52 protein-coding genes and 2 pseudogenes (2 of these 54 cut by a window edge) are annotated in these 57671 nt (G+C 38.5%); 24 read left to right on the top strand and 30 right to left on the bottom strand.

Annotation, left to right across the window (positions count from 1 at the left end; translation table 11 throughout):
* A pseudogene (gene bafA / locus PVV64_RS10490) lies at positions 1–691 on the bottom strand (BafA family autotransporter); it reaches 2979 nt to the left of the window's first position.
* A 590-nt stretch (positions 692–1281) separates the two neighbouring features.
* Here bafA and PVV64_RS02290 point away from each other — a divergent pair.
* The gene (locus PVV64_RS02290; protein ID WP_273759498.1) at positions 1282–2571 is read left to right on the top strand and encodes an MFS transporter; all 1290 of its coding nucleotides are present in this window, start codon (positions 1282–1284) and stop codon (positions 2569–2571) included.
* Here PVV64_RS02290 and PVV64_RS02295 read toward each other — a convergent pair.
* A complete protein-coding gene (locus PVV64_RS02295) occupies positions 2568–2831 on the bottom strand; it encodes a hypothetical protein (protein WP_273759678.1) in 264 nt (87 codons plus the stop codon). The two genes, PVV64_RS02290 and PVV64_RS02295, sit on opposite strands and share 4 nt — an antisense overlap.
* Before the next feature lie 169 nt (positions 2832–3000).
* The gene (locus PVV64_RS02300) at positions 3001–3447 is read right to left on the bottom strand and encodes a DNA polymerase III subunit chi (protein WP_273759499.1); all 447 of its coding nucleotides are present in this window, start codon (positions 3445–3447) and stop codon (positions 3001–3003) included.
* Between the two features lie 396 nt (positions 3448–3843).
* Here PVV64_RS02300 and lptF point away from each other — a divergent pair, with 396 nt between their 5' ends.
* The 6 genes from lptF (at position 3844) to rsmA (ending at position 11385) form a co-directional block, all read left to right on the top strand.
* Complete coding sequence (gene lptF, locus PVV64_RS02305; RefSeq protein WP_273759500.1) at positions 3844–5034, top strand: LPS export ABC transporter permease LptF; 1191 nt, start codon at positions 3844–3846, stop codon at positions 5032–5034.
* Positions 5031–6125, top strand: a complete 1095-nt coding sequence (gene lptG, locus PVV64_RS02310) for an LPS export ABC transporter permease LptG (RefSeq protein WP_273759501.1) — start codon at positions 5031–5033, stop codon at positions 6123–6125. The genes lptF and lptG overlap by 4 nt, the downstream gene beginning before the upstream one ends.
* A complete protein-coding gene (locus PVV64_RS02315; protein WP_273759503.1) occupies positions 6126–8477 on the top strand; it encodes an LPS-assembly protein LptD in 2352 nt (783 codons plus the stop codon).
* Between the two features lie 117 nt (positions 8478–8594).
* Positions 8595–9551, top strand: coding sequence for a peptidylprolyl isomerase (locus PVV64_RS02320; protein WP_273759505.1), 957 nt, complete (start codon positions 8595–8597; stop codon positions 9549–9551).
* Entirely contained in the window at positions 9551–10564 is a 1014-nt protein-coding gene (gene pdxA / locus PVV64_RS02325) for a 4-hydroxythreonine-4-phosphate dehydrogenase PdxA (RefSeq protein ID WP_273759507.1), read from the top strand. Before PVV64_RS02320 ends, pdxA begins: the two co-directional genes overlap by 1 nt.
* A complete protein-coding gene (gene rsmA, locus PVV64_RS02330; RefSeq protein WP_273759509.1) occupies positions 10555–11385 on the top strand; it encodes a 16S rRNA (adenine(1518)-N(6)/adenine(1519)-N(6))-dimethyltransferase RsmA in 831 nt (276 codons plus the stop codon). Before pdxA ends, rsmA begins: the two co-directional genes overlap by 10 nt.
* A gap of 20 nt (positions 11386–11405) precedes the next feature.
* On the opposite strand, the gene gmk is transcribed toward rsmA, so the two are convergent.
* From gmk to PVV64_RS02365, 7 genes are all read right to left on the bottom strand, one after another.
* On the bottom strand, positions 11406–12101 hold the full coding sequence (gmk, locus tag PVV64_RS02335; protein ID WP_273759511.1) for a guanylate kinase: 696 nt from the start codon (positions 12099–12101) through the stop codon (positions 11406–11408).
* Positions 12102–12158: 57 nt separating this feature from the next.
* On the bottom strand, positions 12159–13268 hold the full coding sequence (gene mltG, locus PVV64_RS02340; protein WP_273759513.1) for an endolytic transglycosylase MltG: 1110 nt from the start codon (positions 13266–13268) through the stop codon (positions 12159–12161).
* Positions 13269–13372: 104 nt separating this feature from the next.
* Complete coding sequence (fabF, locus tag PVV64_RS02345; RefSeq protein WP_273759515.1) at positions 13373–14638, bottom strand: beta-ketoacyl-ACP synthase II; 1266 nt, start codon at positions 14636–14638, stop codon at positions 13373–13375.
* A gap of 99 nt (positions 14639–14737) precedes the next feature.
* A complete protein-coding gene (locus PVV64_RS02350; RefSeq protein ID WP_273759517.1) occupies positions 14738–14974 on the bottom strand; it encodes an acyl carrier protein in 237 nt (78 codons plus the stop codon).
* 260 nt (positions 14975–15234) lie between these two features.
* On the bottom strand, positions 15235–15972 hold the full coding sequence (gene fabG / locus PVV64_RS02355; protein ID WP_273759519.1) for a 3-oxoacyl-[acyl-carrier-protein] reductase: 738 nt from the start codon (positions 15970–15972) through the stop codon (positions 15235–15237).
* Between the two features lie 20 nt (positions 15973–15992).
* Positions 15993–16937 carry an ACP S-malonyltransferase gene (gene fabD / locus PVV64_RS02360; protein WP_273759521.1) on the bottom strand — a complete coding sequence of 315 codons (945 nt, stop codon included), beginning with the start codon at positions 16935–16937 and terminating at the stop codon, positions 15993–15995.
* Between the two features lie 77 nt (positions 16938–17014).
* On the bottom strand, positions 17015–17602 hold the full coding sequence (locus PVV64_RS02365; protein ID WP_273759524.1) for an undecaprenyl-diphosphatase: 588 nt from the start codon (positions 17600–17602) through the stop codon (positions 17015–17017).
* A 345-nt stretch (positions 17603–17947) separates the two neighbouring features.
* Between PVV64_RS02365 and rpsF the strand changes: the two genes are divergently transcribed.
* From rpsF to PVV64_RS02415, 10 genes and pseudogenes are all read left to right on the top strand, one after another.
* Positions 17948–18355 (top strand): 30S ribosomal protein S6, encoded by a 408-nt coding sequence (rpsF, locus tag PVV64_RS02370; RefSeq protein ID WP_273759526.1) that lies wholly within the window; start codon positions 17948–17950, stop codon positions 18353–18355.
* Entirely contained in the window at positions 18355–18603 is a 249-nt protein-coding gene (rpsR, locus tag PVV64_RS02375; protein ID WP_273759528.1) for a 30S ribosomal protein S18, read from the top strand. Before rpsF ends, rpsR begins: the two co-directional genes overlap by 1 nt.
* 141 nt (positions 18604–18744) lie before the next feature.
* Positions 18745–19725: a hypothetical protein gene (locus tag PVV64_RS02380; RefSeq protein WP_273759529.1), complete on the top strand. Its 981-nt coding sequence runs from the start codon at positions 18745–18747 to the stop codon at positions 19723–19725.
* Positions 19726–19749: 24 nt separating this feature from the next.
* Entirely contained in the window at positions 19750–20346 is a 597-nt protein-coding gene (gene rplI / locus PVV64_RS02385; protein WP_273759530.1) for a 50S ribosomal protein L9, read from the top strand.
* Between the two features lie 635 nt (positions 20347–20981).
* Positions 20982–22472: a replicative DNA helicase gene (locus PVV64_RS02390; protein ID WP_273759680.1), complete on the top strand. Its 1491-nt coding sequence runs from the start codon at positions 20982–20984 to the stop codon at positions 22470–22472.
* 6 nt (positions 22473–22478) lie between these two features.
* The gene (gene radA / locus PVV64_RS02395) at positions 22479–23876 is read left to right on the top strand and encodes a DNA repair protein RadA (protein ID WP_273759531.1); all 1398 of its coding nucleotides are present in this window, start codon (positions 22479–22481) and stop codon (positions 23874–23876) included.
* Positions 23877–23997: 121 nt separating this feature from the next.
* Positions 23998–24579, top strand: coding sequence for a CvpA family protein (locus tag PVV64_RS02400; protein WP_273759533.1), 582 nt, complete (start codon positions 23998–24000; stop codon positions 24577–24579).
* 77 nt (positions 24580–24656) lie between these two features.
* Positions 24657–26147: an amidophosphoribosyltransferase gene (gene purF / locus PVV64_RS02405; protein WP_273759535.1), complete on the top strand. Its 1491-nt coding sequence runs from the start codon at positions 24657–24659 to the stop codon at positions 26145–26147.
* 2 nt (positions 26148–26149) lie between these two features.
* Positions 26150–26899, top strand: coding sequence for an SDR family NAD(P)-dependent oxidoreductase (locus PVV64_RS02410; protein ID WP_273759537.1), 750 nt, complete (start codon positions 26150–26152; stop codon positions 26897–26899).
* A gap of 239 nt (positions 26900–27138) precedes the next feature.
* A pseudogene (locus PVV64_RS02415) lies at positions 27139–27337 on the top strand (Arm DNA-binding domain-containing protein); the annotation flags it as partial.
* A gap of 106 nt (positions 27338–27443) precedes the next feature.
* Here the strand turns inward: PVV64_RS02415 and pssA are convergent.
* The 5 genes from pssA to cysS all read right to left on the bottom strand — a co-directional run bounded on the left by pssA (position 27444) and on the right by cysS (position 33326).
* Positions 27444–28283, bottom strand: coding sequence for a CDP-diacylglycerol--serine O-phosphatidyltransferase (gene pssA, locus PVV64_RS02420; RefSeq protein WP_273759539.1), 840 nt, complete (start codon positions 28281–28283; stop codon positions 27444–27446).
* A gap of 8 nt (positions 28284–28291) precedes the next feature.
* Positions 28292–28990, bottom strand: a complete 699-nt coding sequence (locus PVV64_RS02425) for a phosphatidylserine decarboxylase (protein WP_273759542.1) — start codon at positions 28988–28990, stop codon at positions 28292–28294.
* A gap of 117 nt (positions 28991–29107) precedes the next feature.
* Positions 29108–30991, bottom strand: a complete 1884-nt coding sequence (locus tag PVV64_RS02430) for an ABC transporter ATP-binding protein/permease (RefSeq protein WP_273759543.1) — start codon at positions 30989–30991, stop codon at positions 29108–29110.
* Positions 30992–31107: 116 nt separating this feature from the next.
* Positions 31108–31779, bottom strand: a complete 672-nt coding sequence (locus PVV64_RS02435; protein WP_273759545.1) for a DUF421 domain-containing protein — start codon at positions 31777–31779, stop codon at positions 31108–31110.
* Positions 31780–31820: 41 nt separating this feature from the next.
* Positions 31821–33326 carry a cysteine--tRNA ligase gene (cysS, locus tag PVV64_RS02440; RefSeq protein ID WP_273759549.1) on the bottom strand — a complete coding sequence of 502 codons (1506 nt, stop codon included), beginning with the start codon at positions 33324–33326 and terminating at the stop codon, positions 31821–31823.
* Between the two features lie 469 nt (positions 33327–33795).
* Between cysS and PVV64_RS02445 the strand changes: the two genes are divergently transcribed.
* The gene (locus PVV64_RS02445; RefSeq protein WP_273759551.1) at positions 33796–34221 is read left to right on the top strand and encodes a TIGR02301 family protein; all 426 of its coding nucleotides are present in this window, start codon (positions 33796–33798) and stop codon (positions 34219–34221) included.
* Positions 34222–34364: 143 nt separating this feature from the next.
* Here PVV64_RS02445 and PVV64_RS02450 read toward each other — a convergent pair whose 3' ends face one another.
* On the bottom strand, positions 34365–35693 hold the full coding sequence (locus PVV64_RS02450; RefSeq protein WP_273759553.1) for a dihydroorotase: 1329 nt from the start codon (positions 35691–35693) through the stop codon (positions 34365–34367).
* A 64-nt stretch (positions 35694–35757) separates the two neighbouring features.
* Between PVV64_RS02450 and PVV64_RS02455 the strand changes: the two genes are divergently transcribed.
* Both PVV64_RS02455 and PVV64_RS02460 read left to right on the top strand, forming a co-directional pair.
* Positions 35758–36624: a folate-binding protein YgfZ gene (locus PVV64_RS02455; RefSeq protein WP_273759555.1), complete on the top strand. Its 867-nt coding sequence runs from the start codon at positions 35758–35760 to the stop codon at positions 36622–36624.
* Entirely contained in the window at positions 36624–37244 is a 621-nt protein-coding gene (locus tag PVV64_RS02460; protein ID WP_273759557.1) for an HD family hydrolase, read from the top strand. The genes PVV64_RS02455 and PVV64_RS02460 overlap by 1 nt, the downstream gene beginning before the upstream one ends.
* Before the next feature lie 1448 nt (positions 37245–38692).
* On the opposite strand, the gene panB is transcribed toward PVV64_RS02460, so the two are convergent.
* The 11 genes from panB to rpoZ all read right to left on the bottom strand — a co-directional run bounded on the left by panB (position 38693) and on the right by rpoZ (position 48072).
* Positions 38693–39511 (bottom strand): 3-methyl-2-oxobutanoate hydroxymethyltransferase, encoded by an 819-nt coding sequence (gene panB / locus PVV64_RS02465; RefSeq protein WP_273759559.1) that lies wholly within the window; start codon positions 39509–39511, stop codon positions 38693–38695.
* Complete coding sequence (gene panC, locus PVV64_RS02470) at positions 39508–40374, bottom strand: pantoate--beta-alanine ligase (protein ID WP_273759562.1); 867 nt, start codon at positions 40372–40374, stop codon at positions 39508–39510. Before panC ends, panB begins: the two co-directional genes overlap by 4 nt.
* A gap of 17 nt (positions 40375–40391) precedes the next feature.
* Entirely contained in the window at positions 40392–41141 is a 750-nt protein-coding gene (gene recO, locus PVV64_RS02475; RefSeq protein ID WP_273759563.1) for a DNA repair protein RecO, read from the bottom strand.
* A gap of 1 nt (position 41142) precedes the next feature.
* On the bottom strand, positions 41143–42048 hold the full coding sequence (era, locus tag PVV64_RS02480) for a GTPase Era (protein WP_273759564.1): 906 nt from the start codon (positions 42046–42048) through the stop codon (positions 41143–41145).
* Entirely contained in the window at positions 42041–42748 is a 708-nt protein-coding gene (rnc, locus tag PVV64_RS02485; RefSeq protein ID WP_273759565.1) for a ribonuclease III, read from the bottom strand. The genes era and rnc overlap by 8 nt, the downstream gene beginning before the upstream one ends.
* Entirely contained in the window at positions 42729–43541 is an 813-nt protein-coding gene (gene lepB / locus PVV64_RS02490; protein WP_273759567.1) for a signal peptidase I, read from the bottom strand. The genes rnc and lepB overlap by 20 nt, the downstream gene beginning before the upstream one ends.
* An 81-nt stretch (positions 43542–43622) precedes the next feature.
* Positions 43623–44024 carry a holo-ACP synthase gene (gene acpS, locus PVV64_RS02495; RefSeq protein WP_273759569.1) on the bottom strand — a complete coding sequence of 134 codons (402 nt, stop codon included), beginning with the start codon at positions 44022–44024 and terminating at the stop codon, positions 43623–43625.
* Complete coding sequence (locus PVV64_RS02500; protein ID WP_273759571.1) at positions 44021–44623, bottom strand: DUF2062 domain-containing protein; 603 nt, start codon at positions 44621–44623, stop codon at positions 44021–44023. Before PVV64_RS02500 ends, acpS begins: the two co-directional genes overlap by 4 nt.
* 97 nt (positions 44624–44720) lie before the next feature.
* A complete protein-coding gene (gene pyrE, locus PVV64_RS02505; RefSeq protein WP_273759573.1) occupies positions 44721–45299 on the bottom strand; it encodes an orotate phosphoribosyltransferase in 579 nt (192 codons plus the stop codon).
* Positions 45300–45316: 17 nt separating this feature from the next.
* Positions 45317–47542 carry a bifunctional (p)ppGpp synthetase/guanosine-3',5'-bis(diphosphate) 3'-pyrophosphohydrolase gene (locus tag PVV64_RS02510; protein ID WP_273759575.1) on the bottom strand — a complete coding sequence of 742 codons (2226 nt, stop codon included), beginning with the start codon at positions 47540–47542 and terminating at the stop codon, positions 45317–45319.
* Positions 47543–47673: 131 nt separating this feature from the next.
* Positions 47674–48072, bottom strand: coding sequence for a DNA-directed RNA polymerase subunit omega (gene rpoZ / locus PVV64_RS02515; protein WP_273759577.1), 399 nt, complete (start codon positions 48070–48072; stop codon positions 47674–47676).
* 605 nt (positions 48073–48677) lie between these two features.
* On the opposite strand from rpoZ, the gene PVV64_RS02520 reads away from it, so the two are divergent.
* A complete protein-coding gene (locus PVV64_RS02520) occupies positions 48678–49346 on the top strand; it encodes a uracil-DNA glycosylase (RefSeq protein WP_273759579.1) in 669 nt (222 codons plus the stop codon).
* Positions 49347–49386: 40 nt separating this feature from the next.
* Here PVV64_RS02520 and smpB read toward each other — a convergent pair whose 3' ends face one another.
* Together smpB and dapA are read right to left on the bottom strand one after the other, a co-directional pair.
* Positions 49387–49863 carry an SsrA-binding protein SmpB gene (gene smpB, locus PVV64_RS02525; RefSeq protein WP_273759581.1) on the bottom strand — a complete coding sequence of 159 codons (477 nt, stop codon included), beginning with the start codon at positions 49861–49863 and terminating at the stop codon, positions 49387–49389.
* Between the two features lie 9 nt (positions 49864–49872).
* Positions 49873–50757 carry a 4-hydroxy-tetrahydrodipicolinate synthase gene (gene dapA / locus PVV64_RS02530; RefSeq protein ID WP_273759582.1) on the bottom strand — a complete coding sequence of 295 codons (885 nt, stop codon included), beginning with the start codon at positions 50755–50757 and terminating at the stop codon, positions 49873–49875.
* Positions 50758–51004: 247 nt separating this feature from the next.
* On the opposite strand from dapA, the gene PVV64_RS02535 reads away from it, so the two are divergent.
* Positions 51005–53113 carry a lytic transglycosylase domain-containing protein gene (locus PVV64_RS02535; RefSeq protein WP_273759584.1) on the top strand — a complete coding sequence of 703 codons (2109 nt, stop codon included), beginning with the start codon at positions 51005–51007 and terminating at the stop codon, positions 53111–53113.
* Between the two features lie 120 nt (positions 53114–53233).
* Here the strand turns inward: PVV64_RS02535 and PVV64_RS02540 are convergent, their stop codons facing one another.
* Positions 53234–54013 carry an energy transducer TonB gene (locus tag PVV64_RS02540; RefSeq protein WP_273759681.1) on the bottom strand — a complete coding sequence of 260 codons (780 nt, stop codon included), beginning with the start codon at positions 54011–54013 and terminating at the stop codon, positions 53234–53236.
* Between the two features lie 236 nt (positions 54014–54249).
* Between PVV64_RS02540 and PVV64_RS02545 the strand changes: the two genes are divergently transcribed.
* Entirely contained in the window at positions 54250–56430 is a 2181-nt protein-coding gene (locus tag PVV64_RS02545) for a TonB-dependent hemoglobin/transferrin/lactoferrin family receptor (RefSeq protein WP_273759587.1), read from the top strand.
* 268 nt (positions 56431–56698) lie between these two features.
* Positions 56699–57671 carry the 5' portion of a hemin-degrading factor gene (locus PVV64_RS02550; RefSeq protein ID WP_273759588.1) on the top strand. The gene runs 71 nt beyond the window's last position, so 973 of the gene's 1044 nt are visible here — the first part of the coding sequence; the start codon lies at positions 56699–56701; its stop codon lies off the right edge, out of view.

The following is a 57671-nucleotide window of genomic DNA, read 5'->3' on the forward strand; positions in this document are numbered from 1 at the left end:
CAGCATAAAGGCAGTGCTTTCCAGAACCATTAACCTTTGTTTCTCCTTCTAATGTCGCCCCAGCATATACCAATGAATTTGCTTTGCTGTTAATTGTCAGAGTTTTCACATACCCACCGGCATAGACTCTTTGCAGAGCTCCATCTTCCAAGGTAACGGTGTTTGCCTTACCTTTCGCAAAAATATTCTGCACCCCAGCGGCAAAAACCTTCGTATCGATTGCTAGTCCTCCTATTTCTCCGAACCATGTATCAATATTTCGTTCTCCTCCACTCATAACATTCGTGAAGAGAGCCACTCCATCATCATACACATTCTGTTGCCCTGATGTTTCACCTTCACCATAAATTTCAGAATTATAAGCGTAACTTCCATCTCCTACAACAATTTGTTCACCACAAAAGACTTTAGCATCCTCTGTTTGTCCTCCATACTCAACATTTTGTAGTCCATATGTATGAATATGGGTACCTTGCGAAACTTGCCCGTTCTCGACGATCTCAACTTTACTATTTTTAATTGTAAGATTCGCACTGGTAAGCTTCTTTTTCCTTTCTCCTAACTGCCCACTTACACTTACTGATGTTAATGATTTCTCTCCTAGTGCCGTTACTTCCTCAGCATAGGCACTCTTTACAAGCAAACTCCCAGCTATTAATGCCAAAAAACTTATCCTCAATTTGCATTGCATTCTTCACACCCCATGATTTCACATAAAAAAATCCGCATATTTGGAAAAAAGTGCATAATAAAAACAACACAATGTACCTGCTCAACCTCATATTCTTCAAAATGACAAATCATCTTCTGCTCAGCGTACTAAGCTCTGATTCATCGAACACTCCAGTGTGTATTTTTAAACTTATACACAACAAAAAGATAAAATTTTTCCTTTTACAACCAAAAAGTGTTTTAATTGCATCAATAAAAAAATTTTTTAAATATTTTTGAGATAAGAAACATTTATCTTAAAAATCAGATTGATTCTTGAAAGAGACTAAAACAGTACCTGTATTTTAAAGTAAAAAGTAATAATATATTCAAAAACCACATTATTTACAGAAGTATATTTCCATATTCCATGACATTTAAAAGCGTCTTTAATTGTCTTCAATTTGGATATATTTACAATATAGTCATCTATGCTTTTCATACTATAAGCATTGTTCTAATATACGGAAGAATAATAATATCGACTCGACACTGATTTGAAATTTCTATATTTATAAGAAATTAGTTCCATAATTTGATTTGTCATATACTGAAAGGGACATTCTATTCATGTCTATAAACTCAGAAATACAAAGTACAAGCAAAAGAAATTCTCCTCGTCGAATTTTATTTGCCAGCCTTATTGGTCCAACAATTGAATTCTTTGATTTTTATGTCTTTGCAACTGCCGCAGCTCTTATATTTCCCCATGTGTTTTTTCCAACGCAAAATGACCAACTTGCCATTTTGCAATCTTTTCTGATTTTTGGAGCAGCTTTTTTTTCACGCCCCTTTGGATCAATTCTTTTTGGACATTTTGGAGATAAAATTGGACGAAAAGCAACACTTATTGCCTCTCTTCTTACCATGGGTATGTCAACCGTTATTATTGGTTTTCTTCCCACTTATGAAACAGCTGGTTGGTGGGCTCCCTTTTTCTTAACCCTATGCCGTATTGGACAAGGAATGGGATTGGGTGGCGAATGGGGGGGAGCCGTTTTGCTCGCAACAGAAAATGCTCCTCCAGAAAAACGTGGATGGTATGCTATGTTTCCTCAATTGGGCGTTCCAATCGGTTTGTTCTTATCTATTGCTGTTTATTTAGGTCTGTTGCACTTTCTTGATCACGATCAACTTTTGGCATGGGGATGGCGCATTCCCTTTATTGCCTCTATTATTTTCATGATTGTGGGACTGTGGGTTCGTCTTTCAATCAATGAAACAGTTCAATTCAAGAAAGCCCTTCAAAGTAATGAACGTGTTAAAGTTCCTATCATTGATGTCTTTTTAAAATGTCCACGAATCCTATTTCTTGGAATATTTTCTGGTATGGCAACATTTGTTTTGTTTTATTTGGTCACAGCATATTTATTAAGTTACTCAACAAATCACCTTAAACTGCCATATCATCAGGCTCTTCAAGTAGAAGTGATTGGTGCTATTTTCTGTGGGATTTTTACCGTTATCACTGGAAAACTTGCTGATCGCATTAAGCGTAGAACTTTGATGATTTTGGTCACAATCATTACTGGTATCTATTCTTTCGCAATTCCTTATTTTCTAAATTCTGGAATTATAGGAGTCCTTATAATGTCTGTCATTGGCTTGTCTATCATGGGAATGATTTACAGTCCTCTTGGTGCTGTTTTGGCTTCGCCATATCCAACAACAATCCGCTATACGGGTGCTTCTGTAACATTCAATTTATCTGGTATCGTAGGGGCATCTCTTGCACCTTATATTGCAGAATATCTCGTGCAACATTTTGATACTTCTTATATCGGTTATTATTTGCTTCTCGCTTCTTTTATTTCACTGCTTTGCTTCGTGGGATTTACCGAAGATGAAATCTCTAACTAGAATATAATAAAAAACAATAAAATAAGCGCTGGCGGTAGAAATGCTGCCAGTTTTATTTTCCAAGACATCGGTTGAGGTATACTCAACCACAATATTCCAGAAAACAGTGCACTCAAAAAAAAGAATAAAATATCTGCAATATTGCCAATATAAGTAACAGAAAACATTCGCGATAGAATATGCGTTGTGCCCAACCATGAAACGCAAAAAAAAGCTAACATTACAGCCCATAAAATAAGCAAAATTCGATCAATAATCATCATCATTGCTGTTTAATCTTTTTTTCTTATAGTCCACACTTTTAGTACTCCTAAAAGAAAAATCACAAGAAAAACCCTTTACTTTCTCCTGATTCTTTCCCGATAAGAAATGCCCGAGTTGTGCTTTCCATTAGTCCTCTAAAAATCAAAATAATAGGCGTTACACACATCAAATCTGTTTTTCCCAACCGCGGTCTTCACTCTGTTGCCAATACGTTAATTTATGGTTCTGCATTTTATATTTTTTCCACTGTGCCCGAACAAGATTCAATTGTTCATCATTGTTGCCATCAAATATCACGACAAGCCGTTGATAAGAATCGATATCTGAGCAAATCGCCCCCTCTATGAGAAAGCGTATCTTTGAATCATTTGGATTTTCTTGCCCTGTGGTAAGAAAGACAGGTTGTAAATTTGGGTATTGATCACACTCAGTCCCATGTCCAATAAATGCTTCATCAGCATAAACCCACAAACGCATGTCCATAGCATCGCGTTGCTCTTTACTCACACATTGTATTGTGACCTTACCAAAACGATCCAGTGCACGCTCCACAAGTGTTGGCAGAATTTCCCCAAGCGTTGACTGCGTCAAATGATAGAATAGAATATCCACCCTCTTAGACCTCATCACTCTTTATAAAAAATTAACATTTTGGGGAAGAATCCTCTCTCATCTCCAGAATTAAAAAACTGGTTGAAAACATAATGTTTCCTCTTCTTTTGATTGTATGTATTACTTGCTTTTTCATATGTATTAAAGACAAATGGTCTGTTCTTAAGGTCACTAAAAGATCACTCTTAGCTTTATTTATCACTTCCCTATGCCTATCCTTTAACACAGAATATAATGTATTACACAATGGGTTGAAATTATCCTACTATTTTGCTCTATCTATTTGGTAAAAATGTGCAAGAAACATAAGAATATTTTAAATTTTGGTTATATTTTTCATTCAAGGCAGTGTAGAATAATTCTTTCTCGTTTGAAACTGAGGGTCTTATCCCATTTATGCGTATTATTGAGTTTTACATCCTAAAACGTGTTTTAATCTTGTTTAGTGCTGTCATGATTGCAGCAATTAGTATTAGCTGGACAGTGCAAATACTTGCACGAATAAATTTTCTTACAACAAGTAGGCAAACACTTCTAACAGTCTTGCAGTTTTCATTTTCATTGGTTCCTTCTGTTATTTTTCTTGTCATTCCATTTGCATTACTGATTGCAATTACGAGCACTCTTTCAACAATGAATCAAGACTCAGAGCTTGCAATCATCAGCGCCTCTGGTTTTCCCAAAAGCACTGTGTGGAAACCAATTCTTCTTCTCGCTATTGTTGCATCATGTGTCTCCTTTTCTATAGCCAATTTTGTTGTTCCTCAAGCACGTCTTAATATGCGACAAATGCTAGCAAGTGCCCATGTTGATCTTATTAATCTTTTTATTAGTGAAGGTAGCTTCCAAAAACTTGCCAATAATCTTTACATAGAAATTGGTGAACGCAATTCAAATGGAACGCTTGAACGACTTTTCATTGCCGACCAGCGCGATCCGAAAACTGATCTTTTTTATTATGCAACAGATGCATCAATTGTGAGTCATAAAAGTGGCAGTTTTCTTATCCTTCATAATGGTGAAATAGAAAGGATTAATCATCAAAATGATAGCGTCTCAATCGTTCAATTCAGCTCGTATGTCTTTAGCTTGAGTGAATTCATTCCCAACGATAAAACACCCACACTTTACCCGAAAGACCGTCCTCTTTCTTATTTACTAAGTCCTGATCCGAAAGATCCGTACTATCAGCGAAAACCACTCCAATATAAAGCTGAATTTCATCGCAGACTTACAGAATGGCTCTATCCAATTGTTTTTTCACTTATTGCCTTAGCCGCAGCAGGAAATACAGGCTCATATCGGCAAGCTCATAACTTTGCAAACTTCTCTGCCATTGCCATCTCATTACTCGTATATTGGATAGGATATTTTTTTGCCGAAAAAGCAAAGAGCGATCTTGCATACACTCCCCTTCTTTATATTACCCCCATAGGAATGAGTGCTTTCGTTGTTTCTATGCTTTTGACGAATCATACAATTGCTATTCCCACAAAACTTCATGAGATTATTCAATTTATTTTTCAAAAATTGGTTAAAAAATTTGCGCATCAAAAGTCTCAATATCCCTCGGATGAGGTATCATGATTGGGTGGACGCTTGGACGATATTTCTTTATACGTTATCTTAAAACAACCTGTTATTTTTTTTGGGGTATTTTTATTCTTGCCTTTTTGATTGATTTTACAGAAAATTCTGGTCGATTATCTTATCTTTCCCACTATACGGCAAAAGATACCTTTTTCATCTCTGTTTTACGCATCCCTTTTATTATGCAGCAACTCATTCCCTTTATTGCACTGTTTTCTGCAATGGTTATGCTGATTTCACTTAATCGAAAACTTGAACTTGTTGTGACACGCTCTATTGGCGTTTCTGCATGGCAATTTCTCATGCCTGCTTGCTTGGGTGCTTTTCTTTTTGGATTATTTTCAATTCTTTTTATTAATCCTCTTGCCGCATGGGGATTTTCTCAAGCAGAAAAAATGATGACTGAGTGGCGTAGTAACAACGTCTTAACATCTTCTTTTCAAAATACCCGTATCCCATGGTTAACACAACAAACACCTTCAGGTAGAACAACCATTGGTGCTAAATCTATCACCGATCAAGGACTTTCTCTCATTGAAGCAACCTTTGTACAATACAATGATGATGCAACAGTCAAAAATTGGATTAACACAAAAAAAGCAACATTGATGAACGGAGCTTGGCTCTTAACAAATGGAACAATCTATAAAATAGGACATCCTCCGGAAAAATTTACGACATTTCAAATAAAAACTAACCTAAAACCTGAATTTTTAACTGAACGTTTAGTGAATCCAGCGACTATCCCATTTTATCAATTGCCAAAAAAAATTATGATCGCACGTTCATTCGGCTATTCTGCCAATAATTTTGATATGTATTTACAATCTTTGATTGCATTACCTGCTCTTCTTGTGGCAATGACTCTTATTGCAGCAACTGTATCTTTAAATTTCACGCGGTTTGGACAATCTGGAATGTTGATTCTTAGTGGCGTACTCGCCGGTTTCGTGCTTTATGTTATTTCTGTACTCGTTCAAGCTTTTGGTAACGTTGGATATATTCCACCAATTATTGCAGCTTGGACACCAGTCGTTATTGCATTATTTTTGGGAATCTCCTTTTTACTCCATAAAGAGGATGGCTAAGTGAAAGCATTGATCCGTAAAAGAGTGATTCTGACAAAATTAAGTGCACTTACCTTTAAAAGTGTTATGTGCTGTGTTTTCGCTATATCTTTATCCTCTTCTGTAAACGCCAAAAGCCCTACTCTTCTTACTCAAAATCGTATCCAAAATCCCATCAGCCCTCTTCTACTCTCTGCAGACGAACTCATCTACAACCGTGATGAAAACAGTGTTTCTGCACAAGGCAATGTCCAAATCGAATATGATGGCAACAAAGTTATCGCTAAAAAAGTTACTTACAATCAAAAAACAGGACGAATCATAGCGCAAGGAAATGTTGAAGTTACTCAAAAAGATGGTAACAAAATTTATTCCAACCAAATTGATATGACTAAAGATTTCGGCGAAGGTTTCGTAAATGCCTTACGTATTGATACCGCTAACAATGTCCATTTTGCAGCAGCAAGTGCTACACGCCGCAACAGCCAGATAACAGTCTTTGATAATGCTTCTTATACAGCCTGTGAACCCTGTTCTTATAAACCAGATAGAGAAGTCCTGTGGAAAATTAAAGCAAGAAAGATCATCTGGAATAACATTACTAAAAAAATTCGATTTGAAAACAGCCGTTTTGAAATTTTTGGTGTACCAATCCTACAATTTCCAACTTTTGAGCTTAATGATCCAACTGTAAAGCGTGCTAGCGGTTTCCTTGTTCCTCATCTTTTCTATGCTGATTATCTCGGTATGGGTATAAAAAATTCTTACTTTTGGAATCTTGCACCGCATTATGATTTGACCCTCTCTTCTACACTCTATACTCAACAAGGGCTTTTAACCGAAGGTGAATGGCGTCAACGTTTAAAAACAGGCAGCTATAACATTCGCTTCGCGCATATATATCAAATGAAACCGCATAAGTTTGACAATGAGACAATTGATGCACAACATAAAAATCGTTATATGCTAGCGACAAAGGGGGATTTTCATATTAATTCACACTGGACCTATGGGTGGGATATTCTTGCACAGTCTGACAGACATTTTAGTCGTGCCTATAAACTTGATAACTATAACAATCCTACACAACTTTCTCAACTTTATTTGAATGGTCTTGCAGGTAAAAACTATTTTGATATGCGTTTTTACCATTTTAAAGTTCAAGATTTGATATTGAATAATCCTCATGAACGTCATTCTCGGCAAGCGTGGGTTCTTCCCCGTATTGATTATTTCTTCACACCGAATGAACCAATTTATCATGGGGAACTCACATTTCACAGCAATATGCAATCAATTTATCGTCGTCATACTGACTTTATTTCTACTGACTGGAACGGAAAACCTCTCAACGCTGCTAGACTTTCTGGCATCGCTGGCAATAGTTTTCGTTTAACAAATGAGCTAGAGTGGAAGAGGCGCTTTAACATGCAAAGTGGGCTTATCTTAACCCCTCTTCTTTCTTTACGAGCTGATATCATTACAACAAATGCACACGAAAATGATACTGCTTATAGAACAAATGACTTCTCATCCACTCTTCATCGTTCAGCATTTCGTGGTATGGCAACTGCTGGTCTCGAATTACGCTATCCCTTACTCATGACATTGGAAAACTCCACACATATTATAGAGCCAACTGCACAAATTTTTATACGCAATAATGAGCGATATATCGGAAAGCTCTCTAATGAGGATGCGCAAAGCTTTATATTTGATGCAACGACCCTCTTTCAACGGGATAAATTTTCTGGTTACGACCGTGTAGAAGGAGGAACAAGAGCCAATATCGGTTTAAGATACTCTGGAAATTTTAACAATAATTGGTCTCTTTATGGTCTTGTTGGACAATCCTTTCATCTTGCAGGAAAAAATTCTTTTGCAGAAAAGGATCTTGTTAACGTAGGAATTCATTCTAGCTTAGAGGTAACCCGTTCAGACTATGTCGCGATGTTTGGTGCAAACCATAAAAGTGGTTTTTCCCTAGAAACGCGTGGACGTTTTGATAAAAAAACAGGAAAAATCCATCGTAGTGAAATTGAAGCATCACAGAAATGGCGCAATTTTGGGGCGGCTGTACAATATGCCTATATAGCAAATCAACCAGATTACGAATATCCACAAGAACGCCAAGAAATTTCTTTTCAAACAGGTATTAAACTGGCTAACTATTGGTCTGTTAACAGCAATGCCGGTTATGATCTCGTATCGGGGACATTCATAAAACGAGGAATCAGCTTAAACTATACAGATGAATGTTTTGGACTCACATTTGGTTATCAGCAGATAACGGACCCAGGGAAGAAGACACCTTTGCAAAACTTTAATTTCTCTCTTTCATTGCGTACCATTGCAGATATCGGAAAAAGATAAACGCAAATTTATAAAGAGAATGTATAGATCATTTAACTTATCATTGTTTTTATGAAAAAAACCGTATATTTAAAGTAATTGATAAGGATTAAATAAATAATGCGAAGGCCTACTTACATGAATAAATTCAAAAAGCGTATTCTTGCTTTATTGTGTATTGCACCTTTGAGTGTCAGCAACCTCATAATAAGTGAATTTTTAATTTCACCGGTCTTCGCACAGACTGCCATTGTTGTTACAGTCAATGGTAACCCTATCACAAATTACGATATTCAAAGACGTGTCGCTTTTCTTAGATTGCAACAAAAGCAAGGCAATCTTGCGGTGCAAGCTAAAAATGAACTTATCAATGAGACCCTCAAAAACATTGAAATAAAGCGCCGAAATATTGAAGTAAGCAATGACGAGGTGGATAAAGCTTTTGAAAATTTTGCAATGCAAAATAATATGGCTATTGATCAACTCAATCAGATTTTGATTCAAAATGATATCACAGTACAACACTTTAAAGATTATATCCGTGGACAAATAGGATGGGGTCGTCTTGTTCATGCACGTTATCAAGCTGAAACGGGTTTGATTAGCGAACAGGAAGCCGTACGCAGAATATTGAAAAATGGTGGTGTAAAACCTTCAACCAATGAATATACACTACAACGAATTATCTTTGTCATTCCTGCACACCGCCGTTCAGAAATTTTTGAAAGACGCCAAAGAGAAGCCAACAATTTTCGCACACATTTCCGTGGATGCGCAAATTCTCAAAATCAAGCAAGAGGCATTTTAGACGTTACTATCCGCCACTTGGGGAAATTTCTCGAGCCCCAGCTTCCAAGCGCGTGGGAGCAGGCTATTCTTGCAACACCTGCTGGGAAAATGACAAAATTTCAAGAAACATCGGATGGAATTGAAGCGCTAGCTGTCTGTAAAATAAAAAGAGTTTCTGACGATTACGTCGCTCGGTTGATATTTTCTATTCAAGATAATAAGAAAAAAAGCCCACAGGAACTTGAAAAGTTAAGCGATAAATATTTAGAAGAATTGCGTCGGGTAGCGCGTATTCAAAACTCATAATGGCTGTCCTTGTTGTTAGCGGCGGTGATCCTGCCGGAATTGGTCCTGAAATAGCACTAAAAGCGTGGAATTTGCGTTTTACATGTCAAATCCCTCCTTTTGTTTTGCTTGCTGATCCAGATGTTATTCGTTCGCGTGCCCATTTTTTACAGATGGATGTTGAGGTAGAAAGTGTTGGAATAGATGATCCTGTAAAAAACTTTTATGCCGCTCTTCCTGTAATCCCATTGGAAAATCGACAAAGTGATCAACGAGGTTTCCCCTCTCCAAACAATGCTGCTGGAGTGATTGAGGCTATTGAACGTAGTGTCCAATTGATTCAAAGTGGATATGCTTCTGCACTGGTTACTTGTCCTATTGCCAAAAAAAATCTTTACGATGCCGGATTTAAATTTCCGGGTCATACAGAGTTTTTAGCCGATTTGGCTCATCAAGCCTTCAATAAATGTTATCATCCGGTTATGATGTTAACAGGACCCCGATTAAAAACGGTACCGATTACTGTTCATGTCCCATTCAAAGAAGTTTCTTCACAACTTACCTGCCATTTAATCGTTCAAACCGCACTCATTACGGAATATGACTTAAAAAAGAAATTTAAAATCACTGCTCCCCGTTTAGCTGTTGCTGGACTTAATCCTCATGCAGGAGAAGGAGGCGCTATGGGAAAAGAAGATCTTGAAATTATTACTCCAGCTATTGAAACTCTTAAAAAGAAAGGACTCAATATTGTCGGTCCATTGCCTGCCGATACAATGTTCCATGAATGTGCAAGAAAAACATATGATGTTGCCCTTTGCATGTATCATGATCAAGCCCTTATTCCTGTTAAGACATTAGACTTTGATAACACTGTTAATGTCACATTAGGGCTACCTTTTATTCGTACTTCTCCAGATCACGGAACTGCTTTTGATATTGCTGATCAAGGAATAGCTTCTCCAACAAGTTTTATTGCTGCCCTTAAACTTGCAAATCAACTTGCAGAAAATAGTTTGATAGCATGCCAATAGATCATTTACCTCCTCTGCGTAAAGTCATTGAGATATATGGATTACAAGCTCTTAAGTCCTTGGGACAAAATTTTCTTTTTGATCTTAACTTGACATCCAAAATTGCTCATCAAGCAGGTAATTTAGAAGGAAAACCTGTTATTGAAGTGGGACCTGGTCCTGGAGGTTTGACACGTGCCTTGCTTGCACAGGGAGCCATAGTAACAGCGATAGAGCGTGATGAGCGTTGTATACCGGCTCTTTTAGAGATAGAAAAGCACTATCCACAAAAACTAAAAGTTCTTTGTAATGATGCATTGAAGCAAAACTTCTCAATACTTTTTGAAACATCTCTAGAAAAACCACGCATTATTGCAAATCTTCCTTATAATATTGGAACGCAACTTTTATTAAATTGGCTATTGACTGAACCATGGCCTCCTTTTTATGAATCAATGACATTGATGTTTCAGCGTGAAGTAGCAAAACGCATTACTGCTCAGCCTCAATCCGCCCACTATGGACGTCTTAGTGTCTTAACTGGTTGGCGGACCACTGCTAAAATTGCTTTTGATGTTCCTCCTCAAGCCTTTACACCAGCTCCCAAAGTGACTTCTTCCATTGTTCATATTATTCCCCGCGCAACCCCCCTCAACTGCTCTGCCCAAAAATTAAGTTTTGTTACAAAAATTGCTTTTGGACAAAGACGAAAAATGCTTCGTCAAAATTTTAAAACTCTTGGAGGAGAAAAGCTTTTAGAAAAAGCTGGCATCGACGGGACACACCGTGCTGAAACGCTTTCAATTGCTGAATTTGTAACTTTAGCGAATTTGCTAACCTAAAAAACATAGCTTTTTGCTTCTTATTTCTTTTCAAAATGATCAAGGCGTTCGTCAACCTTTTCAGCAATAAGCCCATTAACAAAAGACTCAAGAAAAGAATAACGCTCACGTTTTACTGTTTCAGCGAAATAAATCGCTTTAATAAGTGATAAAGACTGATTTAAATCCTCATTAATAACAACATAATCGTAAGAACGCCAATGTTGCATTTCCGTCCGTGCATTTTTCAAGCGTAAATTGATAATATCTTGGCTATCTTCTGCTCGACGATGTAAACGTGAAATAAGCTCTTTCATAGATGGTGGAAGAATAAAAACAGATACGGTATCATCTGGCAACTTTTTTTGAAGCTGTTCTGTGCCTTGATAGTCAATATCAAATAACATGTCTCTGCCAGCACTCAAAACATTTTCAACGCTTTCACGTAAAGTTCCATAATAATTTCCATGGACTTCTGCCCATTCAAGAAATTCATCACCATCGCGTTTGCGTTCAAACTCTTCCTTTGAAATAAAATGATAATGAAGGCCATCCACTTCACTAGGACGTCTTTTCCGTGTTGTCATACTTACCGAGAGCTCTAATTGTCCATCTTTTAAAAGTAACCGAGAGAGAGTTGATTTGCCTGCTCCTGAGGGTGAAGAGAGAATCAATAATAAACCACGACGCTGGTTGCTTTTTTTAGCATGCGATCCATCCCCAAAATCTGTCATCATACTGTTCTACTTTTCTTTAAAACTTCAATAATAGGTTCTCTATAGAGTTTTTTAAAATCAATGTGTTGCCTTGAGTGCACGCCACTTGCGAACATTCATATTATGCTCCTCTAAAGTTCTAGAAAAAACATGTCCTCCTGAACCATCCGCAACAAAATAGAGTGCATCACTGCTTGGTGGATGTGCCACGGCTTTTAAAGAATCTCGACCTGGATTGGCAATAGCTGTTGGCGGTAAACCATCAGTTTTATACGTATTATATGGTGTCTCTTTCTCAAGATCTGAACGGTAAATTGCACGACCGGATGGCATGCCTTTCCCACCAAAGAGACCATAAATTACTGTTGGATCAGATTGAAGACGCATATGTTTTGCAAGACGATTATAAAATACCGCAGCAATCTTAGGTCTTTCTGCCGCAATTCCTGTCTCTTTTTCAACAATTGATGCCAATATAACAAATTCATCGATAGATTTTATTGGTAAGTCGGGTGAGCGCGTAGCCCATATAGCATGAATTAATTTTGTCTGTCCTTCGCGCAATCTGTTTATAATTTCTTTACGCGTTGTTCCACGAATAAAACGAACAGTATCCGTCATCAAACTGCCTTCTGGAGGCAAAACTTTTGGAAGATCACCAATTAAAACTTCATTAGCTGCTAATCGATCAAAAACTTGTTGAACCGTCAAACCTTCTGGCACCGTAAAAGTATATTCAATAGATTTGCCTTTCACAAGAATATCCATAATATCCTGCATTGAAGCATGGGCTGGAATTAAATATTCACCAGCCTTAAGATGGGTTGTTTTTTGATGATAACCAACCCCATAAACAAAAACATCCGCTGATCGAATGAGACCTCGTTTTTCAAGAAGGGAAGAAATTTCACGAATCCCTGTTCCAGGAGAAATAAGAACAACTTGCTCTTCTTTCGATATTCCCTTTCCTTCAAAAATACTTTTTCCAATATAAAGTGGAATGCTTATGGCTAAAATAATAACCACAATAAACATCAAAAAAAAATGACCGAGAATAACCAATGGATTACGTACGATAAATGACTTCTTTTGTTTTTTATGTGCTAACATACCACTCTTATCTACTCTATGATTTGAAGAGGAATCATCTATGTCCTGTAGTGGTTTGTTGTTTTTCACATCGGACACAATTCTTACCCTCAACAAGTCTTAAGTATTACAGCTATAATTTTTCACTTAGATTTTTATAATTTTATAATAAAGTAGAAAACTCATAAATAAAAAAATGTAACTTATTCTTCTCCAAAGCGCCGCATCACTAAAGAGGCATTTGTTCCACCAAAGCCGAAGGAATTGGAAAGAATCGTATTAATCTTTCGTTCACGCGGTTTATGTGGAACAAGATCAATTTTCGTTTCAATTGACGGATTATCAAGATTAAGAGTCGCTGGAGCTATATTATCACGTATAGCTAAAACACAAAAAATAGCCTCAGCAGCACCAGCCGCACCAAGCAGATGCCCTATAGATGATTTTGTTGATGACATGGATACTTTTGGTGCGTAATGCCCCAAAACACGTTCAACAGCGGCCAACTCTATGTCATCTGCCATCGTTGAAGTTCCATGGGCATTAATATAATCAAGTTCGCTTACATTTACCTGTGCACGCTTTAGAGCAGCTATCATACTACGCTGTGCACCCTCACCACTCTCTGAGGGAGCAGTAATATGATAGGCATCACCAGATAAACCATAGCCAATAACCTCAGCATAAATACGAGCTCCACGCTTTTTCGCATGTTCAAGTTCTTCTAAAACAACAACTGCTGCTCCCTCACCCATCACAAAACCATCGCGATCAGCATCATAAGGACGTGATGCATGTTCAGGATCGTCATTACGACAAGTAGAAAGAGCTCTGCAAGCAGAAAAACCAGCAAGAGATATTCGATTAATCGGAGATTCAGTGCCTCCTGCAACCATGACGTCTGCATCACCAAATGCAATCAAACGTGCTGCATCACCAATGGCATGCGCACCTGTCGAACAAGCCGTTACAACCGAATGATTAGGACCACGTAAACCATACTTAATTGATACATAGCCAGAAGCAAGATTAATCAAACGTCCTGGAATAAAAAAAGGAGAAACACGCCGAGGCCCTTTATCACGAAGTGTATAACCAGCCTCAACAATACCTTCAATACCCCCAATTCCCGAACCAATTAATACACCTGTGTTAATCTGATCCTCATCACTCTTGGGAAACCACTCAGCATCTGAAAGTGCTTGGCCAGCGGCAGCCATTGCATAAACAATAAATGCATCAACTTTACGCTGTTCCTTTGGATCCATATACAAATCGGCATTATATGTACCATCTGTTCCATCGCCTAAGGGAATACGAGCAGCAATCTGACATGGCAAATCGGATACATCAAACTCCGTAATACGCCGAACACCACTTTTTCCCTCAAGGAGGCGTTTCCAGCTATATTCAACATCACCAGCTAATGGAGATACTAACCCTAAACCAGTAATAACAACACGTCTCATAACTCTTAACCTTGAATTGAGATCACCTCTCAAAGCTCTATTTCCAAAATAGCTAAAAAAATAAAAGCAAAAGTATTTTACACTTTTGCCTTTCTGTTATCACGCAGAAGCTTTATCAATAAACTTCACTGCATCACCTACCGTGAAAATCGTTTCAGCAGCTTCATCTGGGATTTCTACACCAAATTCTTCTTCAAAAGCCATAACGAGCTCAACCGTATCAAGGCTATCTGCTCCTAGATCATCGATAAAGCTTGCATTTTCTACCACCTTATCTGCACTCACTCCAAGATGCTCTACGATAATTTTCTTAACGCGCTCTACTGTATCACTCATATTGAAATCCTCAAATTTATTTTCCTATAATTTGGTTAGCTATATCGGATCATCTAATCAAGTAATAGATGCATTACTCTTAAAGATTTTAGCAGCGATTCAAAACACCCTGTGGATATCCCCTAAAAATGAAACAATCTGACATTCCGATATAAATTGATCAATCTACGATATTTAAAGACATGGGCGCATCTTCCCATTTCTTTTATTACTACTTAAAATAATACAGATTATAAATCAATGTGGAATAAAGCAAATACTCAAATCATTGCCATCCCGCCATTGACGTGTAACGTTTGACCTGTCACATATGCTGCTTCATCACTTGCTAAATAAGCAGCAGCAAAAGCTATTTCTTCCCCACTTCCCATACGTTTCATTGGAATCGCCGCCATAATGGTTTCTTTTTGCTTCTCATTAAGCTTATCGGTCATAGCAGACTGAATAAATCCTGGAGCAATACAATTAACCGTAATGTTTCGTGAAGCAATTTCTTGCGCTAATGCTTTAGAAAAACCTATCAAACCAGCTTTTGCAGCACAATAGTTGGTTTGTCCAGGATTTCCGACAACACCAACTATAGACGTTATGTTAATAATCCTTCCATAGCGACGCCGCATCATAGAATGTGTTAATTCACGTGTTAAAGTAAAAGCAGCAGTGAGATTGACTGCTAAGACATCATCCCAGTCTTGATCTTGCATACGTACAAAAAGACCATCTCGGGTGATGCCCGCATTGTTAACCAAGATATCAACCCCACCCATCTCTCTTTCTGCTGTTTCAGCCAATTGCTTAACGGCTTTGCGCTCAGAAAGATTAGCAGGGAATACAAAAACATCTTGTCCTAAATCTGCTGCCACTTCTTTTAACTTGTCTTCACGCGTTCCATGAAGCCCAACAGTCGCTCCTTGCGCATGAAAACAACGTGCAATTGCTTCACCTATTCCTCCCGATGCCCCCGTCACAAGAGCTTTACGACCTGTTAATTTAAACATTTTTTAGACTCCTTAATAGATTAAACACCAAGCACCTGTAGTGCTGCTTCTATTTCCTGAACTGTTCCAACTGTAAATCCCTTTATATCTTTGTTAATACGACGCGCTAAACCGGTTAACACTTTTCCAGAACCAACCTCAAACAGTGTATCAACCCCATTACTTCCCATCCATTCTATTGTTTCACGCCAGCGTACTCTCCCTGTCACTTGTTGGACAAGAAGCGTAAGAATACGTTCTGGATCAGTTTCTGGTGCAACAGAAACATTGGCAACCAAAGGAACAAGAGGAGGCATTTTATTAACAGTGAAAAGTGCTTTCTTCATGGCATCAGCAGCAGGCTGCATTAAAAGCGAATGAAATGGAGCAGAAACAGAAAGAAGAAGTGCACGTTTAGCACCTTTTTTTGATGCAACCTCTACCGCTGTTTCAACCGCTTTTGCTTCACCTGAAATAACAATTTGTCCTCCCCCATTATCATTCGCAATCTGGCATAATCCTTGCTTAGAAACCGTTTCGCAAATTTCTTCCACATCTTCTTCACTCAAACCAATAAGTGCTGCCATAGAGCCTTTACCAACAGCAACAGCAGCTTGCATGGCATTGCCACGAATGCGTAAGAGCTTTGCCGTATCTGTAAGACTAAATGTACCTGCAGCACAAAGAGCCGAATATTCTCCCAAAGAATGGCCTGCAACAAATTTTACCTTTTCTTCTATATTCAGCCCCAATTGTTCCATCACACGAATAACAGCCATGGATACGGCCATTAATGCTGGTTGCGCATTTGCTGTTAGCGTCAAAACATCTGCTGGTCCTTCAAAAATAATATCTGATAATTTCTCCCCGAGGGCCTCATCAACTTCCTCAAAAACCATCCGTGCTGCAACAAATTGCTCCGTAAGCGCCTTGCCCATACCAACAAGCTGACTCCCCTGCCCTGGAAAAATAAAAGCTGTAGCCATTTATCGACTCCTAAAATTGTGCGATTCAATTCTTTTCTTTTGATCTTATTCATCAGCACAAATCAAGATAAAGTGCCTTATTTGAAATGGATATCTCTTTTAAAATTATATTTTAATGGTGGAATCTGATATAAAAACTGAGGGAAATACGGTGCTATAAATTGAACAACACCCCAACTTATGAAACTTCCTAAAATGATCCCAGCAACAACATCAAGAGGATAATGTACACCAACGAAGATACGCCCCCAACAGATTAAACACAAAAGCACTCCTGCAATCTTAGAAGCTACTTTGTATCGGTAGAAGTAGAGATTCGCTGTATAAGATGCAATAGTCAAAGCATGATTACTCGGAAAAGAAGCTGTTGGACGATGTTGAATGAGTGGATTTGTCAAACCGACAACAAATGGGCGTGGGTGAAAATAAGTGAGTGAAATGAGATAACCGACAAAAAGAGCGACACAAATACTCACACAAATGCTTAAGGCTGTGCGCCGTTCCATCTGTTCACCGCAAAACCACAATACGCAAAGATGTAGTGGGATAACATAAATTAAAAACTTTGCGCAAAAAATACTAAAAAATAGTAAAATCGACCAAGACTGATGATTGCCTGTCAATATTCCTAAAAGTGCAATGTCAATCCGGTTTAAAAAATCCATTCCTCTCTCCTTCATATCTATATTACAACTTTACGGCATCGTCTCTTTAGAAAATAAGGACAATATATCAAGATTTAATAAATCAATTTTTTTATGCACATAAACTTGCTATTTTAAAAGATAAGCTGTAAATGTCAGACGTTTGTTACCGGCATTTTAGCTGGGGATTGAACGGAGGACTGGAAAGTAACCAGTAGAAAGTGCAAAATTTTCGACCTCCTGTGTCTCCGCTCTCGAATGTCTCAAATTGTAAACGCGTCCTTTCTTCTTTGGGTCTCCAAAAAAGACAAGTCGCAGAGGCTTTGCGCTAAAACCGGTAAAGTTTAATTGAAGAAAGGCAAAATAATGGCTCTTTATGAACAGATATTCCTTGCCCGACAAGACATTGCTCCACAGCAAATTGATGAACTTTTGAATGTCTACAAAGGTGTCATCGAAGCGCATGGGGGAAAAGTTGGGCGTGTAGAAAATTGGGGTCTTCGCGCCCTTGCTTATCGTATTCGCAAAAACCGTAAGGCTTATTATGTGCTGGTTAATATTGATGCGCCAGCCGCAGCGATTGCTGAAGTTGAACGTCAAATGCGTATCAATGAGGATATTTTGCGTTACATGACCATTCGCGTCGAAAAACACGAAAAAGAGAAATCTATTGCGCTTTCACGCTTTGATCGTAGTAATCAAATTGGTCAAGACGAAGAGCGCTCTCGCTCCTCGCGTCGTCAACGTGAAGATGCCATAGAAGGAATAGAATAATGACTGATATGAATCAAACTGCAGCGCGTCGCCCCTTTCACCGTCGTCGTAAGACATGCCCGTTTTCAGGTGCGAATGCTCCCAAAATTGATTATAAAGATGTCAAATTGTTGCAACGTTATATTTCAGAGCGTGGGAAAATTGTTCCATCAAGAATCACTGCTGTTAGTCAGAAAAAACAACGTGAGTTGGCAAATGCCATTAAGCGTGCTCGTTTTCTCGGACTACTACCATACGTTATAAGATAAACTCCTCCAACTGGGGTGTTTCCCCAGTTGCCTTGTGTAACTTAGCAATATAGCCTGATTACAGATTATATTAAAGTCTATAAAGTACCAAAAGTTGGGGCGTTATAATGCCTCTAACTGCAAAAAGCAGGACAGCGGTAAATGGAAAATTTTCATGTTTATAAGATAATGACCGGTATTTTAGCGGGGTTGTTTGCTGTTGTGATAGGAATGGCAATTATCAATGTCGCGAATATTGCTCCCTATTTTTCTCTTTTTCTTGGCTGCTTTCTTTCATTGCCAATTTTCATTGTTGCATTCGCTCAAGGAACATTTGCCAGCGTCGTTGCGCTCATCATTGCTACTGTTGTTCTTATCATCACCACTAATATCTATATTGCTCTTGGCTTTATGTTGTTATTTTTCCTTCCGGCTGTTTATGCTTCTTGGCTCCTCGGACTTGCACGACCCACACAAAAGGAAAATGGCCTGATATGGTATCCGTTATCATCGGTCATTTTTCATTTAACTAATTTCATAGCTCTTATAGCAACCTTCATCGGGCTTTATGTGCAAACCCGTCCTTCTACCCCCCTTATTGTAAAAAAAATCACGGAAAATATAGCACAAGCTATGCAACAATCTCGATCAATGAGAGAAACTGATATACAGGCTCTTAGTGAATTGTTGATGACACATGCAGCAACTTTGACTGCTATTGCTTTGACAATTTATAGTTTGATTTTTCTCATTGGTAATCTTTATTTTTCGGTAATAACAGCACAACATATGAAATGGCTCAAAAGGCCCCGTGATGATTGGAGTCAAACACTCCGTTTGCCAATCTCTGGAATTTTTATTTTCATTATTGTTTGCATAGCATCAATGATTGAATTGAGCGCTCCTGTTAATTTGAGCACACGTGTTTTTAGCACTGCATATACTCTTATCATATCAATCAGTGGTCTAGCATATCTCCATAATATTACGAAAGGGATCAACGGACGATTTATTATACTCTCTCTTGTTTATATTGCCATTTTAACCGTCGTTTTTGCTCCACCAATTTCTTTCATGATGCTGTTAATGGGTATTTGGGCAGCTATTCAATACAACTTTCAATCACGCAAAAAACTTCATTAAATTTATTGTTCGAAAGGAAAAACTATGGATATTATTCTACTTGAGCGCATCCCTCGCCTTGGTCAGATGGGGGACATTGTCTCAGTTAAAGATGGTTATGCACGTAATTTTCTCTTGCCTCAAGGTAAAGCTTTACGTGCGAATGAAGCTAATAAAAAACATTTTGAAATACAACGTGCACAACTTGAAGCGCGTAACCTTGAACGTAAAAGCGAAGCACAAAAAGTCGCTGAAAAACTTGATGGTAAATCATTTATTGCTGTTCGTTCTGCTGGCGAAACGGGGCAACTTTACGGTTCTGTGTCAACACGTGATATCGCTGAAATTATAACAAATGACGGTTTTTCTATTAGTAGAAATCAAATTGAACTTAACCATCCCATAAAGACTATTGGCCTTCATACCATCACTCTTAGCTTACACCCTGAAGTTCAGATTTCTGTGGTCATTAATGTTGCACGATCAACGAGTGAAGCACAACGCCAAGCAGAAGGTGAAAATTTAACCTCTGCTGAAGCAATATATGACATTCAAGAAGAGTTGGTAGAGGAACAACAGGAAGAATTATTAGCAGAAGAAAATCATGACAATGAGTCAAACAGTCTTAATGAAGAAGTTTAATTGTCTTTTTATCTGTCTTGCATTTTGCATTGTCTAAAAGATTGATACATTATAAAAGCACTCAGCCGAAAAAGTTGAGTGCCTTTTGTTATTTTATCATAAAAAAAAACTGTATCTAGCATATCGCGTAAAATATTATATACTAAAAGCTATAAGAGCTGAGTGAAAATTTTCTTATCCGTTTTTTTTAATAGAATAAAAATTGCTTAAGTTTCTATTCCTCAAAAGAGTGGTATTTGCATAACATGAAGCAGTCAATCAATGACATCCCTCTATGATCTAAAATAATTTTGATTATAAAAGGGTTGTTTTACGTATACTGATATTAAAATTTTGAAATTACATATTACCAAGATATCTGAGGTATGGTATTGTGTTTTCTTTTAACACCATAAAGTGCAATTTGGGAAGTTTATATATTCTCTAAAATTTCCACATTCTAAAAATAAAATATAAAGGAATAAGGTGTATATTAGTAATACACAAATGGTGAATCAGCAATTGAAGAGAAGCTCAAAAAATTTAAAATATGATTGTAGCTCAAAAGGACGATCTCATTATCTATCGTTTTAGTATATAGCACTTCATTGAGAGCCTAAAATAGCTAAAGGTGAAATTTAGTGGAAAAAACTGTTATGGAAAAAACAAGCATTGTCAACTTCAGTCCTGCGCAAAAAGAGGAAAACTCTTCCTTTCAACAACTCCCGCATAATATTGAAGCTGAACAAGCGTTGCTTGGCGCGCTTCTCATCAATAATGAGGCGCATGATCGCGTGTCAGATTTCCTAAAGCCTGAACATTTTTTTGAACCACTACATCAAAAAATTTATGATGTTTTATCCCATCATATCGAAAAAGGAAAAATTGCTGATCCGGTTACCATCAAGCCCTTTATTCCAGCTGATGAAAAAATTGGAGATATCACCGTATATAATTATGTTGTTCGTTTAGCAAAAGAAGCCATAACAATTATTAATACCGAAGATTATGGACGTGTTATCTATGATCTTTTTATCCGGCGCTCCTTGATTAATCTCGGAACGCAAGTTGTTAATACAGCCTTTGATGCTCCTGTAGAATTTACCCCATCCCAACAAATTGAAACTATTGAACAGCAATTGTTTGAATTGGCAGAAAAGGGAAAATATGGAGGTGGATTTGAGAGTTTTGATGAAGCTATCAAAAAAGCTGTGGACATGGCAAGCGCTGCCAAAAAGCGCTCTTCACACTTATCAGGAATAGCAACTCATATTAAAACACTTGATGAAAAAATGGGAGGATTACAAGCATCCGACCTCATTATCCTCGCAGGACGCCCTGGTATGGGAAAAACATCATTGGCGACCAATATTGCCTTTAATATTGCGAATGCTTGCAATCGTGGTAACAAAACACAAGAAAATGAGGGAGGCATTGTTGGATTTTTCTCACTAGAAATGTCATCAGAACAACTTGCAACCCGCATTATTTCCGAACAAACAGAGGTGTCTTCTTCTGATATCCGTCGTGGAAATATTTCAGAAGAGCAATTTTCTAAAATTATCCGTGCTATGAATCGTTTGCAAAAAGCACCGCTTTATATTGATCAAACTGGTGGTATATCCATTACGCAACTGACTGCTCGTGCACGGCGTCTTAAGCGACAACATGGTTTGGATGTTTTATTTATTGACTATATTCAGCTCATGACAAGCGGTTCAAAACGTTCCTCAGAAAATCGTGTTCAGGAAATTACAGAAATCACTACGGGATTAAAAGCCTTGGCAAAAGAACTGAATATTCCTATTATTGCCCTTTCACAACTTTCGCGCCAAGTTGAAAATAGAACAGATAAACGACCACAACTCTCAGATTTACGTGAGTCTGGTTCGATTGAGCAAGATGCAGACATCGTCCTTTTTGTCTATCGCGAAGAATATTATTTCAAAAATGAAGAACCCAAATTAGGCACTCTCGAACATACAAAATGGCAAGATGAAATGGATAAAATTATGGGGAAAGCCGACGTTATTGTCGCAAAACAACGCCATGGCCCCACAGGAACCGTTCCTCTTGCTTTTCAGTCTGATTTCACACGTTTTAGTGATCTGGCAGATAGTCATTATCTTCCAGAACAGATTGGTTAAATCATCATGGCACGCAGCCGCATTCAATTTATTTGCCAAAATTGTGGAACCGTCCATTCACGTTGGGCTGGGAAATGTAATTCTTGTGGTGAATGGAATTCCCTTACCGAAGAGAATCTGAATGGGGGCATCGGCACTGGTCCAATGCAAAATATTCGTAAAGGACGTGTTATTCCTCTTACATCTCTTTCGGGAGATCTGAAAGATGCTCCACGTATCCATTCTGGTATCACTGAACTTGATCGTGTGACAGGTGGAGGCTTTGTTCGTGGATCAGCGCTCCTTGTTGGTGGCGATCCAGGTATTGGTAAATCAACATTACTGACACAGACAGCTGCTGCTTTATCGCGAAAGGGGCATAATGTCATTTATGTTTCAGGTGAAGAAGCTATTGCACAAATTTGTCTGCGTGCCCAAAGACTTGGAACGGCCAAAACAGCGGTTAAACTTGCCGCTGAAACGAATGTTGAAGATATTCTTGCAACCTTAAGTGATCATAAAAATCTCGATATGGTGATTATCGATTCTATTCAAACTCTATGGTCAGATGCAGCCGATTCAGCACCTGGGACTGTCACACAAGTACGCATCAGTGCTCAAGCAATGATCCGCTTTGCAAAAAAAACAGGAGCAGCTGTTGTTCTTGTCGGCCATGTAACAAAAGATGGGCAAATCGCTGGCCCCCGTGTGGTCGAACATATGGTGGATGCTGTTCTCTATTTTGAAGGTGAAGGTGGACATCATTATCGAATCCTTAGAACTGTTAAAAACCGCTTCGGCCCAACAGATGAAATTGGTGTTTTTGAAATGTCTGATAAAGGATTACGGGAGGTTGCTAATCCATCGGAGCTCTTTTTGGGTGAACGAAATGAAAAAGCACCAGGATCTGCTGTTTTTGCAGGAATGGAAGGAACACGCCCAATACTCGTAGAAATTCAAGCGCTTGTTGCTCCCTCCTCACTTGGAACACCACGACGCGCTGTTGTGGGATGGGATGGAAATCGTCTTTCAATGATTCTTGCCGTTTTGGAAGCACATTGCGGTATTCGCTTTGGACAACATGATGTCTACCTTAACGTTGCAGGTGGATATCGCATATCAGAACCAGCCGCTGATTTAGCCGTTGCTGCAGCTTTGGTATCTTCTCTTGCAAACATTCCTCTTCCAACAGATTATGTCTATTTTGGTGAAATCAGCCTTTCAGGGGCAACCCGCGCTGTTGCGCATTCAGCACAACGCATCAATGAAGCCAAAAAACTAGGGTTTCAAGGAGCTGTTCAACCCACAACAAAAACCAAAACAATGAAATTGCTCAATTTTCAACAAAAAACATTCTCTGATCTTCCCGAGCTGGTTGCAGCGCTTACTGCAGGTAAAAAATGCTCCACGTCACACCTATCATAATATAGAAAAAACTCTACAAAAGATAAAAGACCCTTGCTATAAGAATAAAAAATGGCATAACAAGAAACGCATTTGTATACTCACCTAAAAGAATACAACTTTATGTATAAGGAACAAACAAATGATCATAACAGTCCTTGACGGAATTGTCGTAGCAGTCATCCTGTTGTCCGCTTTTCTTGCTATGCTCAGAGGATTTTCACGCGAGATACTGTCGTTGGTTTCTTGGGCAATCGCAGCTGTTGCTACATTATTTTTATTCAAGCCTGTCTTACCCTTTTTTGAACAATATCTCTCTAATAAAATGATCGCATTGATCACAACTTTGGTCACAATCTTTATTATTGTTCTCATTATTACTTCGATCATTACGATGAAGATCTCTGATTTTATTATTGATAGCCGCATTGGCATCCTTGACCGTATTATCGGCTTTGTTTTTGGAGTGCTTCGTGGTTTATTTATTGTGGTTATCGGCATGTTGCTTCTTAATGCACTTGTGAATCCTGAAAACCAAGCAAATTGGTTAAAAAATGCCAAAACAAAACCCATCTTAGATTCATTGGGACAAAAGGTCTTGGAAAGACTTCCCAAAAATCTCGATACTGTTCTTGAAAAGGCTGAAAATTTTTTAAAAAAAGACGATGCTCATACACAGGATAAGCGCTCTCATGAAAAAGTCATTCAGCAAAATGGAGAATAGTTCATCACGGACACAACGTTTTAAATAACATATAAATATGGTAGCATTACTGCTGATATTACAACTGAAAGAACATGATGACAAAAAGTGACATTTCCTGTCAGGATTTTTTATTGGAAGACGATACCCTTCATGAAGAATGCGGAGTTTTTGGTATTCTTGGACATGAAGATGCAGCAACATTAACAGCTCTCGGGCTTCATGCACTTCAACATCGTGGACAAGAAGCAGCTGGGATTGTTTCTTATCATAATAAAATGTTTCATCAAGAAAAGCATCTAGGCCTTGTTGGTGATCACTATACAAACCCTGCAACTCTTGCTCGTTTGCCGGGAAATCGTGCTATCGGTCATACCCGTTATTCAACAACTGGAGAAGTAGCATTACGCAATGTCCAACCTCTTTTTGCGGAATTAAAAGCTGGTGGTATTGCTATTGCCCATAATGGCAATCTCACCAATGGTCTTACATTACGCCGCGAGCTCATTGCTTCTGGTGCTATCTGTCAATCAACCTCAGATTCAGAAGTTTTTCTTCATCTTATTGCTCGTTCGCGCTATGAATCATCTTCTGACCGTTTTGCTGATGCTATTCGGCAAGTGGAAGGGGGATATGCCATGTTAGCGCTTACACGGACCAAGCTCATTGCTGCACGCGATCCAACAGGTATTCGACCTCTCGTGATGGGTGAACTGGATGGTAAACCAATCTTCTGTTCTGAAACATGTGCCCTTGATATTATTGGAGCTAAATATGTCCGAGATGTCAAAAATGGAGAAATCATCATATGTGAAATCCAAAAAAATGGGGAAATTACTAAAAAATTTATAAAACCAGAGAATGAAAAACCAGAAAAGCTTTGCCTTTTTGAATATGTTTATTTTGCGCGCCCAGATTCGATTGTTGGAGGGCGGAGTGTTTACACGGTACGTAAAAATATGGGAATTCATTTGGCACGGGAAGCCCCTTGTGAGGGTGACGTTGTGGTTCCCGTTCCCGATGGCGGAACACCTGCTGCGATTGGCTATGCACAGGAAATTGGAATTCCCTTTGAACTTGGTATTATTCGAAATCACTATGTTGGCCGCACTTTTATAGAACCAACGCAGCAAATTCGTGCTTTTGGAGTAAAATTAAAGCATTCTGCAAATCGTTCTATCATCAAAGGCAAACGCGTCATTCTGGTTGATGATTCCATTGTGCGCGGAACAACCTCCCTTAAAATTGTGCGAATGCTCCGCGATGCGGGGGCAAAAGAAGTTCATATGCGTATTTCTAGCCCTATGATTTTCTATCCCGATTTTTATGGTATTGATACACCTAAAAGTGAAAGCTTATTAGCTAATAAATATCCGGATTTAAAATCTATGTGTCAGTTTGTTGGAGCTGACTCATTAGAATTTCTTTCAACAGATGGCCTGTATCTTGCTGTATCAGGAGAAAAACGAAATAATGCTGATCCACAATTTACTGACCATTATTTCACCGGACATTATCCTACACATTTAGTGGATCAAGAAAATATCCCTCAAATTCATCAAGCATCGGTCCTTAAAACAAGAAATTAATAATGACAAAATTTGATTTTAGTCTTGTTGGTCGCATTGCACTTATTACTGGTGCTTCAAGAGGTATTGGCTACCATTTAGCTTTAGAACTCGCAGAACGGGGTGCTCACATTATCGCCCTTGCACGAACGGTTCGTGGACTTACTGAACTTGACAATCAAATCCAAAAAAAAGGGGCTTGTGCAACACTTGTTCCGCTCGACTTACATCATATGGAAAACATTGATACTCTGAGTATTTCAATTGCTAAACGCTGGCAGAAGCTCGACATTATGGTCGCAAATGCAGGAATTCTTGGAACACTCTCACCAATCACTCATACCGACAATATGGTCTTTGAAGATGTTTTTCAAATAAACCTCATCAGCCAATGGCGTTTAATGAAAGCTTTTGAACCCTTATTGCGTCAATCCGATGCTGGACGAGCAATTTTATTATCTTCAAGCGTTGCTCATGTTGCACGCGCGTTTTGGGGACCTTATGCAGCCTCTAAAGCCGCTTTAGAAGTCCTTGCACGTTGCTGGGCAGAAGAACTCAAACAAACCCCTATCAAAATTAATTGTGTTGACCCAGGCGCAACACGCACTGCTATGCGTGCACAAGCCATGCCTGGTGAAGATCCTCAAACTCTCCCTTCTCCACAAGAAGTCGCTGCAAAGATAGCGCATTTATCCTCACCTGATTTGAAAGAAACAGGCAAACTGTTTAATGTCCGTAAAAATCGTTTTATGGATTATCATGTGCCTGATTAATCTAATATACTGATTGATAAAACTGATTTATTCTTTCGCTTCAATGAAAATTCCAAAGACAGTTAAGACTTTCTCATTTCAAGTCTCTTTGCTTGCACGCCATAAAAGGAAGCTATGTGTGAAAAAAATTGTTGCAAAAAGAAAAAATAGCATAGCTCTTATCAACCGTTTAAAGATAAAAAAATGCGGAGCTAGCGTGTGGGTAAAAACTGTACAAGAAACGACTAAAAACGCCTCTTATGAATGCTCTCAAATGCAAGGGCTATCGTAACATTGGGAGCTAGCAAATAGCATGAAGGTCTTGGCTTACTCCTTCATAAGCATAAAGATGAGGGGAGACTATGGCTTTATCGTTACACCATTCACGGACACCATCGCGAAATGAGCTTTGGTGCCTTGAGAGATATCTCTTTAAAACAAGCCCGTGAATTAGCAAACTAATGGCATTCTGTTTTATGTGAGAAACATGCCACCCATCACAGACATAGAAGAAAAACAACCAACCTGAACTGAATTTCTCATACTTCTTCTCTTCTAAAAAATACTATGACTCTTGGATAGTTTTAACGTTGTTTTTTTTGCCTTCCAAAACAACCCGTTTATTATAAGCCATAAAACTACAAGGAAGAAAAATCATATAGCCAATAGCTGTAATCAATAAAGTATACCATGTATAGGTTGCAAGAAAACCTACATAAATAACCACCCCTAACATGCACGGTACAACGATATCGCGCCTTAGATTTTGGTCTATTGTTTTTGCATTCCATACTGGTAGACGGCTCACTAAAAGAAAAGCAATAATCACAGTATAAAGGCTAAAAAATAATGCCCAGCTCCAACTTGGCATCAAACCAAGAGCTCCTAAATACATAGGTAATAAAAGCAATAATGCCCCCGCTGGTGCAGGAACACCAACAAAATAACTTTCCTTCCATTTGGGTATATCAGCATTGTCCAACATCACATTAAAGCGCGCTAATCGCAAACAACAAGCAACACAATAGACAAGTGCCGCGACCCAACCAACTTGGTGTGCTTGAGTCAAAACAAACGAATAAACAATAAGTGCAGGTGCAACCCCAAAATTAACCACATCAGCAAGAGAATCCATCTGTGCTCCAAAAGATGAACTCCCATCCATCAAACGAGCAATACGGCCATCCGCACCATCTAAAACTGCAGCTAAAAGCACCATTAAAATAGCCCCCTCATAGCGATGCTCAAAAGCTAAACGAATACTGCTCATTCCTGCACAAATTGCTAAAATCGTGATGATATTGGGAACAACATACCGCATCGGTGTAGGTGAACGCCATCGATTTGCAACGTCATCATACTGTCCCTCAGGATTAAATGAAGAAAATAGCGAAAAGTTTTTCATTATTCATCCTAATCAAATCTAAAATCAGTGGTAGCACTCTTCTCATCAAAAGAACCTAATACTGTTTCTCCAGCAATTGCTATCTGGCCAACAGCAACACGTAATTTCACTGCAGTTGGTATATAAATATCAAGGCGAGAACCAAAACGAATCAATCCAAATCTTTCTCCAACCGTAACAGAATCATTTTCTTTCGCCCAACAAACAATACGGCGAGCAAGCATTCCAGCTATCTGTACCATACCAATTTTACCATGTTTGCTGTCAATCACCATCCCATTGCGCTCATTAAATTGACTAGCCTTATCAAGCTCAGCATTGACAAACCGTCCTGGACGATAAACGATAGACTCTATTGTACCACTTATGGGAATACGGTTAATATGGCAGGAAAAAATATCCATAAACACAGAAATACGGATCATCTCTTCTTTCCCTAATCCCAATTCTTCTGGTGGAACACATGGCTCAACAAATGAGATACGCCCATCCGCAGGAGACATAATCCAATCGGAGTTCAAAGGAATCACACGATCTGGATCACGGAAAAAGTATATACACCACACTGTGAGAACAAAACCACACCAAAACAAGGGACTCCATATCCAACCAAGAATGAGCGAAATAATAAAAAACGCTACAATAAAAGGATAACCTTCTTTATGAATTGGCGTAAAACCATTATGGATAGATTGTAGAATACTCATATAATTTCCTATTCATAGTATAACCTAAATAAGCCATAAACGCTTTTGTTCCTCACTATCCCTTTCTGTACCGAACCAATCACTCCATATAAAGTCATAAATCACATTTTGCGCAGCTTATTTTTTACGATTAACAACACCCATTTCATCTTCTTCACGCATTTTACGTAATTTTTCTTCCGCTTGCGATGCTTCAAGCTGTTTATTCCACATGGAAGCATATAGACCTTTTTTACGTAAAAGCTCTGCATGTGTCCCATTTTCAATAATACGACCATTTTTAAGAACCAAAATTTCATCAGCATTTATAATGGTAGAAAGACGGTGCGCAATGATCAATGTTGTACGCCCACGGCTAACAATATCTAATGCTTGTTGAATTTCTTGTTCCGTCGCCGTATCAAGAGCTGCGGTTGCTTCATCTAAAATAAGAAGCGGAGGAGCTTTTAACAATGTCCGAGCAATAGCCACACGTTGTTTTTCACCACCTGACAGCTTAAGCCCACGCTCACCGACCATAGATTGAAAGCCTTCCGGAAGCATTTCAATAAATTTTGATATCTGTGCCATTTCAGCAGCTTTACGCACCTCTTCATCTGTAGCACTTGGACGCCCATAGCAAATATTATAGGATATTGTATCATTAAATAACACTGTGTCTTGGGGAACCATCCCAATAGCTTCACGCAAACTTTTTTGCGTTACATCACGGATATCTTGTCCATCAATGGTGATAGAGCCTGCATTAACGTCATAAAAACGAAACAGTAATCGAGCAATTGTCGATTTACCCGCACCTGATGGACCAACAATGGCAACAGTTTTGCCTCTGGGAATCTCAAAGGTGATCTCTTTGAGAATCTGGCGAGAGGGCTCATAGGAGAAATTTACCTGATTAAAGCGAATGTTACCACCCTCTATCACCAATGGTTTAGCATCTGATTTATCAACGATTTCCTGCTGAACATCTAAAAGATCAAACATGGCTTCAATATCCGTCAGCCCTTGCCGAATGTCACGATAAATTGAACCAATAAAATTGAGAGGAATAGAAAGTTGGATTAAAAGTGTATTAATAAAAACGAAATCTCCCAAAGTCTGTGTTTTATGAAAAACTTCATAAGCAGACATCACCATCAGAATAGTCATCCCAATGCCAAAAATAAGAGCCTGACCAAAATTAAGCCAACTTAATGATGTCCAAATTTTTGTTGCCGATTTTTCATAATTTGCCATCGAAGCATCAAATCGACGTGCTTCCAAATTTTCATTACAAAAATATTTGACCGTTTCAAAATTCAAAAGAGAATCCACAGCACGTGTATTGGCCTCTGTATCTGCTGTATTCATTTCTTGCCGAATACGAATACGCCAATCACTCGCCTTAATTGTGAACCAAGTATATAAACCAACCATTATCACAACGATGAAGACATAATGCCATCCATAGCTTATTTGAAAGACAAATGCTGTTAAAATAAACTCTAAAACCGTTGGAACTGTATTGAGAATTGAAAATCTCACGATAGCTTCAATTCCCTTTGTACCACGCTCAATCACACGAGAAAGCCCACCAGTTCGCTTTTCTAAATGAAATCGCAAAGACAATCCATGAATATGCACAAAAGTCTGATAGGCGAGCTGACGAATAGCGTGTTGACCAACAGTTGCAAACAGAGAATCGCGTAACTGATTGAGTGCGGACTGAACAATACGTGCAACATTATATGCCAAAACAAGCATAATGGGAATAGTCCAACTCGATGGAAGCCATACGGGTAGATTAAAGCTGGCATCAAGCGTATTTGTAGCATATTTAAAAAAATAAGGCACCGAAATAAGGAACAGCTTGGCTAAAACAAGGTAAAATATTGCCCATAGAACACGTATTTTCAAATCGCGCCGATTAGTCGGCCACATATAAGGCCATAAATTATATAGTGTGCGAAATGTCTGACCTGTCTCTGACGATACAGTTTTTATCGTTTCATTGCGTTTCATAAAGCCTTTACTTCTCTATCATCTCCTCAACAGGGGCTGACCTCCCCTGTTGCTGCTCATTTGTCATAGTCTGTCTTCTATCGCTTCCAATAAGCTTTACCTCTTCGCATTTGAGGTTAGACTGTTTTGGAAAAAGGAACAAGAAATAATCCCTTAGAAAGTTTATTATTTTGATCTGTGTGCTCATACCATTCTGCTGCAAATAAACTTTCAACCTTGACACGCTTTTTTTTCAATTCAGCTTGAAGCCATGTTTTTGATTTACCAATTTCTTTAAGTCCTTCTTCGATAACTTCACCATTTTCTACTAAAATTGTAGCTTTCTTACCGTCTTCCTTTTTAATAATGGTGCAATCGCCATTAGTTTCTAAACGAACAAACGCAGCTTCATGTAAACTACAACCTTTAATACGCAACATTGTAATGAAATCATTAACACTGAGACCTAAACTCTGAATTTTATCTATTTGAAATACACCATCTAAAACTAATGTGATATTTCGTCCTGTAACAAGGCGACGAAAAAAAACAGAATGACGTGCAAAAAAATTAAGAGATGTAACCAAAGCTTGCCAAATACATAAAACAATCAACAGCCGAGTACTACTAATATTTGGATTATAAATAACGCCACCAATAATACTCCCCATTACAAAATTGCTGACCAAATCAACAGGGGTCATTTGACTAAGACTACCGCGCCCCGTCGTTCTTAAAATCAATAGAAAAGCAACAAGACCTACAGCTAATTTAAGTGCAACATATCCATAACTATATATAAATTCCATCACATTCTCCCTTTTTTATGAGAGCTGCTGGAATAAGAAAATCACCGCTTTACTTCCCACATCGTTATACGCTCACCAGTCTGTGGGTCTTTTTTATCTTTTAAAAGAATCCCCTCAGCTGCCAGCTCATCACGAATTGTATCCGCAGCCCCCCACTCTTTATTATGGATAAGCCGTAGTCTTTCGGCAATGCGTTGATCGATAAATTTTACATCAAGAGAAGCTTTTTTCATAAACAATGGGCACTGTACATCTGTTATCCACTCTTGGTACAACAACCCCAATAAATTCATCCCATTGGCTAAAGCCACACTATCCCCTGTTTTATAAAACTTTCGCAAAAGAGCAAATGCATTCGGAGTATTTAAATCGTCACTTAGTACACTTATCAAAGAATCATCAACCACTTCATTTTTGTTCATCTTCTCTCTTTTGGAGCGAAGCAATTCATACCAACGATAAAGTTCACTACTAGAATGCGCTAAACGCTGAGCTGTCCAATTTAATGGTTCCCGATAATGCGTTTGTAACATTGAAAAACGCGCAGACAAACCAGCCCAATTTTGTTTCATTTTATCGGTTAACGCATCATTAAGTTCAAAGAAATCACTCTTTAAAATAGAACGAATAGTCATGAAATTGCCAAGGCTTTTTGACATCTTCTTGCCTTCAACTTGCAAAAAACCGTTATGCATCCAAAAGTTAGCCATTCGCTTAGTCCCAAAAGCTGAACAACTTTGTGCAATCTCATTTTCGTGATGGGGAAAAATCAAATCAATGCCACCACCATGGATATCAAAAATATTTGCTGATGGATCATCACAGTTTAGACCACCACCGTATGGTTCTAACAGCTTTGCCATTGACATTGCAGAACATTCAATATGCCAACCTGGACGTCCTAAAACAGAAATTCCTGCCGGTGATGTCCAACCTGGTTCTCCCTCCACAGAAGGCTTCCATAGAACAAAATCCATCTCCTCCCTTTTATAAGCAGCAACATCGACGCGTGCACCCGCTCTCATTTCCTCCAACGAGCGTTTAGCAAATGCCCCATAATGGGGATGATTTTTTATACTACTGACAGAAAATAATATATGATTTTCTGCTTTATACGCGTGCCCTTTTTCAAGTAACCTTTCAATCAAATAGCACATTTCCTCTAAATGATCCGTTGCGCGTGGTTGGCTGGTCGGTAAAAGACAACCAAGTGCTACCGTATCTTGTTGAAATTGAGAAGAGGTACGCTCGCTTAATCGGCGAATAGCTTCATTAAGTGCTAATTCTGGATATTCGTGGGCTGCTCGTGCATTAATTTTATCATCTACATCTGTAATATTGCGCGCATATATAACATGCTCGCTGCCATAGATATAACGCAATAAGCGAAATAAAATGTCGAAAACAACTACAGGGCGTGCATTTCCTATGTGTGCATCATCATAAACTGTTGGACCACAAACATAAAGACGCACTTTTGTCGCATCTATCGGCGTAAAAATTTCTTTTTTACGTGTAAGCGTATTATAAAATTGCAACTTACTCATTATTATACTCCGTTCGCGATAAACTCACCGCTCCTCCAAGTAATCTTACCAAAAATCATTACATTATGTGATTTAAGCTCAAACTTTTGTATAGATTATGTAAAATTTCTCATAAGTCCCCCATTTATTTAGGCTCTCTCTATCATCTGTGAGAAAAACAGTCCATTTTATTTGATTGGACTATTCTGTTGGTCCATATTTTTTGATGAGGATATTATCACAGATAAAAAATCTACAACGAACAATACACTGTAAATTTATACAAGGAGTAGAATGTATACAGAAAATCTGAAATTTTTAACTCCACAAAACTTTGTTAGAGTGTTCAATAGTTCCATGAGGCTTTTCTTATTCTCTTTCATGCCCTAAATTTTATAATGTGTTTGCTCTTGGTATGAGGCACAAACTCTTTTATCCGCATCATTTTGTTTGAAATTGTATGAAAACTTATTCGAAGTTGGCAAAACCAATGCATAATATATTGATAAAAATTGTTTTTTTTATATTTTTTTTCGCTTTCACACCCACTTTTGCACAACAATCACCACCCTATGAGACAAAATTGTTACGGCTAGCAGAAATTTTGGGCGCCCTACACTCTCTACAAAATCTTTGCGGCACTCCAACAAACCAATGGTATAACTATATGAATGCACTGATTGAAGCAGAACAACCAATACCACAAAGACGCTCTTATTTTTACGCAGCGTTTAATGAAGCCTATCGTGCTTTTTCAGAAAGTTATCATCACTGTACCCCATCGGCAATTGAAGCCAATCAAAGATATATTAAAGAAGGAAGATCCTTATCCGAAAACCTTCTCATGTATTATAATATTCAACCTGTCCCAAATTACCAAACTCTTGATTTGAGCACCCCTGCTGACAAAAAATAAAGAGAGTCACAACCTGCTTTTATATAAATATGGTCATTTTTAGAGAATGCCCCCTCCATACGCTTTTATCTTCGTCGATAAAATTACCACGTGCACCCTTATGCCAATAAAGTTATTTCATAAAAAGCACCAATTTTATTTGGTCACACCAACGTTTCTACAAATTTAACAGGTTCGCCTTGCGAAGGTGTAACAATTTCCCCTTCCCACATAACACGCATACCACGAATAACGGTTCCAACAGGCCAACCTTTAACCTTTTTACCATCATAAGGCGTCCAACCTGCACGTGAACCAATCAATGCATTGGTCATTATTTCTTCCCGCTTCAAATCAATAATAGTTAAGTCAGCGTCATATCCAACAGCAATACGTCCTTTGCAGCTTATACCAAAAATGCGGCTAGGACCATGCGAAGTGAGATCAACAAAACGTTCAAGAGACATCTTTCCTGTATTGACATGTGTTAACATAATTGCTGCTGTTGTTTGCACACCTGTCATGCCTGAAGGGGAAGCTGGGTAAGGCTGCTGTTTTTCTTTAAGGGTATGAGGAGCGTGATCAGAACCTAACACATCAACAATACCTTGCTGAACACCATACCAAAGAGCTTCACAGTGTCGGCTCTCACGGATCGGTGGATTCATTTGAATGAATGTACCAAAGCGTTGATAATCATCTGACGTTAACGTCAGATGATGCTGCGTCACTTCAATTGTTGCCACATCCTTATGTTTTTTGAGAAAATCAATTTCTTCGGCAGTAGAAAGATGTAAAATATGAATACGTGCCTTCGTTTCATGCGCGATTGTTACTAAACGCTGTGTACATTTTAATGCTGCAATCTCATCACGCCAAATCGGATGCGATGATGCATCTCCTTCAATACGGAACATTTTGCGCTCTCTAAGCCTTTGCTCATCTTCAGAATGAAAAGCCGCACGACGGCGTGTATTTTCCAAAATCAGACGCACACCTTCATCATCATCTACCAAAAGATCACCTGTCGAAGAACCCATGAACACTTTTATTCCAGCAGCACCAGGCAGCCTCTCTAACTCAGCTAATTGATGTGCATTTTCACGCGTTCCTCCAACCCAAAATGCAAAATCACAATGCATCCGGTGAAATCCACGTTTTACCTTATCAGACAAGGCTTCTTCTGATGTGGTTAATGGATTGGTATTAGGCATTTCAAATACTGATGTCACACCCCCTAACACCGCAGAATAAGAACCACTTTCTAAATCCTCCTTATGTTCATTGCCCGGCTCGCGAAAATGAACTTGGCTATCAATAATCCCCGGCAAAATATGGAGTCCTGTACAATCAATGACCTCCCCAGCAGACGCACATGTAAGATCACCAATTTCAGCAATACGGCCGTTTGTAATACCAATATCACGCTTACCACTTCCATCATGATTTACAATTGTTGCGCCTTTTAAAATTGTATCAAATGTTTTAAACATAGCCGTGCTCCTTACATATCCTTTCTTTATCGATTAGGTAACTTTGGCTAGAAAGGCAAGAACCATGATTGAAAAACAAAATGCTATTCTCTTAAAAAACCGTAAGATTATTGAAATAACAGGTGAAGAAGCAACAGATTTTCTGCAGGTTCTTATCACAACAGATGTAACAAAAATTGGCTCTCAAGAAATTTTCCCTGGAGCTCTTTTATCCCCACAAGGAAAAGTTATTGCTGATTTTCTTATCGGAAAAAGAGAAGACGGTTATTTCATTGATATCGTTTTCTCTTTAGCTGATACTCTCTATAGACGTCTGCTCCTCTATAAACTACATAAAAAAGTAGAAATTACACAACCATTACAAGAACTTGTAACAGTTTCTTGGAATAGTGAATCAAATAGTTTAAATTTTGATTCAAGTTTTATTGATAAACGCTTTCCACAAAAAGAAAAAATAATACGGACCTATGGAACAATACCGTTTTTGGTTTCAGAATATCATGATTATTGGAATCAATTGCGTATCCGTTATGCAATTGCAGAAAGTGATAAAGATTATGAAATAGAAAAAGTCTTTCCTCATGATATTAATTATGATCAAATTAATGGACTCTCCTTCAACAAGGGGTGTTATATTGGACAGGAAATTGTTTCGCGAATGCATCACCGTCGCACAATACGCCGTCGTATTTTAATCGTAAAAAGTCAGCATCAATTAACTTTAGGTTCTAGCGTGAAAGCAGGAAGTAAAGTACTTGGTTCTTTGGGAACATGTGCTGCGAACGAAGCTCTCCTTTTGACGCGTATTGACCATGTCAAAGAGGCAATCGATCATAATATCCCATTTACAGTAAACGATGTTCCTGTCACCATAAGCATTGCTGAAAATATGAATTTTACCTTTCCTGAAAACACTGTGGAAACACCCTAATGGCTAAAGCTGAATTATCAAAAAATGGAGAAGCACGTGCTTGGCAAAGAATGCTCTCTGGCCGACGACTTGACATCCTCAATCCTTCACCCTTTGATATTGAAATCGAAGATATTGCTCATGGACTTGCCCGTGTTGCACGTTGGAACGGTCAAACCCAAGGTGATCATGCCTATTCTGTTGCACAACATTCACTTTTGGTAGAACAAATATTTCAAAAGCTTTGTCCTCAATCGCGCAGTGATGAGCATTTGTGTGCTCTTCTACATGACGCGCCAGAATATGTTATCGGTGATATTATTTCGCCCTTTAAAGCTGTCATCGGAAAACAATATGAGATCATCGAAAAACGTATACAAGACGCTATCCATATGCGTTTTTCTCTCCCTATTAATCCTTCTCAAAAACTCTTAAAAAAAATTAAACAAGCCGACCGTATTGCTGCGTTCTACGAGGCTATCACGCTTGCTGGATTTAATACAGAAGAAGCCCTTCGCTATTTTGGTTCTCCGAATCATATTCTATGCGATGATCTCAATTTACAACCCTATTCTACACAACAAATTGAAAGTGCTTTTTTAACACGTTTTCATAACCTTGATACTCAGAAGTCATCATAATTCTCTTTGCCTCATTCATCTTATCGTTTTAGTTGAAAAAAGAAGGAGATTATCCTTCCTTTTAATAGCTTCTGGTATGCACTATTAGAGGAATATATTTTCCCCCCATCCATTCTTCGATAAATATTTGATATTTTATAATTTTTGCCTGTTGATAAAGTCGCTTAGAACCAACAAAAGTAGATGTTCTTTAAGTTTCAGCTTTTTGTAACATATTATTCACAAATACTTCAAAAAACTGTGTATTTATGAATCACTTATAGCTTGGTTTCAACATAAATCAATAAGATATAAAAAATGAGCATTCATCATGAAAATTAAATAATATATTGATTTATCTTCATAAATAACTATTTCTGATATTCAACAATAACTTCAAGTATCGTAAGATTTTCTTGTCTCAAACCCTCTTATATAAAGTCAATGTAAATCCCTTGCTTGCATATTATAAACGGGAATGAGGTGTGGGTACACTTTGAAAAAGAAGAAAAATACCTCTATGAATGCTCTCAAATACAATAGCTAGAACATTCGGGGCTGAAAATAGTCTGATGATGCTGGCTTTTTTATAAGCGCAAAGGTGATGATTCCTTATAGATTTACCATTATACCTTCATGGGCTATACCTGTAAAATGCGTTTTAGAACATTCAGGAATGTTTTTTTAAATAAATGCGTAAAAATCAATAGAGTGGGACTTTATGTTGCGTAAAGGTTTGCCTCCATGAGAGCGCAATAAATAAAAACGCGAGACAAAGCGTAATCTCGTTATGTGGAAGATATTGCCATCAATGCTATTAAAAAGTACAAAGATAAACTATAATTTTCGCCTTTATACCTTCATATTTTTCCGCAAGACGGCGCCATCATTTATTTTCCATCACCTCATATCGTGACAGCTCTTGCTTTTGAAGGCATCCATAAGAATGCATTTTACTCCCTTCCTAATAGGTTTTATCCATATATTTACCCCTCTTGTGACGTGCAAGAAAGGAATTTACATTGATTTTATATAAGAAGGTTTGAGACAAGAAAATCTTGGAGTATTATGATCTCTCATTCAACATACAAAACAATGAATTCTCACTAATAAATCAGTGCCTTGTATACATCATATGGTCTCCTTTTTTAGAGATTACCTAAACAGATATATGTACTCATGCTCCAATCTGGCATACAAAAACTGGAACTACGGAGCTTTCATTCTCCTTAACCTCTCTTTCCAGCATGTGACTATGCTAAATTTAGATATTGATTGACAAAAACAGCACAAATTTTATTAAACCAAAACCCTCATAAAGCTATCAATAGAGCGAATATAGACTGGATAGATGTACCAACTTCTATCAATCCTCTGTAAAACAATAAACAGTCTTTGGCTTTGCGTTTGCATGGCTTCACAGGTCTTTGATAAGAAATGTTGTTCTCTTTTTCATATTAAGTGAGCTTTTATTTCAGTTTATAAACTTCTTTATCCGTTGGAAAAGCACGAGATGTCACATCTTCTGCATAATTCCTGATTGCAGTCTCCATTGCTTGTTCAAGAGCACCATAACGACGCACAAATTTAGGCACATAACTACCATAGCCCAACATATCTTCCATAACCAATATTTGTCCATCACACTGATTAGATGCGCCAATACCAATCGTTGGAATAGAAAGTTTTTCTGTAAGCTCTACCGCTAAAGGCTCGACAACTCCTTCCACAACAACAGCAAATGCACCAGCCTCTTCAATCGCTGCTCCATCAGCTTTAATCCTTTGCCAATCACTCTCGTTGCGCCCTTGCGTCTTAAAACCACCAAAACGATTCACAGCCTGTGGAGTAAGCCCGATGTGTCCCATCACTGGAATGCCGCGTTTACATAAAAAATCAATTGTTTTTGCTATATAAACACCACCTTCAAGCTTAACTGCCCCACATCCAGTTTGGGCAAGGATACGCGATGCATTCAAAAAAGCTTGTTCTGGACTTTCTTCATAAGAACCAAAAGGCATATCAACAACGACAAGGGCCTTTTGAGAGCCACGCATAACTGCCTGCCCATGCAAAATCATCATCTCTAAACTTACAGGAAGTGTTGTCTCAAACCCATAGACAACCATACCAACGCTATCACCAACCAAAAGCAAATCGCAATAGGGATCAGCAATCCGTGCGGTATAAGCCTGATACGCCGTGAGCGAAACTATTAGTTGTTGCCCTTTTCTTGAGCGTATCTCAGTAGAAGTTATACGTTTTATGGTTTTATGATGTATACTCATTTGTCAGCCTTCTCTTGCAATATATATTGGTCAATAAGCCTCACAGCACCAAAGCGAACAGTGAGAAGTAAAACCGCAGGCTTTTCTAATTTTCCTTTTACAACACATAGTGTTTCCATATCCCGTAAATCTATGGATTCAATCATTGCGCGCGATTCTTGTTGTAAAATATCGCGAACAATTTTGCATAATTTGTTAACCGATCGTTCTCCTTGGTGATAAAGCTGTTCCGCAGCTTTACCACTTTCAGGAATAATTTTTGCCGCTTTGCGATCTTCTCGTGTTAAAAGTTGATTTCGTGAGGAACGTGCTAGACCATCTGCTTCGCGTAAAATGGGAACGCCAATAATTTCAATAGGAAAAGCTAAATCTTCAACCATACGTCGAATAATTAAAATCTGTTGAAAATCCTTTTCTCCAAAAAAAGCCTTATCTGGCTGAACAATATTAAAAAGCTTAGCAACAACACTGGTCACACCACAAAAATGCCCTGGACGTAATTTTCCGATTAATATACGTGATAGTTTTTCTACCTTCACAATTGTATCATTTCCCAGTGGCCACATCTCATCGGTAGAAGGTGCAAAAACATAATCAACACCTGCTTTTTGCAACAAAGTACAATCCTCCTGCAAATCTCTTGGATATTGATCAAAATCTTCATGGGGAGCAAATTGCTTGGGATTGACAAAAATAGAAACTACACTTCGGTCACACATTGCTCTTGTCTTCTCTACCAAGGCAAGGTGACCTTCATGTAACGCTCCCATAGTGGGAACCAAACCAATTGAAGAGCCTAAACGTCGTTCTTTCGCGATATATTGACGCATTTCAGTAATTGTTGTTAAGATCTGCATCTTCATACTCTCTTCATATTTATTCAATTAACAATTAATGCTTGCGTATGAAACCGCCGTTCAAATAATTGTATCAAATTCATGCGCACCGACGGCTGTTTTACATCTCGTGGTTCCCAAACATGACGCATTAAAAAAAAGCCCGTTAAAATAAAACCATTTATTATGTCACTAAAATCTACTGGACGAGTAGCTCTTTGTACAAGAAATTGGGGAAGAATGAGAAGTTTTTCTTTCCAAGGGTGCCCTGCTTGCTCACAAACAGCTCGTCCCGACTTTGGTGATACATAACAGAGCTTTTCTAGGCTTCCTGTCGCAGCACAACGAGATAAATCAAGACCAAAGCCGAGCTCCTCAAGAAGTCGCATTTCAAAACGTACAAGCAATTCCGCAATAATCGATGTTTCCTCAAAATTTTGCATAAAAAAATGTAACAGATCATATAAGCTTGGATGTGGATCACGTTCAGGAAGAAGACGCAAATGAACCGCCATCAATTGCAAAGTATAGAGTGCTTCTGGTAAAATTATTAATCGTGCCGCATGTAAATCAAGCGCTTCAAGCCGAAAAAGTCCCAAATGTTCATCTAAACGTGCCCACCATTCAGCCTCAACAAAATTCCCAGGTTGAAGTACAGCTGCCATACGACGCGAACGTCCACCTTTTACCACCCCCATATAACGACCATGCCGACGTGTCATGATTTCAAGGATAACACTTGTCTCACCATATGGGCGTGTACCAAGGATAATGGCTTGCTCTTTCCATTTCATGTTATTTTAGAAAATCCAATCCCATTTCACGATAACGTTCTGGATCGCTGTCCCAATTATCACGCACTTTTACAAAGAGAAAAAGGTGAACTTTTTGATCCATGATTTCCATTAATTCTTTACGCGCTGCCTGACCAATTGCTTTAATTGTATCGCCTTTTGCTCCTAAAACAATTTTTTTCTGACTATCACGCTCTACATAAATCACTTGATTAATTTTTACGGAACCATCTGAACGTTCCTCCCAGTTTTCTGTTTCAACGGTTGAAGAATAGGGGAGTTCATCATGAAGGCGAAGAAAAAGCTTTTCGCGCGTTATTTCAGCAGCAAGATGGCGCATAGGCATATCCGAAATTTGATCCTCTGGATAATACCACGGCCCCTCCTGCATCATGTTACTCAACGCGTGAAGCAAATCCTTGCAACCAGAACCATTGAGAGCGGAAATCATAAATGTTTGCAAAAATGCAACACGCTCATTCATTTTGGCAGTTAACGCTAAAAGAGTTTCTTTAGCAACTGTATCAATTTTATTAAGGACAAGGATTTTATCCTGTTTAATGTCTTTTAGAATATCTAACATTGTATAAACATCATCTGATAGACCATTTTGAACATCAATCAAAACTAAAAGAACATCAGCACTTTTAACACTTCCCCAAGCAGTCGATACCATTGCGCGCTCTAATCGCTTGTAAGGACGAAAAACACCTGGTGTGTCAACCAAAACAATTTGCGTATTCTCATGAATGACAATACCACGGACCAAAGCCCTTGTTGTTTGTACCTTATGCGTTACAATTGAAACCTTTGTTCCAACTAATTGGTTTACTAATGTCGATTTGCCAGCATTAGGCATCCCAATAAGTACCACAAAACCAGAACGCGTTTTCATAGCGTCATCCATGATCATTTTTTCCCATTGTTTTCCATACACCCTCGCGTCGTAAAATCTTCTCCGCTGCCATTCTTTCGGCATATCTCTTAGAGCTACCCTGCCCAATCTCTGGAGCAAAACCAGCAACGCTTACCTCTACCATAAAAACAGGATCATGATCTGGACCAGAACGTTTGATAATTTGATAATGTGGTTGTGCATTGCTCTGCATATGAGCCCATTCCTGTAACTCTGTCTTGGCATCACGTCGACCAGCATTCATCTGTTTTGCCCGACTTTGCCAATATCTTTGAATAAAAGGGCGAACGCTGTCCAATCCTCCATCTAGGTACATCACAGCAATCAAAGCTTCTACCACATCAGCATGCATATTGATGAGTCGACGCCTCTCGAAGTTTCTCATCTCGAAACCCACATGAATCATTTCAGGCAAACCCATTTCTCGTGCAACATCGGCACATGTATGTGCATTCACCAAACCGTTTAGACGTACCGATAATTCTCCTTCACTTGCCTGCGGGAAAAATTGATACAACATCTCTGCAATCAAAAGCCCCAGAACCCGATCACCTAGAAATTCCAGCCGCTCATAGTTTCCCTGTTCAGAATCTTGGACACTAGAATGTGTTAATGCTCTCTTTAATCTCTCTTCATCTTTAAAGCGATGCCCCGTCAGCTTCTCAAGCTGATTAATCATTGGACGCTTCATTACTGATTCCTTGCTGTACAAGCGGTAAATCATGAACTTTATTGATCAAAGAAAATAAACGATTCCAACGTATATCAAATGGCCAACGCCAAACCTGCCAAGCACTTGAACCATTCCTGATAGAGAAAAAAATCATACTTGCTCGACCAATAAGATTTTCCTCTGGCACATAGCCCACATCTAAACGACTATCGTCCGAATTATCGCGGTTATCACCCATCATAAAATAATGACCCTGCGGCACTTCAAAGACTTTCGTGTCATCAACTTGCGGTATAAAAGCCAAATCAAGTGTATCGTAACTGACACCATTCGACAGTGTCTCACGATAAACGCCAACAGGGTAATTCACCTCTGTTATATCAGAATTATCAATCTTCCCCATAAAGCGACGAGAAACAGCCTCATCATTAATATAAAGAACACCTTGACGAACTTGTACACGATCACCTGGTAGTCCAACAACACGTTTTATATAATCAATATTCGGATTACTCGGTAAACGAAAAACCACAACATCTCCACGCTCAGGCTGAGATGCCAAAATGCGTCCCGAGAAAAGAGGGGGAGAAAAAGGTATGGAAAAATGAGAATATCCATATGCATATTTAGAAACAAATAGATAATCTCCCACAAGCAACGTAGGACGCATGGAACCAGAAGGAATACTGAAAGGCTGAAAAAAAAGTGTCCGAATAAGCGCTGCTAAAAACAGAGCCTGTATCAAAACCCAAATAAATTCAAGAATCCCGCCTTTTTCTTCCTTTTTATGCATTTTTTCTTCCTTGATCATCACAGATCACCTTCTCATCACAAATATAATCCACTCTCTATCATAATGTTCAAATAAAAAAAGCACAATCTCTCACAATATCTATCCCCGCGGAAGTGCTTCAATAATAACAAATGCCTGAGCCCAAGGAAAATCATCCGTTATACTTAGATGAATGACAGCGTCATAAGAAGGAGGCAATAATTTTTGTAATTGCATGTGCGCACGATCCGTTAATTTCATAAACGGTTTGCCGGAGGGCAAATTAATCACCCCCATATCTTTCCACCCCACACCACAAGCAATTCCCGTTCCTAAAGCCTTAGCACATGCTTCTTTGGCGGCAAATCTTTTGGCGTAAGAAGATGATCTTTTTTGAAGATTTTCAGATCTGATCTGTTCAATGTCGGTAAAAATACGTTCAACAAAACGATCACCATAACGGATCAACATTTTCTCAATGCGTCTTATATCAACCAGATCATTTCCAAGACCAATGATCATAAAAGATTACCTGACTTTTTTTTGCTATAAATACTTTTTTTGATAATTTTTTTGTATCGCTTTTGTTGAAAACGGGCAATTGCTCTATAAACACCTATATAAGATAAGCTGCTAAAAATGATACCTAAAAGAGTACCACCTAAAATCATCGGTCTCATGATTGAAACCCATGCTCCCTTGAAAAGAAGAGATACATTTGACAATGTTAAACCATCAAACAGAGCACGAATTTGCGAAAGAGAAATCTCATCTACATTGCTAAAAAATGATAAACAGAAATAGCCTATCTTATAATCGGCCATAACAATAAGCAAAAATGTAAGGGGATTAGAAAAAACCGTGCCAATGATTGCTGCTGCAAAATTTGCCCGTAAAACCCAAGAAAAAAAGATTGCTAAAATAATATGCATCCCAAAGAGAGGCGAACAAGCCAAAAAAATCCCTATAGCAAATCCCAAAGCAACTTTATGCGGCGTTGCTGATATACGCAAAATACGTTTACGTATGTAGCTAAATGAGCGAGAAAATGAACGACGTGGCCATAACCAAAGTCGAATACGCTTTATAAAATCTATTGGTTCTCGACGACGAAAAAGCATATGATTCTCAATATACATCCTATGACAATGAAATAATTTGTACAATTCAAAGAGATTTCTTTCCGTTTTTTTTGCCTAAAAAACAATAGAAAGACAATTAAATATTTCGACTTCCTGGTTTGATCGCTGGGAGTGCTGCAAGTTCAGCAGGAAGCGCATCATGAGCGTAAGAAGCTATCTCATATTCAGCAAGTGCAATCAAGGGAACTCCAACATCAACTTTACCACCAGAACGATCAAGAATACATGCACTCGCCAAAACATCTGCTCCCACAGCAACCAAGGCCTCAACCGTCTCACGAATAGAGAGGCCCGTTGTTACAATATCTTCAACAATCACAACCCGTGCCCCCTGTTTGATGTCAAAACGACGCAATTCAAATACGCCATTGACACGCTCTACCCACAGAGAAGGAATACCAAGATGACGTGAAGTCTCATAGGAGGGAATAAGACCACCAATCGCAGGACCAACTACATAATCAATATGCCCCTCGATTGATTCTCTGATTTTTGCGGCCAATCCACGACATAACTTCTCCGTCAAATCAGCATGCATAAATACTTTCGCCTTCTGCATATAAATAGCACTATGACGGCCTGAAGTTAAAATAAAATGTCCTTCCAAAATAGCATCTGCTTGTTTAAAAATAGTAATCACATCTTCTGTATTCATTGCAAAATCTCTCTTTTTCATCCATGAACCCGCCGTACTGCACTCACCGAACCTGCCTCTTTTAACTGAGAAAAAATACGATTCAAATGTTTTAAATCCCAAACTTCCAAATCCATCATAATTTCTGTGAAATCTGGGGCTGTATGAATAAGAGATAAATTTTGAATATTGGCATCATTAGCAGAAATCACTTGAGTAATTTCCGCTAAAGAACCAGGGCTATTAACAGCCAAAATATTAATCCGAGCTGGAAAACGTTCACTCATTTGGGCATCAATATCCCAGCGAACATCAATCCATCGTTCTGGCTGATCATCATAGGCCATCAAAGCCGAAGACTGTATCGGATAAATGACTATCCCCGCCCCTGGTTGCATGATGCCAACAATCCGATCTCCTGGAACTGCTCCTTCAGGAGAAAAACGTACTGGAATATCACCACGAGTTCCTCGAATAGGTAATGCCTTAGATTGACGTTTCTCTGCAGTTGCATCCTTTTCATTTTCCGGAACTTTAAAAATCATCCCTTGGGCATTTTCAATGTTAAACCAACCTTCTTCCCCAGGCTTGAAAGATGACTTTTGTACCACACGGTGATCTTGATAATCAGGATAAACTGCTTTAATGACATCGGCAGAGGGTAACTCACCGCGTCCAACAGCAGCCAAGACATCTTCCACATCTTTGCGTGCTAAACGTGGCAAAACTTGCTTAAGAATATCTTTGGAAAATTGTTTTCCCACATAGTCAAATGAACGCTCAAGTATACGATATCCCAAACCTGAATATTGCTTGCGTACCGCCGCACGCGTTGCACGGCGAATGGCTGAGCGTGCTTTGCCCGTTACAACAAGAAACTCCCACGCTGCTGGTGGAATTTGAGCTTGTGAACGGATAATATCAACTTCATCACCATTTTTTAATTTTGTCATTAAAGGCATAATACGTCCATTAATTTTTACCCCAACACAAGAATCACCAATATCAGTATGCACTGCATAAGCAAAATCAATAGGGGTCGCACCTTTGGGAAAGGCAATCAATCGACCCTTCGGCGTAAAACAAAAAACTTGATCCTGAAAAAGCTCAAGCTTGGTATGTTCTAAAAATTCTTCTGGATTATCTCCATCTGACAGAGATTGAATCGTTTGGCGCAACCAAGCATAGGCATTGGTTTCATTTGATAACTTCGCAGTTGAATAATTGGAACCATGATCTTTGTAAATGGAATGTGCTGCAACGCCATATTCAGCAATTTCATCCATAGCAGCAGTTCTAATCTGAAGTTCAACACGTTGCCTTGAGGGACCTACGATCGTTGTATGAATGGAACGATAATCATTCTGCTTTGGTATTGAAATATAATCTTTAAAACGTCCAGGAACCATAGGCCATGTCGTATGGATAACACCAAGAGCGCGATAACAATCATTCACTGTGTCAACAATCACGCGAAAGCCAAAAATATCGGATAATTGTTCAAAAGATAATGCCTTGCTTTCCATTTTACGAAAAACGGAATACGATTTTTTCTGGCGGCTTTTAACATCTGCTTTAATGCCATTCTCGAAAAAAAGTTTTGCTAGTTCATTTTCAATCCTAGAAAGCAAATCACGATTGCGCTTTGATAATTCAGAAAGTCTATTGGTTATTGTACGATAACCTTCCGGATTCAAATAAAAGAAAGAGAGATCTTCTAACTCTTCGCGCATATCCTGCATACCCATACGACCTGCAAGGGGCGCATAAATATCCATCGTCTCTTCAGCAATACGCCGACGCTTATCATCACGCATAACACCAAGGGTACGCATATTATGAAGACGATCAGCAAGTTTTACTAAAAGAACACGGACATCATCAGAAATAGCAATAAGAAGTTTACGCAAATTTTCTGCTTGTACCGCTTTCTTCGATACAAGGTCAAGCTTATTAAGTTTTGTAAGCCCTTCAACCAACTTACCAATTTCAGATCCAAAAAGTTGGTCAATTTCTGCTCGGGTCGCACTTGTATCTTCAATAGTATCATGCAAAAGAGCAACAGCAATTGTCGCTTCATCCAACCGCATATCGGTTAAAATAGCAGCAACCTCTAAGGGATGAGAAAAATAAAGATCACCCGAAGCACGCTTTTGATGACCATGCTTTCGCATCGCATAATCATAGGCCTTCTTTAGCAGAGCCTCATCTACGTCAGCCTTGTAACGTTGAACACGCCCAACAAGCTCACACTGACGCATCATACGAGTATATCCTTTATATCTTCACAATTTAATCCCTGTTGAATATGAATATTCTCTTAATAAAAGACAAGAAAAATAACCGCTACCGTATGACACAAGTATATTTGCTTTCGTAATACAAACTGCCGCAATTAATAATCGTCGCTCTTCTCTGGAACAACCAAACCTTCAATGCCCGCTAAAAGCTCTTCTTCAGACATATGATCGAATGAACTTCCCTCTTCCTCCATTGAGGCTTCAAAAATGTTCTCAGCTTCACCCGATTGCGTAATAAATCCACTCGCCATTTCTGGCTCATCCACTTCCACATGCTTTTGCAACGAATGAATAAGATCTTCTTTTAAATCGGCAGGTGATAATGTCTCGTCTGCTATTTCACGTAAAGCAACCACTGGATTTTTATCATTATCACGATCAACCGTAATTTGTGCACCCTGTGAAATCTGACGCGCCCGATGCCCAGCTAAAAGCACCAGCTCAAAGCGATTATCGACTTTATCAACACAATCTTCTACCGTTACGCGGGCCATTTATGCTTCTTTCTTAAATATTAAAAAACTTCATAATGTCTGTAGAGTATATACAATAAACAAAATAAAACACAAGAAAAACAATGCAGGCTTTTATATTTTTTGCTCAAAGAGCTCATTTAAAATTTCTTGAAAGCTTTATAAAAATGCATAACCTTTTTAAGTTTGTATCAGTACAATTTTAAAATAAGAGATTTAAAAAATGCTGGTTTCAAACAAAAACTATACTTGTTTGTTCAAACCTTTCTCTCCTTTTGGGAGTACATCCTTTTACGTTATACGAACCATTCCAATTATTAAAAATCGTTTGCTCTCATGATAGTTTTCTCTATACACTAATTTTTCTCTCTACACTATAATAATGTATTCATTAAAAACAGAACCTTTATTCCATTAACGTCGTATTCGTTCCTCTCTTATTATTTATAGGATAAATCACTGAAATGATCAGTACTCTTTGAAAACTAAGAAGCAATATCTTGTGTTAAAGTTTGTTACTAAATAACACATTTGTATTCATTATAGTTGTTCATAAAGAGATGATCCGTCATATACCTTATAAACAACTCAAAAGAATTTTTATAAAAAATGATGAATACTCTCTCATGAATTGCCAATCAACATCGCTGTGCCCAGAACCGCCGCAAAATTGTAATTTATGCCCACGCTTGCATAAATTCATCTCTGACTGGCGCATAAAAGAACCAAGCTGGCATAATGCTCCGGTGCGCCCATTCTTTCCTTATAAAGGTGCTGATACAACACGCCTTCTCATCGTTGGTCTTGCTCCTGGATTACGAGGAGCAAATCGAACTGGGCGTCCGTTTACTGGTGATTATGCTGGACACTTGCTTTATTCCACTTTGAAAAAGTTTGGTTTTGCCCAAGGGAACTTTGAAGAAAGAGCCGATGATAGTCTTGAATTAATTGATGCAGCAATTGTTAACTCAGTTCGTTGTGTTCCACCAGAAAACAAACCTACTGGTGCAGAAATCAATACGTGCCGATATTTTTTTTCACCTCTTTTAACAAATCTTCCCAAGCTGAAAGCTGTTATCACCCTTGGCACCATTGCGCACCACTCAACACTTCGTGCTCTTAATGCAAAAATTTTAGCACATCCCTTTGGACATGGAGAAATAAACAACATTGGTAGATTACGCATCTTTTCCAGCTATCATTGTTCACGCTATAATACCAACACTGGCCGCTTAACGGATGCTATGTTCCATCAGATTTTCGAAGCAGTAAGAACATATCTGGATCAATGCTAAATCTCTTTCGTCGTGCTATAAAAATACACAAACAAATCTGTTATCCATAGCTTTTTAAAAGTCTTGCTTTTTCACGTCCCCAATCCCGTTTTTTCTCCGTCTCGCGTTTATCGTGAAGTTTTTTTCCACGTGCCAGAGCAATTTCTAACTTAGCACGTCCTTTTTCATTAAAATAGAGTTTAAGAGGAACAAGTGTCATTCCTTCACGAGAAGTTGCGTTAAAAAAACGCGCCATTTCACGTCTTGAAATTAATAACTTACGCAAACGACGGGGCTCATGATTAAAACGATTAGCTTGCGTATATTCAGGAATATAGCTGTTCACTAACCATAATTCTCCATTTTCAAAGCTCGCATAACTTTCAGCAATATTGGCATGGTTAGAACGCAAAGATTTTACTTCTGCTCCCTGTAATACCAGACCAGCCTCAAGATTATCCAGAATTTCATAATGAAAACGAGCTTTACGATTGTCAGCAATTATTTTTCGTACTGGCGCATTCTTTTTTTTAATCATGGCTACACTTTATTCTTTAAGCAAACCTGCATGGTGTAAAGCTGCATCAATACTCTTCTTTGTGGTATCCGCTAATGGAACAATCGGTGAACGGACAGTACTCCCACAAATCCCTAATTTAGCAGCAGCATATTTAATACCGGCAGGACTTGGTTCAATAAATACTGCACGATTGAGAGGCATAAGACGATCATTTAATTCGCGGGCTGTCTCATAATCACCACGCAAACAAGCCGCCTGAAGCTCTGCACACAGCTTTGGAGCAACATTGGAGGAAACCGAAATACACCCTACACCTCCATGTGCATTAAAACCTAATGCTGTACAATCATCTCCAGAAAGCTGTATAAAGTCTTTACCACATTTTTCACGTTGTTCACTTACACGCTCAATTTTGCTCGTCGCATCTTTGACACCAATGATATTTTTAAAATCTTGGCATAGATCTCTCATCGTTTCCACGCTCATATCGATAATAGAACGACCGGGAATATTGTAAATTATAATCGGTATAGAAATAGCCTTCGCAATGGAAGAAAAATGCGTGTACAAACCAACCTGATTAGGCCGGTTATAATAAGGAGTGACAACCAAAACGGCATCTGCACCTGCCTTCTCTGCATGTTGTGCAAGCTCTACAGCTTCACTGGTACTATTTGATCCTGCACCCGCAACAACAGGAACACGCTTAGCAGCTTGTTCAACACATAATTCTATAACCCTTTTGTGCTCTTCATGACTTAAAGTGGGTGATTCACCGGTTGTTCCAACAGGACTTACACCATTAACACCTTGTACAATTTGCCACTCAACAAAATTGCAAAATGCTTCCTCATCAATAGCGCCTTTATCATCAAACGGTGTGATAAGCGCAGTTATGGCTCCCTTGAGCATAATAAACTCCCTCTCATGTTCTCTTGTTCTTTTTTAATAGCCTTTTTAAATTATCCCATGATAGAACATAATCTCGCTCTGTTATTGAAGCAAGATGAATTTCACAATACACGCATTCGATTTAATATGTACCTTCTTCAATTCTGATACCTCTTTAAAATATCAGCCTATGTTAACTCGTTTTTCACGCTTCTCTTCTAAAAGTTTCGAGCGTTTTTCAAAAACAAGGTTTCAAGGTTTTTTCTTTATGCGTACCCTTTTTGCCCTCTTTTTTTTACAGACCTTTATTGTACTTATACTGGCAACCATAGTTCCATTTTCAAGTGCATGGGCACAAACACCCTTTTTGCATGGAAACGCACCAATCCCTTTGGCTCGCCCCACCCCCTTTGTTTCCAAAAAAGAAACTGCAAAACCTCTTCAACAATTACACTCGGCACCCCATAATTTCCCTGCACCTCATCATAATTCTCCTCTTCAACAACTTAAAGTTGGTTTAGATGCACTTTTTAATAACAATATTGCAAAAACAATAAATCTACGTAATTCATTGTTAAAGAATAGCCTTGATCGTCATATTTTGACATGGGCGATCGCTATATCCGGTCAAGTCAATATACCAAGCTCTGAAATATTCAATGCAATAAAAGAACTCAAAGGGTGGCCTAGTATAGATATTATGCAACGTAATGCTGAACGTGCTTTTATTAATGAAAATAATTTCAACCACGCCATCCTCCAAAAATTTGCTCATCATCCCCCCCTAACAGCACAAGGAATGGCGCGGTTTGCTAAAGCACTTATTGCAACTGGACAAAGCACTCGTGCGCGACAAATTATTGCACCATGGTGGTATAACACAAAACTCAATGCAAAAGAAGAAGAGCTGATTCTTAAAAATGCCAGTGTTGTGCTCAAACCTATCGATCATTTAAAACGTATGCAATTTATGCTTTATGCTCATCGCTTTGATTCAGCAGAGCGTGTTGCAAAATTAGCGCGTGCTCAATCTCTTTTTAATGCTTTTGTCGCCGTTGAAAAAAATGATCCTAGAGCCACGCAAAAATTACGCGCTGTGGAAAGAGAATGGAGAAAAGATCCTCTTTTACAATTTGCTCAAATTCGCCATCTTCGACGAACTGGAGAATATAATACAGCTGCAACACTTATGATGAGAACACCAAAGAATGCATTAAACCTGATGAACTCTCACGCATTGTGGAAAGAGCAACGCGCCCTTTCTCGAGAAATGCTCGATTTAAATAAACCTCAAATTGCTTATCAACTCGTTACTATAATACATCATGGTATGACCTCTTTATTGGCAGTGGATGCTGAATTTCACGCAGGTTGGTATGCACTCCGATTTCTTCATAATCCTAAATTGGCAATGCACCATTTTTCACGTATTCCTCAATTCTCTTCTTCACCTCTTTCAGTTTCCCGTGGCTACTATTGGATGGGACGAACAGCGGAAACTCTAGGTGAACATAAAAACGCCCAGAATTATTTTCATCGCGCAGCCCATTTTGGTGCAACTTATTATGGTCAATTAGCAGCTTCACGGCTTAATCAAAAAAAACTTGAAATTTCTTTTCCCAAGCCAACAGCTACTGAACGAAAACGTTTTAGTGCACGAGAAGCTATTAAAGCAATTGAACGTCTTGAAGAAGCCGGCTATGCTCATTTAGCTAAATTTTTTTATAGGGAACTTGGTGAAAAAATAGAAAGTCCTGGTGAATTAGCTCTTCTGGCTGTGATGGCTGAAAAAAATGGTGACTATTATACCAGCCTCAAAATCGGGAAAACGGCTGTTTATCAAGGGAAAAATGTTGGTGCACTTTCCCATCCTATAGGAGCTATACCAACCTCTGCTAAGGTTTCTGGTGCAGAACCAGCACTTGTTTATGCCATTGCACGTCAAGAAAGTGAATTTAATCCAACTGCCATATCAAAAGCAGGTGCACAAGGCATACTCCAATTGCTGCCGACCACAGCAAAAACACTGGCAAAGAAGTATTCAATTATATGGTCACCCAAAAAATTGAGCAGTGATGCTAGTTATAACGCTATATTAGGGAGCTATTTTCTCAATGAACAATTGGAACGTTTTAACGGATCCTATATACTCACTCTTATCGGTTACAATGCAGGATCCCGTCGTGTTGATGAATGGATCAAACGTTATGGTGATCCTCGAGGGCAATCCCTTGATAAAGTCATCGATTGGATTGAACGCATTCCTTATACAGAAACACGTAATTACGTCATGCGTGTGATGGAAAATTATGGGGTTTACAAAGCAAGGCTGACGGGAAAAACAGACATAAAAGCCGATCTTCTTTCCGGCCGATGAAAATGAAACAACTCCAATTTGCCCCAAAACTGCTTACTCTCGTTTTTCATCATATATGTTACAATCATTGTAGCAATATAATATAAGGTATGAAGAGAATTAACCCGCTTTCCTTGAAAATCAATTAAATATCAATGACACTCTTATAATCTTGTTCACTTTTGATGGAGGGGGAGGAGGAAAAGAGCCTACACGCTCAACTGCTTTCATCGCTAATCGATCAAGTTCTAGGTCACCCGCAGAAACAACAACACGACTCGAAAAAACACTTCCCTGTTCATGCACTCTAAACTCTAATGTCACTGTCCCTTTTGTACGACTGATACGCTGTCCTGTAACATAACTTTTTTGCTTTTCTAATTGTGCCTGTACCTTTGTCAACCACTCTCTTAACAATGCATCTGCACGCGCTGCCGTATCACCGCCCTGAGCAGCGATAGACGCACGGATAGCCTTCACAGCGGGCTGTTTTACCACTGCCTTTTGTGATGTTACTTTTTTATCACGCGCTTTATGCTCACTTTTTTGAGGTAAAGGCTCCTCCAAAGATTTGAGAACCGTAAAATTATCCTTTTCTAAAGTATGCTGAAGCTCTTCCGGTTGAACCTCATCTATTTCTTCTAATGTTTCTGGCTCTTGCTCTGACAAATCAGACGACAACTCTTCTGGCTCTGTGCTAACATTTGATAGATCTGTATCAATATCTGGCGAATCCGTGTCCATATCGGAATAAAGAGGCTCTTGGACAAACGTCAGCATAATTGGAGGTGAAAGCATACCCTTACCCACACCAGTATCGCAGAAATAAAACTGTGCTCCCAATGCCACATGCAAAGAAACGGCGCAAATAAACCCACCAATCCAAAGAGTGAATAACCGCCTTGTATTTGCAAAAATCATCGCTTCTTCCGCTGCCTTTATATTTGGTCTTATTTTCATTAAAACAGGCTCTTTTGAAATTGCAACTTTTTTCTTGACTGATTTTGTCATGTTTAATATGGTCTCGCTGTGGTTTTGTGCTGAAGTCAAATCACTCTTGCTTGGTTGGCCAATTCGTTATCGGTGGGTCAAGCGTTTTTCTATGTAAAGTTTTAAGCAAACGAGGGGGTCGTTTTAAGAAAAGGTTATGATGTGTTATGCGAATAAGACGAAAAAATATCCATAAGAACTGCATAATTTTAAGTGCATTGTCTGTCTGTATCCCTTCATTTGTTTTTGCACAAAATAGCAATAAAAATGATGTGACTGAGCTTAAGCCCATTGTTATTAAAGGAAAAAAAGACGATTTAGGTTCAGTAAGTGTTCTGACCAGTCGTAACGCTGCTAAGGATATTAGTGAAAAACAAATAAGTGATGTTCATGATATTAGTCGTCTTGATCCGTCTATCACTTACAACACAGCTAAGAATAGTTTTGTGCTTCGTGGTTTAGATGCACAGCGTGTGCTTACCACAATGGATGGTATTGTTGTTCCATGGCTTGATGATATATTGCGTAAAAATCCTGGAAGTAGTGGAAATACAACATTTGACTTTAGCGCTCTTTCCGCATTTGATATTATTCAAGGATCGGATTCTAGTCTTTATGGATCTGGTGCTCTGGGAGGGGTTGTTGCTTTGCACACCCTTAATCCTGAAGATCTTATTACTGGAGAAAAGAATTGGGGCAGTCTTATAAAGGGTGGATATGATTCTGTTAATAACAGTTGGCGTATGAATCAAGCTTTTGCTGTGCGTAATTATCAAACATTCTTGCTTTTCCAAGGTTCTTATACAAAAGGTCATGAACGCAAAAATATGGGGACCGTAGGCGGATATGAGGAGCGCACACGTAAAAATCCCACCGATTTTGACCAAAATAATTTACTTTTTAAAGTTCATCAATACTTCAATGATAACCATAGACTTGGTTTTACAGCCGAACGCTTTCATTATAATAGAAACACGCATTTATTAAATATAGGCAAAAGGTACGTTCTAGGTTCTGCTTATGAACAAGACAATAAACGTCGTGAACGTCTTTCTTTGTCTTATAATTACAATGGCAATGGGGATACGTTTTTTGATGCATTCCGTGGGCAGCTTTATTGGCTCAAACAATCAAATAATGATATTACGACTGGCGTTCGTGTTAGAGCTCCAAAAGGAGATTATTTGAGGGATAATCTTGTCAATAATACTAATTATGGCTTAAATGTTGATGCGCAAAAACGAGTGAATATTGGTACTGTAAGCCACACATTAAAGCTTGCCACAAATGCTTTGTCATCAAAGTGGCATCATTATTTGTTAGGCAGAGATAATTGTCATTTGAAAGAAAATGAACGCGGATGCCTCTTTGTTCCTGCTAACCGATCAGATGCACCAGATACACAGAGCTATAATTTTGGTTTCGCTTTTGAAAATGAAATTGGTTTTGCGGATAATCATTTCCGTGTGACACCTGGAGTCCGTTACGATTGGTATAAGTATATCCCTCAGAAAACCTCTTCTTATGAGAAAGCTCTCATTTCAGATCCTTTTCCTCCTGAACGAAATGGGTCACATTTTTCTCCTAAATTACGCGTAGAATGGGATGTTCGTAATCAAGTCACGTTGTATGCTCAATGGGCGCAAGCTTTCCGTGCACCACGTGTTTCAGAACTTTACGTCTCTTATATCAAACCTTCTGCTTATTATGTAAAAGGAAATCCTGATCTTAAAGCAGAAACAAGCAATGGATATGATGTTGGTATACGCTATGGAGATGCGAATTTTGGTGGTTCACTCAGTGCTTTTGTTAATCAATATAAGGACTTTATAGATACCATAGATATTGGTCCATCAGAAGAATTTATGTTTGCACGTCAACATTATACAAATCGTTCACGCGTGCGTATTTTGGGTGCTGAAGCAAAGGTACATTTAGCTCTTTATAGTGGTTTCCATAGCAACTTCTCTCTTTCTTATTCGCAAGGAAAAGATCTCGATAAAAATGAGTACCTTAACTCAATTTCGCCTTTGAAAGCGGTTATCGGATTAGGATATGGACAAGAAACTTGGGGAACAGATGCTGTACTAACTGTAGTAGCCAAACGTGACAAAGTTTCTGGAAAATCTGATTATCAGAAAGTTCCTGGCTATGAAGTTGTTGATGTCTCAAGTTGGTGGAAACCTTTGGGTGAAAAGGGTCCTGTGATAAGAGCAGGTGTTTATAATCTTTTCAATAAAAAATATTGGAATATATCAGATTTCCCCTCGGGTGATAGTTCGACACCAAAAGACTATTATAGCCAGCCTGGTCGTAATTTTAAAGTGTCGTTTGTGCAGAAGTTTTAGTTACTTCTCTTAAGCATGAGATCAATGGGAAATTGTATCGGTAAAAGGATGAATTGTTGTGTTTGTGTTCTCATTGTTCTTTAAATCACAAAGACTTGAAAGGAGAGCTTTAACTCCTCCTAGTTTGTTGATTTTTGGTTGTTCTGCTGTTGATCATAAGGGCTTATTTGGTGATGGGTTGAATCATTCGTTAAGAATGGTTTGACCCATTGCCTTAGAATGGTAAAATTTAAAAAGTTAACTCTCTAAGAATATTTAAGGAAAGTCTATGTCATATACAGCTGAAATGATTATTCGTTTGCGTGAAGAAAACAAAGAAATGCGAAACCGCGATTTTGCGATTTCTATTGGCATATCTGAAGCAGAACTTGTTGCTGCTTATTGTACAATTGGAAAAGCAAAAAGGCTCAAAGCTGATGTTGCCACTCTCTTAGAAAATGCTTCTCAGCTTGGAGAAGTTATGGCTTTGACACGTAATGAACATGCTGTCCACGAAATTACAGGATGTTTTGAAAAAATTGTTCAAAACGAGCATGTCCCTATTACACTTGGTGAAATCGATTTGCGTATTTTTTCAAAACAATGGAAATTCGGTTTTGAGTATGAGATGATTGTTCTTGGAAAAACTACAAAGAGTCTGCAGTTCTTTGATCACTATGGTGTCGCTATTTTAAAACTCTATGCGAAAGACACAACAAATATGGAAGAATGGAGTAGACTTGTTGAACAGTTGCTTCATGAGGACCAAGCATCTGTTCTTGATGTCCTTCCTGCTTCTCCTCCAATCCCATATAACACAACGGAGTTGGATGTTGAACAGTTCCAAAACCGTTGGCGAAATATGACCGATGTACACCAACTTCATAAGATTATTTCTGAGTTTAAAATTAATCGACATGATGCTGTAAAATATGTAGGTCGTGAATTTGCTCATGAATTAAAAGTAGAAGCTGTTGAGGTGATGCTTAAAAAAGTTGCAGAGCAAGAAATACCTATTATGTGCTTTGTTGGTAACAGGGGATGTATTCAGATTTTTACTGGGCAAGTGAAAAACATTAAGCAAGTGGGACCGTGGCTTAATATTCTCGATCATAAATTTGACCTGCATTTACTCGTTTCTGGTATTGAAAAAGTATGGTGTGTTCGTAAACCTACCAGTGATGGTTCTGTCAGTTCACTTGAAATTTTCGATAAAAATGGTGAGATGATTGTTCAATTCTTTGGTAAGCGCAAGGAGGGAC

The organism is Bartonella sp. ML70XJBT.G (assembly GCF_028618575.1).
In the GTDB taxonomy this organism is placed as follows: Bacteria; Pseudomonadota; Alphaproteobacteria; order Rhizobiales; family Rhizobiaceae; genus Bartonella.

Excerpts from the sequence above, each read along its gene's own strand:
- PVV64_RS02290 (WP_273759498.1), top strand. The coding sequence starts at position 1,282 with ATGTCTATAAACTCAGAAATACAAAGTACAAGCAAAAGAAATTCTCCT.
- PVV64_RS02295 (WP_273759678.1), bottom strand. The coding sequence starts at position 2,831 with ATGATTATTGATCGAATTTTGCTTATTTTATGGGCTGTAATGTTAGCT.
- lptF (WP_273759500.1), top strand. The coding sequence starts at position 3,844 with ATGCGTATTATTGAGTTTTACATCCTAAAACGTGTTTTAATCTTGTTT.
- lptG (WP_273759501.1), top strand. The coding sequence starts at position 5,031 with ATGATTGGGTGGACGCTTGGACGATATTTCTTTATACGTTATCTTAAA.
- PVV64_RS02320 (WP_273759505.1), top strand. The coding sequence starts at position 8,595 with ATGAATAAATTCAAAAAGCGTATTCTTGCTTTATTGTGTATTGCACCT.
- pdxA (WP_273759507.1), top strand. The coding sequence starts at position 9,551 with ATGGCTGTCCTTGTTGTTAGCGGCGGTGATCCTGCCGGAATTGGTCCT.
- rsmA (WP_273759509.1), top strand. The coding sequence starts at position 10,555 with ATGCCAATAGATCATTTACCTCCTCTGCGTAAAGTCATTGAGATATAT.
- gmk (WP_273759511.1), bottom strand. The coding sequence starts at position 12,101 with ATGATGACAGATTTTGGGGATGGATCGCATGCTAAAAAAAGCAACCAG.
- fabF (WP_273759515.1), bottom strand. The coding sequence starts at position 14,638 with ATGAGACGTGTTGTTATTACTGGTTTAGGGTTAGTATCTCCATTAGCT.
- PVV64_RS02350 (WP_273759517.1), bottom strand. The coding sequence starts at position 14,974 with ATGAGTGATACAGTAGAGCGCGTTAAGAAAATTATCGTAGAGCATCTT.
- fabG (WP_273759519.1), bottom strand. The coding sequence starts at position 15,972 with ATGTTTAAATTAACAGGTCGTAAAGCTCTTGTGACGGGGGCATCGGGA.
- fabD (WP_273759521.1), bottom strand. The coding sequence starts at position 16,937 with ATGGCTACAGCTTTTATTTTTCCAGGGCAGGGGAGTCAGCTTGTTGGT.
- PVV64_RS02365 (WP_273759524.1), bottom strand. The coding sequence starts at position 17,602 with ATGGATTTTTTAAACCGGATTGACATTGCACTTTTAGGAATATTGACA.
- rpsF (WP_273759526.1), top strand. The coding sequence starts at position 17,948 with ATGGCTCTTTATGAACAGATATTCCTTGCCCGACAAGACATTGCTCCA.
- rpsR (WP_273759528.1), top strand. The coding sequence starts at position 18,355 with ATGACTGATATGAATCAAACTGCAGCGCGTCGCCCCTTTCACCGTCGT.
- PVV64_RS02380 (WP_273759529.1), top strand. The coding sequence starts at position 18,745 with ATGGAAAATTTTCATGTTTATAAGATAATGACCGGTATTTTAGCGGGG.
- rplI (WP_273759530.1), top strand. The coding sequence starts at position 19,750 with ATGGATATTATTCTACTTGAGCGCATCCCTCGCCTTGGTCAGATGGGG.
- PVV64_RS02390 (WP_273759680.1), top strand. The coding sequence starts at position 20,982 with ATGGAAAAAACAAGCATTGTCAACTTCAGTCCTGCGCAAAAAGAGGAA.
- radA (WP_273759531.1), top strand. The coding sequence starts at position 22,479 with ATGGCACGCAGCCGCATTCAATTTATTTGCCAAAATTGTGGAACCGTC.
- PVV64_RS02400 (WP_273759533.1), top strand. The coding sequence starts at position 23,998 with ATGATCATAACAGTCCTTGACGGAATTGTCGTAGCAGTCATCCTGTTG.
- purF (WP_273759535.1), top strand. The coding sequence starts at position 24,657 with ATGACAAAAAGTGACATTTCCTGTCAGGATTTTTTATTGGAAGACGAT.
- PVV64_RS02410 (WP_273759537.1), top strand. The coding sequence starts at position 26,150 with ATGACAAAATTTGATTTTAGTCTTGTTGGTCGCATTGCACTTATTACT.
- pssA (WP_273759539.1), bottom strand. The coding sequence starts at position 28,283 with ATGAAAAACTTTTCGCTATTTTCTTCATTTAATCCTGAGGGACAGTAT.
- PVV64_RS02425 (WP_273759542.1), bottom strand. The coding sequence starts at position 28,990 with ATGAGTATTCTACAATCTATCCATAATGGTTTTACGCCAATTCATAAA.
- PVV64_RS02430 (WP_273759543.1), bottom strand. The coding sequence starts at position 30,991 with ATGAAACGCAATGAAACGATAAAAACTGTATCGTCAGAGACAGGTCAG.
- PVV64_RS02435 (WP_273759545.1), bottom strand. The coding sequence starts at position 31,779 with ATGGAATTTATATATAGTTATGGATATGTTGCACTTAAATTAGCTGTA.
- cysS (WP_273759549.1), bottom strand. The coding sequence starts at position 33,326 with ATGAGTAAGTTGCAATTTTATAATACGCTTACACGTAAAAAAGAAATT.
- PVV64_RS02445 (WP_273759551.1), top strand. The coding sequence starts at position 33,796 with ATGCATAATATATTGATAAAAATTGTTTTTTTTATATTTTTTTTCGCT.
- PVV64_RS02450 (WP_273759553.1), bottom strand. The coding sequence starts at position 35,693 with ATGTTTAAAACATTTGATACAATTTTAAAAGGCGCAACAATTGTAAAT.
- PVV64_RS02455 (WP_273759555.1), top strand. The coding sequence starts at position 35,758 with ATGATTGAAAAACAAAATGCTATTCTCTTAAAAAACCGTAAGATTATT.
- PVV64_RS02460 (WP_273759557.1), top strand. The coding sequence starts at position 36,624 with ATGGCTAAAGCTGAATTATCAAAAAATGGAGAAGCACGTGCTTGGCAA.
- panB (WP_273759559.1), bottom strand. The coding sequence starts at position 39,511 with ATGAGTATACATCATAAAACCATAAAACGTATAACTTCTACTGAGATA.
- panC (WP_273759562.1), bottom strand. The coding sequence starts at position 40,374 with ATGAAGATGCAGATCTTAACAACAATTACTGAAATGCGTCAATATATC.
- recO (WP_273759563.1), bottom strand. The coding sequence starts at position 41,141 with ATGAAATGGAAAGAGCAAGCCATTATCCTTGGTACACGCCCATATGGT.
- era (WP_273759564.1), bottom strand. The coding sequence starts at position 42,048 with ATGGATGACGCTATGAAAACGCGTTCTGGTTTTGTGGTACTTATTGGG.
- rnc (WP_273759565.1), bottom strand. The coding sequence starts at position 42,748 with ATGAAGCGTCCAATGATTAATCAGCTTGAGAAGCTGACGGGGCATCGC.
- lepB (WP_273759567.1), bottom strand. The coding sequence starts at position 43,541 with ATGATCAAGGAAGAAAAAATGCATAAAAAGGAAGAAAAAGGCGGGATT.
- acpS (WP_273759569.1), bottom strand. The coding sequence starts at position 44,024 with ATGATCATTGGTCTTGGAAATGATCTGGTTGATATAAGACGCATTGAG.
- PVV64_RS02500 (WP_273759571.1), bottom strand. The coding sequence starts at position 44,623 with ATGCTTTTTCGTCGTCGAGAACCAATAGATTTTATAAAGCGTATTCGA.
- pyrE (WP_273759573.1), bottom strand. The coding sequence starts at position 45,299 with ATGAATACAGAAGATGTGATTACTATTTTTAAACAAGCAGATGCTATT.
- PVV64_RS02510 (WP_273759575.1), bottom strand. The coding sequence starts at position 47,542 with ATGATGCGTCAGTGTGAGCTTGTTGGGCGTGTTCAACGTTACAAGGCT.
- rpoZ (WP_273759577.1), bottom strand. The coding sequence starts at position 48,072 with ATGGCCCGCGTAACGGTAGAAGATTGTGTTGATAAAGTCGATAATCGC.
- PVV64_RS02520 (WP_273759579.1), top strand. The coding sequence starts at position 48,678 with ATGAATTGCCAATCAACATCGCTGTGCCCAGAACCGCCGCAAAATTGT.
- smpB (WP_273759581.1), bottom strand. The coding sequence starts at position 49,863 with ATGATTAAAAAAAAGAATGCGCCAGTACGAAAAATAATTGCTGACAAT.
- dapA (WP_273759582.1), bottom strand. The coding sequence starts at position 50,757 with ATGCTCAAGGGAGCCATAACTGCGCTTATCACACCGTTTGATGATAAA.
- PVV64_RS02535 (WP_273759584.1), top strand. The coding sequence starts at position 51,005 with ATGCGTACCCTTTTTGCCCTCTTTTTTTTACAGACCTTTATTGTACTT.
- PVV64_RS02540 (WP_273759681.1), bottom strand. The coding sequence starts at position 54,013 with ATGATTTTTGCAAATACAAGGCGGTTATTCACTCTTTGGATTGGTGGG.
- PVV64_RS02545 (WP_273759587.1), top strand. The coding sequence starts at position 54,250 with ATGCGAATAAGACGAAAAAATATCCATAAGAACTGCATAATTTTAAGT.